Annotated in this window: 60 protein-coding genes, 1 tRNA gene and 1 pseudogene (1 of these 62 cut by a window edge); 37 read left to right on the forward strand and 25 right to left on the reverse strand. The window is 71.6% G+C overall.

The window, feature by feature from the left end:
- Positions 1 to 1107: sensor histidine kinase (locus tag NH339_RS02415; RefSeq protein WP_253022122.1), on the forward strand; the 1107-nt coding region annotated here is incomplete at its 5' end.
- A gap of 114 nt (positions 1108 to 1221) precedes the next feature.
- Here NH339_RS02415 and NH339_RS02420 read toward each other — a convergent pair.
- The gene (locus NH339_RS02420) at positions 1222 to 1473 is read right to left on the reverse strand and encodes a WhiB family transcriptional regulator (RefSeq protein WP_067856180.1); all 252 of its coding nucleotides are present in this window, start codon (positions 1471 to 1473) and stop codon (positions 1222 to 1224) included.
- Positions 1474 to 1682: 209 nt separating this feature from the next.
- On the opposite strand from NH339_RS02420, the gene NH339_RS02425 reads away from it, so the two are divergent.
- The 3 genes from NH339_RS02425 to NH339_RS02435 all read left to right on the forward strand — a co-directional run bounded on the left by NH339_RS02425 (position 1683) and on the right by NH339_RS02435 (position 4506).
- Entirely contained in the window at positions 1683 to 2117 is a 435-nt protein-coding gene (locus tag NH339_RS02425) for a hypothetical protein (RefSeq protein WP_253022124.1), read from the forward strand.
- A 142-nt stretch (positions 2118 to 2259) separates the two neighbouring features.
- Positions 2260 to 3462, forward strand: coding sequence for an NADP-dependent malic enzyme (locus tag NH339_RS02430; protein WP_253022125.1), 1203 nt, complete (start codon positions 2260 to 2262; stop codon positions 3460 to 3462).
- A gap of 75 nt (positions 3463 to 3537) precedes the next feature.
- On the forward strand, positions 3538 to 4506 hold the full coding sequence (locus NH339_RS02435; RefSeq protein ID WP_253022127.1) for a zinc-binding dehydrogenase: 969 nt from the start codon (positions 3538 to 3540) through the stop codon (positions 4504 to 4506).
- A 21-nt stretch (positions 4507 to 4527) separates the two neighbouring features.
- On the opposite strand, the gene NH339_RS02440 is transcribed toward NH339_RS02435, so the two are convergent.
- From NH339_RS02440 to NH339_RS18750, 6 genes are all read right to left on the reverse strand, one after another.
- Positions 4528 to 5661, reverse strand: coding sequence for an SLC13 family permease (locus NH339_RS02440; protein WP_253022129.1), 1134 nt, complete (start codon positions 5659 to 5661; stop codon positions 4528 to 4530).
- Positions 5654 to 6382 carry an AAA family ATPase gene (locus tag NH339_RS02445; protein WP_253022131.1) on the reverse strand — a complete coding sequence of 243 codons (729 nt, stop codon included), beginning with the start codon at positions 6380 to 6382 and terminating at the stop codon, positions 5654 to 5656. Before NH339_RS02445 ends, NH339_RS02440 begins: the two co-directional genes overlap by 8 nt.
- 275 nt (positions 6383 to 6657) lie before the next feature.
- Positions 6658 to 6837, reverse strand: a complete 180-nt coding sequence (locus NH339_RS02450) for a DUF6104 family protein (RefSeq protein ID WP_253022133.1) — start codon at positions 6835 to 6837, stop codon at positions 6658 to 6660.
- A gap of 3 nt (positions 6838 to 6840) precedes the next feature.
- Positions 6841 to 10695 carry a multifunctional oxoglutarate decarboxylase/oxoglutarate dehydrogenase thiamine pyrophosphate-binding subunit/dihydrolipoyllysine-residue succinyltransferase subunit gene (locus NH339_RS02455; protein WP_253022135.1) on the reverse strand — a complete coding sequence of 1285 codons (3855 nt, stop codon included), beginning with the start codon at positions 10693 to 10695 and terminating at the stop codon, positions 6841 to 6843.
- A gap of 205 nt (positions 10696 to 10900) precedes the next feature.
- Positions 10901 to 11965, reverse strand: coding sequence for a winged helix DNA-binding domain-containing protein (locus tag NH339_RS02460; RefSeq protein ID WP_253022138.1), 1065 nt, complete (start codon positions 11963 to 11965; stop codon positions 10901 to 10903).
- A 71-nt stretch (positions 11966 to 12036) separates the two neighbouring features.
- Complete coding sequence (locus NH339_RS18750; RefSeq protein ID WP_253022140.1) at positions 12037 to 12363, reverse strand: hypothetical protein; 327 nt, start codon at positions 12361 to 12363, stop codon at positions 12037 to 12039.
- Positions 12364 to 12472: 109 nt separating this feature from the next.
- Between NH339_RS18750 and NH339_RS02470 the strand changes: the two genes are divergently transcribed.
- A complete protein-coding gene (locus NH339_RS02470) occupies positions 12473 to 13741 on the forward strand; it encodes a glutaminase (RefSeq protein ID WP_253022142.1) in 1269 nt (422 codons plus the stop codon).
- A gap of 6 nt (positions 13742 to 13747) precedes the next feature.
- On the opposite strand, the gene NH339_RS02475 is transcribed toward NH339_RS02470, so the two are convergent.
- From NH339_RS02475 to NH339_RS02485, 3 genes are all read right to left on the reverse strand, one after another.
- Positions 13748 to 14194 (reverse strand): OsmC family peroxiredoxin, encoded by a 447-nt coding sequence (locus NH339_RS02475; protein WP_253022145.1) that lies wholly within the window; start codon positions 14192 to 14194, stop codon positions 13748 to 13750.
- A gap of 88 nt (positions 14195 to 14282) precedes the next feature.
- Entirely contained in the window at positions 14283 to 15335 is a 1053-nt protein-coding gene (locus NH339_RS02480) for an N-acetyltransferase (RefSeq protein ID WP_253022147.1), read from the reverse strand.
- 786 nt (positions 15336 to 16121) lie between these two features.
- Positions 16122 to 17138 carry an LLM class flavin-dependent oxidoreductase gene (locus NH339_RS02485; protein ID WP_253022149.1) on the reverse strand — a complete coding sequence of 339 codons (1017 nt, stop codon included), beginning with the start codon at positions 17136 to 17138 and terminating at the stop codon, positions 16122 to 16124.
- Between the two features lie 67 nt (positions 17139 to 17205).
- On the opposite strand from NH339_RS02485, the gene NH339_RS02490 reads away from it, so the two are divergent.
- Positions 17206 to 17658, forward strand: coding sequence for a DUF952 domain-containing protein (locus tag NH339_RS02490; RefSeq protein ID WP_253022151.1), 453 nt, complete (start codon positions 17206 to 17208; stop codon positions 17656 to 17658).
- The gene (locus NH339_RS18755; protein ID WP_253022153.1) at positions 17655 to 18791 is read left to right on the forward strand and encodes an EAL domain-containing protein; all 1137 of its coding nucleotides are present in this window, start codon (positions 17655 to 17657) and stop codon (positions 18789 to 18791) included. Before NH339_RS02490 ends, NH339_RS18755 begins: the two co-directional genes overlap by 4 nt.
- Before the next feature lie 355 nt (positions 18792 to 19146).
- Here the strand turns inward: NH339_RS18755 and NH339_RS02500 are convergent.
- Positions 19147 to 19218: transfer RNA gene (locus NH339_RS02500), tRNA-Arg, on the reverse strand.
- 81 nt (positions 19219 to 19299) lie between these two features.
- Here NH339_RS02500 and NH339_RS02505 point away from each other — a divergent pair.
- From NH339_RS02505 to lysA, 3 genes are all read left to right on the forward strand, one after another.
- Positions 19300 to 19692, forward strand: coding sequence for a response regulator (locus NH339_RS02505; protein WP_253022155.1), 393 nt, complete (start codon positions 19300 to 19302; stop codon positions 19690 to 19692).
- A gap of 64 nt (positions 19693 to 19756) precedes the next feature.
- Entirely contained in the window at positions 19757 to 21421 is a 1665-nt protein-coding gene (gene argS / locus NH339_RS02510; protein ID WP_253022157.1) for an arginine--tRNA ligase, read from the forward strand.
- Complete coding sequence (lysA, locus tag NH339_RS02515; protein WP_374208166.1) at positions 21418 to 22830, forward strand: diaminopimelate decarboxylase; 1413 nt, start codon at positions 21418 to 21420, stop codon at positions 22828 to 22830. Before argS ends, lysA begins: the two co-directional genes overlap by 4 nt.
- 15 nt (positions 22831 to 22845) lie before the next feature.
- Here the strand turns inward: lysA and NH339_RS02520 are convergent, their stop codons facing one another.
- From NH339_RS02520 to soxR, 4 genes are read right to left on the reverse strand one after another with little or no spacing between them, the layout of a single operon-like run.
- Positions 22846 to 23160, reverse strand: a complete 315-nt coding sequence (locus NH339_RS02520; protein WP_253022161.1) for an AzlD domain-containing protein — start codon at positions 23158 to 23160, stop codon at positions 22846 to 22848.
- On the reverse strand, positions 23157 to 23831 hold the full coding sequence (locus NH339_RS02525) for an AzlC family ABC transporter permease (RefSeq protein ID WP_253022163.1): 675 nt from the start codon (positions 23829 to 23831) through the stop codon (positions 23157 to 23159). The genes NH339_RS02520 and NH339_RS02525 overlap by 4 nt, the downstream gene beginning before the upstream one ends.
- A 1-nt stretch (position 23832) precedes the next feature.
- Positions 23833 to 24303 (reverse strand): hypothetical protein, encoded by a 471-nt coding sequence (locus tag NH339_RS02530; RefSeq protein ID WP_067856237.1) that lies wholly within the window; start codon positions 24301 to 24303, stop codon positions 23833 to 23835.
- A 46-nt stretch (positions 24304 to 24349) separates the two neighbouring features.
- Complete coding sequence (gene soxR / locus NH339_RS02535; RefSeq protein WP_253022165.1) at positions 24350 to 24790, reverse strand: redox-sensitive transcriptional activator SoxR; 441 nt, start codon at positions 24788 to 24790, stop codon at positions 24350 to 24352.
- A 60-nt stretch (positions 24791 to 24850) separates the two neighbouring features.
- Here soxR and NH339_RS02540 point away from each other — a divergent pair, with 60 nt between their 5' ends.
- The 23 genes from NH339_RS02540 to NH339_RS02650 all read left to right on the forward strand — a co-directional run bounded on the left by NH339_RS02540 (position 24851) and on the right by NH339_RS02650 (position 45348).
- Positions 24851 to 26263: an MFS transporter gene (locus NH339_RS02540; RefSeq protein WP_253022167.1), complete on the forward strand. Its 1413-nt coding sequence runs from the start codon at positions 24851 to 24853 to the stop codon at positions 26261 to 26263.
- Positions 26264 to 26339: 76 nt separating this feature from the next.
- Entirely contained in the window at positions 26340 to 27656 is a 1317-nt protein-coding gene (locus tag NH339_RS02545) for a homoserine dehydrogenase (protein ID WP_253022169.1), read from the forward strand.
- 16 nt (positions 27657 to 27672) lie between these two features.
- Complete coding sequence (gene thrC / locus NH339_RS02550) at positions 27673 to 28737, forward strand: threonine synthase (protein WP_253022171.1); 1065 nt, start codon at positions 27673 to 27675, stop codon at positions 28735 to 28737.
- Positions 28738 to 28778: 41 nt separating this feature from the next.
- On the forward strand, positions 28779 to 29642 hold the full coding sequence (thrB, locus tag NH339_RS02555) for a homoserine kinase (RefSeq protein WP_253022173.1): 864 nt from the start codon (positions 28779 to 28781) through the stop codon (positions 29640 to 29642).
- A gap of 187 nt (positions 29643 to 29829) precedes the next feature.
- The gene (gene rho / locus NH339_RS02560; protein WP_253022175.1) at positions 29830 to 31740 is read left to right on the forward strand and encodes a transcription termination factor Rho; all 1911 of its coding nucleotides are present in this window, start codon (positions 29830 to 29832) and stop codon (positions 31738 to 31740) included.
- A gap of 106 nt (positions 31741 to 31846) precedes the next feature.
- Positions 31847 to 32329, forward strand: a complete 483-nt coding sequence (locus tag NH339_RS02565; protein ID WP_253022177.1) for a glutathione peroxidase — start codon at positions 31847 to 31849, stop codon at positions 32327 to 32329.
- A gap of 137 nt (positions 32330 to 32466) precedes the next feature.
- Positions 32467 to 32673 (forward strand): 50S ribosomal protein L31, encoded by a 207-nt coding sequence (gene rpmE, locus NH339_RS02570; protein ID WP_067856259.1) that lies wholly within the window; start codon positions 32467 to 32469, stop codon positions 32671 to 32673.
- 108 nt (positions 32674 to 32781) lie between these two features.
- Entirely contained in the window at positions 32782 to 33849 is a 1068-nt protein-coding gene (gene prfA / locus NH339_RS02575) for a peptide chain release factor 1 (RefSeq protein WP_253022180.1), read from the forward strand.
- Complete coding sequence (prmC, locus tag NH339_RS02580; protein WP_253022182.1) at positions 33846 to 34706, forward strand: peptide chain release factor N(5)-glutamine methyltransferase; 861 nt, start codon at positions 33846 to 33848, stop codon at positions 34704 to 34706. Before prfA ends, prmC begins: the two co-directional genes overlap by 4 nt.
- A gap of 65 nt (positions 34707 to 34771) precedes the next feature.
- Positions 34772 to 35284 carry a VTT domain-containing protein gene (locus tag NH339_RS02585; protein WP_253022184.1) on the forward strand — a complete coding sequence of 171 codons (513 nt, stop codon included), beginning with the start codon at positions 34772 to 34774 and terminating at the stop codon, positions 35282 to 35284.
- A 35-nt stretch (positions 35285 to 35319) separates the two neighbouring features.
- Entirely contained in the window at positions 35320 to 35964 is a 645-nt protein-coding gene (locus tag NH339_RS02590; RefSeq protein WP_236749839.1) for an L-threonylcarbamoyladenylate synthase, read from the forward strand.
- Positions 35957 to 37084: a glycosyltransferase family 4 protein gene (locus tag NH339_RS02595; RefSeq protein WP_067856274.1), complete on the forward strand. Its 1128-nt coding sequence runs from the start codon at positions 35957 to 35959 to the stop codon at positions 37082 to 37084. Before NH339_RS02590 ends, NH339_RS02595 begins: the two co-directional genes overlap by 8 nt.
- A complete protein-coding gene (locus tag NH339_RS02600; RefSeq protein ID WP_253022186.1) occupies positions 37081 to 37500 on the forward strand; it encodes a hypothetical protein in 420 nt (139 codons plus the stop codon). The genes NH339_RS02595 and NH339_RS02600 overlap by 4 nt, the downstream gene beginning before the upstream one ends.
- Positions 37501 to 37636: 136 nt before the next feature.
- Positions 37637 to 38443 (forward strand): F0F1 ATP synthase subunit A, encoded by an 807-nt coding sequence (atpB, locus tag NH339_RS02605; RefSeq protein WP_253022188.1) that lies wholly within the window; start codon positions 37637 to 37639, stop codon positions 38441 to 38443.
- A 76-nt stretch (positions 38444 to 38519) separates the two neighbouring features.
- On the forward strand, positions 38520 to 38732 hold the full coding sequence (locus NH339_RS02610; protein WP_067856280.1) for an ATP synthase F0 subunit C: 213 nt from the start codon (positions 38520 to 38522) through the stop codon (positions 38730 to 38732).
- Between the two features lie 23 nt (positions 38733 to 38755).
- Positions 38756 to 39295, forward strand: coding sequence for a F0F1 ATP synthase subunit B (locus NH339_RS02615; RefSeq protein ID WP_067856282.1), 540 nt, complete (start codon positions 38756 to 38758; stop codon positions 39293 to 39295).
- Entirely contained in the window at positions 39295 to 40092 is a 798-nt protein-coding gene (locus tag NH339_RS02620) for a F0F1 ATP synthase subunit delta (protein ID WP_253022190.1), read from the forward strand. The genes NH339_RS02615 and NH339_RS02620 overlap by 1 nt, the downstream gene beginning before the upstream one ends.
- 59 nt (positions 40093 to 40151) lie before the next feature.
- Entirely contained in the window at positions 40152 to 41792 is a 1641-nt protein-coding gene (gene atpA / locus NH339_RS02625) for a F0F1 ATP synthase subunit alpha (RefSeq protein ID WP_253022192.1), read from the forward strand.
- A gap of 6 nt (positions 41793 to 41798) precedes the next feature.
- A complete protein-coding gene (locus NH339_RS02630; protein WP_067856289.1) occupies positions 41799 to 42731 on the forward strand; it encodes a F0F1 ATP synthase subunit gamma in 933 nt (310 codons plus the stop codon).
- A 7-nt stretch (positions 42732 to 42738) separates the two neighbouring features.
- Entirely contained in the window at positions 42739 to 44181 is a 1443-nt protein-coding gene (gene atpD / locus NH339_RS02635) for a F0F1 ATP synthase subunit beta (RefSeq protein ID WP_253022194.1), read from the forward strand.
- Complete coding sequence (locus NH339_RS02640) at positions 44181 to 44555, forward strand: F0F1 ATP synthase subunit epsilon (RefSeq protein WP_067856295.1); 375 nt, start codon at positions 44181 to 44183, stop codon at positions 44553 to 44555. Before atpD ends, NH339_RS02640 begins: the two co-directional genes overlap by 1 nt.
- Positions 44556 to 44588: 33 nt before the next feature.
- Positions 44589 to 45035: a DUF2550 domain-containing protein gene (locus NH339_RS02645; protein WP_083516315.1), complete on the forward strand. Its 447-nt coding sequence runs from the start codon at positions 44589 to 44591 to the stop codon at positions 45033 to 45035.
- A gap of 139 nt (positions 45036 to 45174) precedes the next feature.
- Positions 45175 to 45348: a hypothetical protein gene (locus NH339_RS02650; RefSeq protein ID WP_253022196.1), complete on the forward strand. Its 174-nt coding sequence runs from the start codon at positions 45175 to 45177 to the stop codon at positions 45346 to 45348.
- 91 nt (positions 45349 to 45439) lie between these two features.
- On the opposite strand, the gene NH339_RS02655 is transcribed toward NH339_RS02650, so the two are convergent.
- The gene (locus NH339_RS02655; RefSeq protein WP_253022198.1) at positions 45440 to 46012 is read right to left on the reverse strand and encodes a cob(I)yrinic acid a,c-diamide adenosyltransferase; all 573 of its coding nucleotides are present in this window, start codon (positions 46010 to 46012) and stop codon (positions 45440 to 45442) included.
- 127 nt (positions 46013 to 46139) lie between these two features.
- Here NH339_RS02655 and NH339_RS02660 point away from each other — a divergent pair, with 127 nt between their 5' ends.
- A complete protein-coding gene (locus NH339_RS02660; RefSeq protein WP_253022200.1) occupies positions 46140 to 48131 on the forward strand; it encodes a protein meaA in 1992 nt (663 codons plus the stop codon).
- A 55-nt stretch (positions 48132 to 48186) separates the two neighbouring features.
- Here the strand turns inward: NH339_RS02660 and NH339_RS02665 are convergent, their stop codons facing one another.
- The 6 genes and pseudogenes from NH339_RS02665 to NH339_RS02690 all read right to left on the reverse strand — a co-directional run.
- A complete protein-coding gene (locus tag NH339_RS02665) occupies positions 48187 to 48960 on the reverse strand; it encodes an isocitrate lyase/phosphoenolpyruvate mutase family protein (protein WP_253022202.1) in 774 nt (257 codons plus the stop codon).
- 58 nt (positions 48961 to 49018) lie between these two features.
- The gene (locus tag NH339_RS02670) at positions 49019 to 49318 is read right to left on the reverse strand and encodes a hypothetical protein (RefSeq protein WP_253022204.1); all 300 of its coding nucleotides are present in this window, start codon (positions 49316 to 49318) and stop codon (positions 49019 to 49021) included.
- 66 nt (positions 49319 to 49384) lie between these two features.
- Positions 49385 to 50821, reverse strand: a complete 1437-nt coding sequence (locus NH339_RS02675) for a M15 family metallopeptidase (protein ID WP_253022206.1) — start codon at positions 50819 to 50821, stop codon at positions 49385 to 49387.
- Between the two features lie 88 nt (positions 50822 to 50909).
- Positions 50910 to 51371, reverse strand: a complete 462-nt coding sequence (locus NH339_RS02680) for a DUF1990 family protein (RefSeq protein WP_253022208.1) — start codon at positions 51369 to 51371, stop codon at positions 50910 to 50912.
- Positions 51372 to 51539: 168 nt separating this feature from the next.
- Complete coding sequence (locus NH339_RS02685; protein ID WP_253022210.1) at positions 51540 to 51965, reverse strand: hypothetical protein; 426 nt, start codon at positions 51963 to 51965, stop codon at positions 51540 to 51542.
- A 10-nt stretch (positions 51966 to 51975) separates the two neighbouring features.
- Positions 51976 to 52074 (reverse strand): annotated as a pseudogene (locus NH339_RS02690) (endonuclease); the annotation flags it as partial.
- A gap of 274 nt (positions 52075 to 52348) precedes the next feature.
- Between NH339_RS02690 and NH339_RS02695 the strand changes: the two are divergent.
- Positions 52349 to 52756 (forward strand): hypothetical protein, encoded by a 408-nt coding sequence (locus NH339_RS02695; protein ID WP_253022212.1) that lies wholly within the window; start codon positions 52349 to 52351, stop codon positions 52754 to 52756.
- Here the strand turns inward: NH339_RS02695 and nucS are convergent.
- Positions 52753 to 53430, reverse strand: coding sequence for an endonuclease NucS (gene nucS / locus NH339_RS02700; protein WP_067856320.1), 678 nt, complete (start codon positions 53428 to 53430; stop codon positions 52753 to 52755). The two genes, NH339_RS02695 and nucS, sit on opposite strands and share 4 nt — an antisense overlap.
- Positions 53430 to 53831, reverse strand: coding sequence for a lipocalin family protein (locus NH339_RS02705; protein WP_253022214.1), 402 nt, complete (start codon positions 53829 to 53831; stop codon positions 53430 to 53432). The genes nucS and NH339_RS02705 overlap by 1 nt, the downstream gene beginning before the upstream one ends.
- Positions 53832 to 53913: 82 nt before the next feature.
- On the opposite strand from NH339_RS02705, the gene NH339_RS02710 reads away from it, so the two are divergent.
- Together NH339_RS02710 and NH339_RS02715 are read left to right on the forward strand one after the other, a co-directional pair.
- Positions 53914 to 55110 carry a 3-hydroxyacyl-CoA dehydrogenase NAD-binding domain-containing protein gene (locus NH339_RS02710; protein ID WP_253022216.1) on the forward strand — a complete coding sequence of 399 codons (1197 nt, stop codon included), beginning with the start codon at positions 53914 to 53916 and terminating at the stop codon, positions 55108 to 55110.
- 159 nt (positions 55111 to 55269) lie between these two features.
- On the forward strand, positions 55270 to 55650 hold the full coding sequence (locus NH339_RS02715) for a hypothetical protein (protein WP_253022218.1): 381 nt from the start codon (positions 55270 to 55272) through the stop codon (positions 55648 to 55650).
- 323 nt (positions 55651 to 55973) lie between these two features.
- Here the strand turns inward: NH339_RS02715 and NH339_RS02720 are convergent, their stop codons facing one another.
- A protein-coding gene (locus tag NH339_RS02720; RefSeq protein WP_253022220.1) for a DivIVA domain-containing protein crosses the window boundary here: on the reverse strand, positions 55974 to 56122 show its 3' end. 994 nt of this gene lie beyond the right edge of the window; 149 of the gene's 1143 nt are visible here — the last part of the coding sequence; its start codon lies off the right edge, out of view; it ends in the stop codon at positions 55974 to 55976.

A 56122-nucleotide genomic window follows, 5' to 3' on the forward strand; every position in this document is an offset into this window, starting at 1 on the left:
CGGGGCCCGGACACGATCGCGGTGCTGGCGGTGCGCAGCGGCCGCGACGCGCGGGCCACGAGCCACCTCGAGGTGACGTACCGGGCGTGCGCGGAGGCCCTGGTCGCCATGGTCGCGCGTGGCGAGTTCCCGACACCGGGCAGCCGCTCCGACCTGGCCGACTCGCTGCGGGTCGGCGACGGGTTCATCCGGACGCGCGCCGACGGCACGGTCGAGTACGCGAGCCCGAACGCCCTCTCGGCCTACCGTCGTCTGGGCCTGCACGGCGACCTGCAGGACGTCGACCTCGCCGAGGTGACGGCCGCGTGCGTCGGCCGCACGCCGACCGACCTGAGCACGGCGGCGGCGTTGGGGGGCATGGCGCCGGCGGAGGCCGAGGTGGTCGGAGCGGAGGCGACGCTGCTGCTGCGGGTGATCCCCGTGACCCGCGAGGGCGCGCGGGGTCGCGGCGAGCGTGACGGTGCCGTGGTGCTGCTGCGCGACGTGACCGACCTGCGGCTGCGGGAGAAGCAGCTGCTGTCGAAGGAGGCGACGATCCGGGAGATCCACCACCGGGTCAAGAACAACCTGCAGACGGTGGCCGCGCTGCTGCGGCTGCAGGCGCGGCGCATGGACGTGCCGGAGGCGCGGGCGGCGCTCGAGGAGGCCGTGCGGCGCGTCGGCTCGATCGCGCTGGTCCACGAGACGCTGAGCCAGGGGTTCGACGAGAGCGTCGCGTTCGACGACATCGCCGACCGGCTCCTGCGGTCGGTGCTCGACGTCGGGGGTCCTCAGGTGCGGGCGGAACGGATCGGGGCGTTCGGCCTGCTGCCGGCGGAGGTGGCGACGCCGTTGGCGATGGTGCTGACGGAGCTCGTGCAGAACGCCGCCGAGCACGCGTTCCCCGACGGCGCCGGTCGGGTGACGGTGGCGGTGAACCGCATCCGCGACCGGCTGCGCATGCGGGTGAGCGACGACGGGGTGGGGCTGCCGGCCGACTTCGACCCGACGCGCAGCCTGGGCCTCTCGATCGTCTCCACGCTGGTCGAGAGCGAGCTGGGGGGCGAGCTCGGGTTCGAGTCGCGCCCCGGGCGCGGCGCGACGGTCGCCATCACGCTGACGCTCTGAGACCTCGACGTCGACCTCGTCCTCGACAGAGTCGGGTGGCACAGGGCCCCGGACGTCGAGAACCCCGTACCCGGGCTCGGGTACGGGGTTCGGACGCGTGCGGCGTGGAACGTCTCAGGCGGTGCGAATACGCGCCCGGGCGTTGCGACGCTTGAGGGCACGACGCTCGTCCTCGCTCATGCCTCCCCAGACGCCATGGTCCTGACCGGACTCGAGTGCCCACTGCAGGCACTGCTCACGGACGTCGCAGCGGCGACACACGACCTTCGCCTCCTCGATCTGCATGATCGCGGGGCCGGTGTTGCCGATGGGGAAGAAGAGCTCGGGGTCCTCATCGAGACATGCGCTGTGGTGGCGCCAGTCCATGACGACAGCTCCTTCCCTTGTGTGTGCAGGCGCGCAGGGATGTCCGCCCAGGGGAAGACCAACGCGCCGCGTTCATCGTTTCAACAAAAGGCGCGTCGCACAAGGGATAGCACGGTGGGTCGATGTCTGTTGAGTCACACAGGTCATACCAAAGGGGAGATCGCGGTCCTGGGCCGGGTGGCATCGGGGCGTGGTCCTAGGCTGGCGGGGTGAGCGAGACCAGCGACCCGACCCCCTCCGACCAGGGCGGCGACGACCCTGTCGCGCCCCGGGGGCGCGCCCGGACGCTGCTGCTCGTGGCCGGCGTCGTCGTGGCGCTGCAGGCGGCTGGTCTGCTGGCGATCACGGTGCTCGAGCTGGCGTCGGTGGAGGCCGACCGAGTGGGTCTGGGCGTCAGCACCGCAGTCTTCCTCGGAGCGCTCGGCGTGCTGCTGCTGGTGGCCGTCGTCCAGGTGCTGCGGGGTCGAGCCTGGCCGCGCGGCTTCCTCGTCTTCTCCCAGCTCCTGTGCCTGGCGCTGTCGTTCAACTTCCGCGGCGACGCCTCGTGGATCACCCCGACCCTGGCGGGCGGCGCGGCCGTCGCGCTGGTGTGCCTCCTGTCACCTCCGGTCACCCAGGCGCTCGGACGCCACGATCCCGTGTGAGAATGGGCGACGGCATCACCTGCCGCGCTCCCGTGTCCGCGGGCCCGCCGTGCACCTACCGGTCGCGGGCCGCGTCGACGCCGTCCTGCTCCGGGTCCGCCCCGTGAGCCCCCGCCCTCAGCGAGAGAGAAGCTGCCGCCCCATGGTCGCCACCGACTCCACCACCTCGACGTTCGACGCGTTCGACCCCACCGACCCCGTGTTCGCGCTGCACCGCGGCGGGAAGATGCAGGTCGCCGCGACGGTACCGCTGCGTGACGCCGACGACCTGTCGATGTCGTACACGCCGGGCGTCGCGCGGGTGTGCGAGGCGATCGCCGCCGACCCGGACCTGTCGCACGACTACACCTGGGTGTCCAACACGGTGGCGGTCATCACCGACGGCACCGCGGTGCTCGGTCTCGGCGACATCGGCCCGGCCGCCTCGATGCCGGTGATGGAGGGCAAGGCCGTCCTGTTCAAGCAGTTCGGCGGCGTCGACGCCATCCCGGTCGCGCTGGCGACGACCGACGTCGACGAGATCGTCGAGACGATCGTGCGCATGGCGCCGACGTTCGGCGGCGTGAACCTCGAGGACATCTCGAGCCCGCGGTGCTTCGAGATCGAGCAGCGGCTCATCGAGCGGCTCGACATCCCGGTCTTCCACGACGACCAGCACGGCACGGCCGTCGTCACGCTGGCCGCGCTCATCAACGCCGTCCGCCTGACCGACCGCGACATGCAGGACCTCAAGGTCGTCATCTCCGGTGCCGGTGCGGCCGGTGTGGCCATCGCGAAGATCCTGCAGTCGGCCGGCGTGCACCGCATCAGCGTCGTCGACCGCCAGGGCGTCATCCACCCCGGGCGCGACGACCTCAACAGCGTCAAGCAGTGGCTCGCCGACCAGACCGCCGACTGGGCGCGTCCCGGCACCGTGGGCGACGCGCTGGAGAAGGCCGACGTGTTCATCGGCGTCTCCGGCGGCACCATCCCCGAGGAGGACGTCGCGCGCATGGCGCCCGACGCCATCATCTTCGCGATGGCGAACCCCCACCCCGAGGTGCACCCCGACGTCGCGCACCGCTACGCGCGGGTCGTGGCCACGGGCCGCTCGGACTTCCCGAACCAGATCAACAACGTCCTGGTGTTCCCGGGCATCTTCCGCGGCGCTCTCGCGGTGCGTGCCACGGCGATCTCCGAGGGCATGAAGCTGGCGGCCGCGCACGCGATCGCCGAGCTCGTCGGCGACGACCTGAGCGAGTCCTACGTCATCCCGTCGCCCTTCGACCCGCGGGTGGCCGACGTCGTCAGCCGGGCCGTCACGGAGACCGCCCGCCGCGAGGGCCTCGCGCGCCGTCCGTACTGATCCGCTCGATACTGGACGCGGTACCTCATCCGGGGCCGGGCTCCGCCTGGCCGTCGCCCTGCTCGAAGGAGTCGCATGTTCGCCGTCTACGCCGGTCAGATCAACCCCGAGAACCCGCTCGAGGGGCTGGTGGTCGGGGACCGTCCCGACCCCGAGGTGCCGGACGGCTGGACCACGGTGACCGTCAAGGCGGCGTCGATCAACCACCACGACGTGTGGAGCCTGCGCGGCGTGGGGCTGCGCGAGGAGTCGTTGCCGATGATCCTCGGCTGCGACGCGGCGGGCTACGACGAGGACGGCAACGAGGTGCTCGTGCACGCCGTCGTCAGCGACCCGTCGTGGCGCGGTGACGAGACGCTCGACCCCAGGCGCTCGCTGCTGTCGGAGCGCCACCAGGGCACGTTCGCCGAGAAGGTCGCGGTGCCCACGCGCAACGTCGTGCCGAAGCCGGCAGGTCTGTCGTTCAGCGAGGCGGCGTGCCTTCCCACGGCCTGGCTGACCGCCTACCGGATGCTGTTCACGCAGTCGGGGCTCAAGCAGGGCGACACCGTCCTCGTGCAGGGCGCCGGCGGCGGTGTCGCCACCGCCGTCATCACGTTGGCCCGCGCGGCCGGCTTCCGGGTGCTGGCCACGAGCCGCGACGAGGACAAGCGCGCCAAGGCCCTCGAGATCGGTGCGCACGAGGTCTTCGAGTCCGGGGCGCGCCTGCCGGTGAAGGTCGACGCCGTCATGGAGACGGTCGGCGCCGCCACCTGGTCGCACTCGGTCAAGTCGATGCGTCCGGGCGGCACGATCGTCATCTCCGGCGCGACGTCGGGCGACGCGCCGAAGGCGGCCGAGCTGACCCGCATCTTCTTCCAGCAGATGCGCGTGCACGGCTCCACCATGGGCACGCGCGACGAGCTCCACGCGCTCGCGCAGTTCATGGACGTCACCGGGACGCGCCCGCTCATCGACAGCGAGATCCCCATGGCCGACGCCGCCCAGGGCCTGCAGCGCGTCGTCGACGGCGACGTCTTCGGCAAGATCGTCCTCACCCTCTGACCCGGCGCCCGGCCGCCGACGTCAGAGGACGCCGGCGGCCAGCAGGGCGCTCGTGGCGCCCAGCAGCACCACCAGGAACAGCACGTTCACCACGGTGAACAGGCCGAGGAACGCGCGGGTGCCGCCGGGTCGCAGCAGCTGGTAGCGGCGCAGGGTGATCAGGCTCGCGAGCGACGCCACCACCGTGCCGACCCCGCCGACGTTGACGCCCAGCAGGAGCGCACGCCAGTCGTCGGTGAAGGGCGCGTAGATCAGCGCGGTCGGCACGTTCGAGATCAGCTGGCTCCCGGCCACGCTCCACAGCAGGACGTGCTCCTGCAGCAGGTCCTGCAAGACGCCGCTGGCCTGCGGCACGCGCTCGAGGTTGCCGGCGAAGACGAAGAACAGCACGAACGTCGCGAGCAACCCGTAGTCGACCGACCGCAGCGCCTGCAGGTCGACGACGGCCACCACCGCGACGACCACCAGGCCCGCCCAGACCGGCAGCGCGCGCACGACGAGCGCGACGGCCACGGCGAACAGGACCAGGTGGACGGCCGCCGGTCGCCAGCGCACGGGCGTGCGGGAGGTCACCGGTCGGATGGCGCCGCCCGGGACGCGCAGGCACGCGAGCACGAGCAGCGCGATCGACAGCGCGAACGGGATCGCCATGACGGCGACGAGCTGACCCACGGACAGGTGGAAGTACTGGTAGAGGAACAGGTTCTGCGGGCTGCCGAACGGCGTGATCATGCCGCCGAGGTTCGCCGCGACGGTCTGCAGCACGAAGACGTACGCGAGGTGCTGCTCGTCGCCCGTCGCGCGCAGGGCCAGCGCGGACAGTGGGAGGAAGGTCAGCAGCGCCATGTCGTTGGTGATGAGCATCGACCCGAGCGCGGTCAGCAGGACGAGCCCGACGACGAGCGTCCGTCGACCACGCAGCACCCCCACGACACCCTCCGCCGCGGCGGTGACGAGGTGCGTCCGGTCCAGCGCGCTGATCACCGTCAGGAAGCACCACAGCCCCACGAGCGTGCGGTACTCGGGATAGTGCAGGTACTCCGCACTGGGCGGCACGAGCAGGCAGGTCAAGGCGGCCGCGACGGCCGTCGCGGTGAGGAAGGGATTGACGGTCAGCAGGTGCCGGACCCGAGCCGCGACGCCGCGCTCAGCCATCGTCGTCCCGGTCGTCGGCGAGCACGTGCCGCAGGTAGCGTCCCGGTGCCTCCAGGTACGCACGCCAGTGGGTGACGAGGTCGAGCGACTCCCAGCTCGTGTCCCGCAGCCCCCACGGACCGACCTCCAGGATCCGAGCCCCGGGCAACGACGCGACGACGGGGGAGTGGGTCGCGCACAGCACCTGACCTCCCGTGGCCGCGATGTCGTGAAGGGTGCGCAGCAGCGCCAGGCTGGACGAGAACGACAGCGCCGCCTCCGGCTCGTCGAGGCAGTAGAAGCCGGGGGAGTCGAAGCGACGGCGCAGCACCTCCAGGAAGGACTCGCCGTGGCTCATCGCGTGCAGGTCGGGCCCGCCGACGCCCTCCTGGTACGTGTACCAGCCGTGCATCGTCTCGGCGCGCAGGAAGAAGCCCCACCGCCCGCTCCCGACGCCCCGCTGGAGGGTCAGCGCCGTGTGCAGGGCGGACTCGCTCGGGCGCGAGCTGTGCTGCCCGTGCGGGCTGCCTCCTTCCGGCGACAACCCGTAGGCGATCGCCACCGCCTCGACGATCGTCGACTTCCCGGCCCCGTTCCCACCGACGAGGAACGTGACCCCGGGCGCAAGGTCGAGGCCGTCGCGCAGCACCTGCTGGACGGCGGGGACGTCGGCGAGCCAGGGGTCGAGACCGTCCGCACGCTCCGGGATCACCCGGACGACGGGCGGCTGGTCGAACCTCACCGGGACAGTGTGGCAGTGGGGGAGGACAGGAGCAGCGGCACGCCTGCCGCCTCCGGTGGTCGAGTAGCTCCGGCGGCGAGCGCCAGCGAGCTCGCCGGGGCTGTGGAGCCGTCGCAGCAGCGGCGTAGCCGCGATGGAGCGAGACCATTCGGCAGCGGCTCAGCGGTTCCTACCCACGCGTGATGGGGTCTGGACGCCCACCAGGTCTCGATACAGACCGACGCCTTCGGCGTGCACGACTCGACCTGCCGATCTCGTTCGCTCGCAAAGCTCGCTCAGAGATCGTCATCGTCGTCGAGGCGGGCGAGCCAGGTGGCCAGCCGTTCGACCGACACCTCGAAGTCGGGGTGCAGGTCGACGAACTCGACGAGCCGGTCGGCCAGCCACGCGAAGGAGATCTCCTCCTCGCCGCGGCGGGCCGCCAGCTCCTCGATGCCTCGGTCGGTGAAGTACACGGCTCAGGCGAACGCCGCGTCCATCAGCTCGCGCTGCTCGGCGTCGTGCCGCGACTTCGAGCCCACCGCCGTCGTCGACGACGCCGGGCGCGACACGAGCGTCAGCGCACCGGACGCCACGGCGTCGGGGTAGTGCAGCGCGGCGTCGGGCCACGGACCCTGGTTCGCGGGCTCGTCCTGCACCCAGCGGACGTTCTTCACGCCGCTGAAGCGGGCGAGCTCGGTCTTGATCTGCTCGACCGGGCGCGGGTACAGCTGCTCGAGGCGGACGATCGCCGTCGTCGGGTCGTCGCCCTCACGCTTCGCGCGCTCGTCGAACAGGTCGTGCGCGATCCGGCCCGAGCACAGCAGCACCGTGTCGACCTTCTCGGCGTCGACGGAGTCGTCGCCGATCACCGGACGCCACTGGCCCGACGTGAACTCGTCCGGCTGCGACGCCGCGCTCTTGCGACGCAGCAGCTGCTTGGGCGTGAACACGATGAGCGGACGGTGCTGGCCCTCCAGCGTGTGCCGACGCAGCAGGTGGAAGTACGACGCCGACGTCGATGGCTGGGCGATCGTCATCTCGTCGTTCGCGGCGAGCTGCAGGAACCGCTCGATGCGCGCCGACGAGTGGTCCGGCCCCTGGCCCTCGTAGCCGTGGGGCAGGAGCAGCACGACGCCGGACTTCTGGCCCCACTTCGTCTCACCGGAGGAGATGTACTCGTCGATGACCGACTGGGCGCCGTTGACGAAGTCGCCGAACTGCGCCTCCCACAGGGTGAGCGCCTCGGGACGCGCCACCGAGTAGCCGTACTCGAAGCCGAGCGCGGCGTACTCGCTGAGCAGCGAGTCGTAGATGTAGAACGTCGCCTGCTCGTCGCCGACGTGCGACAGCGGGGTCCACTCGCTGCCGTTGTTGCGGTCGATGATCGTCGCGAAGCGCGAGGAGAACGTGCCACGCCGCGAGTCCTGGCCGGCGAGGCGCACGGGGCGACCCTCGAGCAGCAGCGATCCGAACGCGATGATCTCGCCCGTGCCCCAGTCGATCGGGCCCGTCTCGATGGACTGGGCGCGACGCTGCAGCTGGGGGAGCACCTTCGGGTGGACCGTGAAGCCGTCAGGCACGGAGGTGTAGGCCGACGACACGGCCTTCATGACCTCGGGGGACACGGCCGTCTCGAGCGCGCCCTCCTGCTCGGGCTTCTCGGGGTAGTCCGGGGTGCGCGTGTAGTCGGCGTCGGAGGAGGTGGCCTCCTTGACGTCGGCGAAGTTGCGCTCGAGCTGGGACTGGTAGTCCGCGAGGGCGGCCTCGGCCTCCTCGATCGTGATGTCGCCACGACCCACGAGGGCCTCGGTGTAGAGCTTGCGCACCGACTTCTTCGCGTTGATCGTGTCGTACATCAGCGGCTGCGTGAACGACGGGTCGTCGCCCTCGTTGTGGCCGCGGCGGCGGTAGCAGACCAGGTCGATCACGACGTCCTTGTTGAACGTCTTGCGGTACTCGTAGGCGAGGTCGGCGACGCGGATGCACGCCTCCGGGTCGTCACCGTTCACGTGCAGGATCGGCGCCTGGACCATGCGGGCGACGTCGGTGCAGTAGGTCGAGGAGCGCGACGACGACGGGCTCGTCGTGAAACCGACCTGGTTGTTGACGATCACGTGGATCGTGCCGCCCGTGCGGTAGCCGCGCAGCTGCGACAGGTTGAGCGTCTCCGCGACGACACCCTGGCCGGCGAAGGCGGCGTCGCCGTGCACGAGGACCGGCAGCACCGGGAACTCGGCGCCGCGGTTGAGACGGTCCTGCTTCGCGCGGGTGATGCCCTCCAGCACCGGGTCGACGACCTCGAGGTGCGACGGGTTGGCGGCCACCGACACCTTGATCGTGTCGCCGTGCTCGGAGCGGAACTCGCCCTCGACGCCCAGGTGGTACTTGACGTCGCCGGAGCCCTGCACCGTGCGGGGGTCGATGTTGCCCTCGAACTCGCGGAACACCGTGCCGGCGCTCTTGCCCGCGATGTTGACGAGGACGTTGAGGCGGCCGCGGTGGGCCATGCCGATGCAGACCTCCTCGAGGCCGTCGGCGGCTGCCTCCTCGCAGATCTCGTCGAGCAGCGGGATGGTCGTCTCGCCGCCCTCGAGGCTGAAGCGCTTCTGGCCGACGAACTTCGTCTGCAGGAAGGTCTCGAACGCCTCGGCCTGGTTCAGCTTGAGCAGGATGCGCAGCTGCTCCTCGCGCGGGGGCTTCGTGTGGCCCACCTCGATGCGGTCCTGCAGCCACTGACGCTCGCCCGGGTCCTGGATGTGCATGTACTCCAGGCCGATGGAGCGGCAGTAGGAGTCGCGCAGGACGCCGAGGATCTCGCGCAGCTTCATGAAGCGCTTGCCCGTGCCGCTCGCGAACGAGCCGGTGGCGAACTCGCGGTCGAGGTCCCACAGGGTCAGGCCGTGCGACGCGGTGTCGAGGTCGGGGTGGCTGCGCTGGCGGTACTCGAGCGGGTTGGTGTCGGCCATGAGGTGGCCGCGCACGCGGAAGGCGTGGATCAGCTCGAGCACGCGCGCCTGGCGGTGCACCTCGTCGTCGTGGCTGACGGCGATGTCCTGGGCCCAGCGGATCGGCTCGTAGGGGATCCGCAGCGCCTGGAAGATCTCGTCGTAGAAGCCCTCCTCGCCGAGGAGCAGCTGGTGGATCCGACGCAGGAACTCGCCCGACTGCGCACCCTGGATGACGCGGTGGTCGTAGGTCGAGGTCAGCGTCATCATCTTGCTGACGGCGAGGTGGGCGATGGTGTGCTCGGACGCGCCCTGGAACTCCGGCGGGTACTCCATGGAGCCGACGCCGACGATGACGCCCTGGCCCTTCATGAGCCGCGGGACGGAGTGGTTGGTGCCGATGCCTCCGGGGTTGGTGAGGCTGGCGGTGGTGCCCTGGAAGTCGGAGACCTCGAGCTTGCCGTCGCGGGCCTTCTTGACCATCGCCTCGTACGCCTGCCAGAACTGGGCGAAGTTCATGGTCTCGGCGGCCTTGATGGACGGCACGAGGAGCTGGCGCTCGCCCTTGGCGTTCTTCGTGTCGATCGCGAGGCCGAAGTTGACGTGCTCGGGCTTCAGCTGGACCGGCTTGCCCTTCTCGTCGGTGTCGTAGCCGGTGTTCATCTCCGGCATCGCCGTGAGGGCCTTCACGACGGCGTAGCCGATGAGGTGGGTGAACGACACCTTGCCGCCGCGAGCGCGGGCGAGGTGGTTGTTGATGACGATGCGGTTGTCGAACAGCAGCTTGACCGGCACCGAGCGCACGCTCGTGGCGGTGGGGACCTCGAGGCTGGCGTCCATGTTGGCAGCGGTGCGCGCGGGGGCGCCCTTGAGCGGCACGCGCTCGACCTCGCCCGGACCCGAGGGCTGGGGCGCGGCCGACGTCGACTTCGGGTCGGTGGAGCGCGGCGCGGGACGAGCCGCCTGCGGCTTCTTCTCCGGGGCCTTGCTCTGCGCGGGCTTCGCGGGCGCGGGCTCGGCCTTCTTCGGCGCGGCCTGCTGCGCGGGGGCCGCCTTGGCAGCAGGTGCCGGTGCGGCAGGCTCCGGCTTCTTCTCCGGGGTCTTCGCGGGGGCGGCCTCGGGCTTCTCGGCGACCTTGGCGGCTGCCGGCCCAGTGCCGTTCGTGGACGTGCCGTTCGCGGACGTGCCGTTGCGCGCAGCCCCGTTCGTGGAGGGGGCGGTGCCGTTGCCCCGCAGGAGCGCCGCGCCGTCACCCTCCTCGAAGAACGTCACCCAGGTCGGGTCGAGGGAGGCGGGGTCCGCCTTGTACTGGTCGTACATCTCCTCGACGAGCCACTGGTTCGTCCCGAAGTCGGGGGTTGACGGGTCATGTGAGGACTCGGCCACGGCCTCGATCGCCTCTTCCGGTTGGTTCCCTGCGCACTTGGACACGGTGCGACTCAAGACTAGCGCGCTGACCCGGACGCTCGACGTCCGGTTCGCCCTGCCTGGAGCCGTGTCTCCCACCGTCCCACGGGGTGATCCTCGTCGCAGCGCGATCGCGTCGATCGGGGTGGTCGAGCGTGCGCGGTGGAGCGGGGGCGCGGCAGCCTCACGCGACGGTGACGACGACGTCCGACAGGCCGTGGAAGGCGGCGAGCGCCGCGCCCTCGTGGTCGAGCGAGGACCGGTGGCGGCGGGAGAGAGCGGCGTCGGTGTGCACGACGACGGTGAGGGTGCCGGCGCGCACGCAGCGGCTCCAGTGGCCGGAGAGTCGTCCGTCGAGCACCAGGAGACCCGCCCCGGACATCGTCGCGGTGTACCGCGCGCCGACCTCCGCGCGGAGCTCGGCGTCGCGCGCGTAGGAGACGAACTCGTCGAACTGCGAGAGCAGCAGCACGGCGGGCACGTCGGCGCGGGAGTCGCGCAGCTCGTCCAGCGGGTGCTGCGACCAGAGCCGTCGGCCCTCGAGCTCGACCTCGTGCAGCCCGGCGTCGGCGACCGCTCGACGAGCCTGGGTGAGGGTGAGGCTCGACCACCACGCCAGGTCGGCCGGTGTGAAGGGGCCGTGCCCGCGGGCGTAGGTGGAGGCGAGCCACGCCCGGTCGGCGTCGACGCCCGCCGTGCTGGGCGCGAGCCCGAGGGGCTGGTAGCGGTGCGGACCGCCGGGGTCACGGCCTCCGGCCACCTCGCCACGGAGCTCGGCGGCCATGACGACGTGGGCCAGGAGGTCGCCGCCGAACGGCGTTCCTGCGTCGTCCAGGCGGGCGGCGACGTCGTCGCGGGTGCACCCCGGAGCGTCGCGGACCGCCTCCACGACCACCTCGCTGGCCTTGGCCAGAGCCGACTCCTCGAGGCCTTGGCGCCGGACGTGGGGCAGCAGCTGGCCCATGACGCGGTCGCTGGTCGCGGCGACCACACGAGGGAGGTCGTCGACGTGCACGTGGTGCCAGGTGGTGCGCAGGACGTGCGTCCGGACGACCCCGCCGGCGCGGAGCGCGTCGAGGACGCCGGCGAGGGGAGGGGTGCCGCAGCGGCGGGCGATGCTCCACGGCACCGTGGTGTGCTCCTGGGACTGCACCGCCCCGAGGTGGCGGACCACCGCCGTGGCGTCGGCGAGCGGCGTGCCTGCGAGACGCTGGGACCGCAGCCGGTACGGCGCGAGTGACTGGTGCACCCGATGATGCTCCCACCCTGCACGGACAGGACCGCTCGTCCGTGCAGGGTGCCTCGCCGGCGACCGCAGTCTCAGGAACCGAGCGCGTCCTGCAGCGTCTGCGCCACCTTTCCCGCGGCCTTGACGTTCTTGCGGCCGTCGAGGAGGGCCTTGGGCTTGTCGTCGAAGCCTCCGGCGGTGATCTCGACGGACGCCCCGGCGTCGGTGGAGGTCACCGTCGCGACGTACTCGTGGCCCCACGAGAACGCCGTCTTGCCGCTGGTGAAGCCGACGGTGCGCGACGCGTCGTCGCGGGCGACCTCGGTGAAGGGCGGCGCGGACGCGAGCGCCGTGAGGGCGGCGAACGTCCGCTCGGCGTCCTGCGTGGTCGTGACGGTGGTGCTGCGCGGTGCGTGCACGGGATCCCCTCCTGGTCGACGACGAGGCCGCTCCCCGCCCGCCACCGACGCTAGGCCGAGCGGTCCGTCCGACGCCAGCGACCCGCCCGCTGCGTGGCAGCATCGGCGCATGCGCACCCCGATCCCGGACTACCTCGCCCAGGTGCTCGACGAGTGCGGTGGCGACGACGGCGAGGTCGCCGACTACATCGCCGAGCTCGCGCAGGCCGACCCCGACCGGCTGGCGATCGCCGTGGCCACGCTCGACGGCGTGGTGGCCACGGCCGGCGACGCCGACGTCGCGTTCTCCATCCAGTCGATCTCCAAGCCGTTCACGTACGCGTTGGCCATCGCCGACCAGGGCCTGGACGCCGTCGTCGAGAAGATCGACGTCGAGCCGTCGGGCGACGCGTTCAACGAGATCTCGCTGGAGCGTGGCTCGGGGCGTCCCCGCAACCCCATGATCAACGCGGGCGCGATCGCGGCGTACGCCCTGGTGGAGGGTCCTGGCTCCGACGAGCGCTTCGAGCGGGTGCGCTCCTTCTACTCCCGGCTCGCCGGGCGCGAGCTCGACGTCGACGAGGCGGTGTTCGAGTCCGAGCTCGGCACCGCCGACCGCAACATGGCGATCGCCTACATGCTGCGCACCGTCGGCACCCTCGACGGTGACCCGCCGGACGTCGTGCGCGGCTACACGCGCCAGTGCGCCGTGTCGGTCACCGTCCGCGACCTCGCACGCATGGCCGCGGTGCTCGCGGGGCAGGGCCGCGCGCCCGACGGGGAGCAGCTGCTCGAGCCGCAGGTGGCGCGCCAGGTTCTGAGCGTCATGGCCACCTGCGGCATGTACGACGCCGCCGGCGACTGGCTCACGACGGTCGGCATCCCGGCCAAGAGCGGCGTGGCCGGCGGGCTGATCGGCGTCCTGCCGGGCCAGGTCGGCATCGCCGTCTTCTCCCCGCGCCTCGACCGGCACGGCAACAGCGCGCGGGGCGTGCGCGTCTTCGAGCGGTTGTCGCGCGACATGGGGCTGCACCTCATGGAGGTCTCCGACGTCGCGCGCTCGGTGGTGCGGCGGGTCGAGCGCGGAGCGTCGCGCGTGGCGGTGCACGAGGTCGCCGGCGACCTGCGCTTCGTCGAGGCCGAGCGCGTGCTGCGCAGCCTCGAGGAGGAGCCGGAGGGAGAGGAGCCCGTGGTGCTCGACCTCGAGCGGGTGCACCGGGTCAACGACGTCGCGCGGCGCATGCTGCTGGAAGGAGTGCGCCGGCTGCACCTCGACGGGCACGACGTGCGTCTCGTCGACCCGTCCGCGGTGCTCGGCGGCGACGGGCAGGGGCCCGACGCGGGCGACGGCTACGTCCCCGAGGTGTTCGAGGACGCAGCCGCCGCCGTCGGTGAGTGAGCGGGCTCAGCTCTCCAGCGTCGCGTCGAGGGTGATCTGGTCGACCGAGGCGAGCGCCTTGCTGAGCGGGCAGCCGGTCTTCGCCTCCTCGGCAGCCTGCTGGAAGGTGGCGTCGTCGACGCCCTCGACCTCGCCGCGCACGGTCAGCGCGATCGTGTGGATCTTGAAGCCGCCGTCGGCGTCGTCCTTGCCGAGCGAGACGTCGGCCTTCGTCTCGATGGAGCGGACCGTGCCGCCGTTCTTCTCGAGGACGGCGGTCAGCTGCATCGTGTAGCAGGCGGAGTGTGCCGCGCCGAGGAGCTCCTCGGGGTTGGTCACGCCACCGCCGTCCTCGGACGAGCGCTTGGGGAAGGACATCTCGAACGTGCCGAGGCCGGAGCTGGTGAGCTCGACCTGACCGGTTCCGTCCTCGAAGCCGCCGTCCCAGGCGGTGCGAGCAGTGCGAGTGGGCATGGTGTCTCCTGCCGGTGGGTGGGATGTGTACCACCGACGCTACGAGCGTGAGGAGGTCCCGCAACCTGATTCGTGCGGCGGGGCCACCTCAGTCGAGCGTGAGGTCCTTGAACCAGGAGTCGGTCACGTAGTCGGTCTCCCAGCCCATCGACAGGTAGAGCTGGTCGGCCGACGTGGGGGAGTCGGCGTCGACCTCCAGGCCGACGCGGTTGCGGCCGCGTCGGGCGGCGTCGCTGATGACCGCGGCGAGGAGGGACTTCGCGACACCTCGTCCGCGGGCGTGCCGGTTGACGCCGATGTACTCGACGTAGGTGCCCTCCGGTCCGCCGTGCTTGCCGGGGAGCACGGAGCACACGACCGTGCCCGCCGGCACCTGCTCGCCCCCTCCTTCGGCGCTGTCGTCGGTGACGTACGCCAGCCACCACTGGTCCCAGCGGTGCCCGGGCTCCTCGCGCATGCGCTGCACGAACTCGGGGAAGGACTCGCGGTAGTTGTTGAAGTGGTCCTCGAAGGACGTCTCGAGCATGTGGTGCACCGTCTGCAGGTCCGACGCGACCGGGAACCCGTTCTCGTGCTTCTCGACCGTGCGTACGAGCACGCCCTCGCGGGGCTCGAGGTCGGCGTCGCCGTCGCTCACGGGCCGCTCCATGTGCAGCCACGTGCGCCGCTTGGCGTAGCCGGCGTGCTCGAGCCAGCCGGCCTGGCGGGTGTCGTCGGCGAAGGGGCTCTCGTCGAGGCGGGTCGCGTCGATGCCGCGGATGCGCGCCATGAGGACCGCCACCTCCTCCGCCCACGCGTAGAGCACGCGGGCGATCTCGTCGACCTCGGCGACGTCGCGGTCGAAGTAGCCCCACACGAGGGCCCGTCCCGCCGCGCGGTCGTGGACGGTGATCCAGGCGACGGGCACGTCGTCGTCGCCGACGGCCACGAGCTGACGTCGCGTCCACGACGCCTGCCCAGCCACCTCGTTCTCGATGCCGGCGGGGTCGACGTGCGCCTCGCCCGTGCCCTGCAGCTCGTCGAGGTGGCGCAGGCGCACGAGGGCGTCGACGTCACCGTAGGTAGGGACGCGCGCGGTCCAGGGGCCGGGCAGGTCGGGGACGTCGATCTCGGTCGGGGCGGTCTCGTCTGCTGGGCTCATCGGGTCACGAGTCTCCCACCTCCGCCGTCTCGCGCGCGTCGGCCCTGGTGGAGGTGGGGGTCTTGGGCTGCTGGTGGGGTGGCTGCGGGGCGCTGGTCGTGCTGGTGCGGTGCCTGCGGGGCTCTCGTCCTGCTGGTGCGGTGCCTGCGGGGCGCTCGCGTTGCTGGTGCATCGCCGCAGGAGACTTGTGGTTGCTGGTGCGCTGCCTCGGCTGACGCTGTGTGTGGTCTCCGACAGGGGCCTCGACCGGCAGCGGGCCTGGGCCTGGCTTCGGGTCTCGGGGTCTGGCCTGGGTCCGCCCTCGACGCACGATTCTTCGTTTCTGCGTTCTTGATCCACCGCTCTGCGTTCGCGCGTCCTATCGGTGGATCTGCAACCGCAGGAACCGTTCTGCGGTTGCAGATCCACCGATAGCGGGCTGCCGGCGTGTCAGTCTCTGCGTTCGCGTACCCGAGCTCGAGCGCTTCTGCGTTCACGAGGGGATCCCGTCGCGAACGCAGAATCTTGCGCCCACTCCGTGCCCAAGCCACAGCCCGAGACCCCAGACCAGCGCCGTCGCCAGCCGCCCGGTCGAGGCCCTTTCGGAGGCCACCCCAACGCCAGCCGAGGCAGCGCACCAGCAGGTGGAGACCCCCTGCGGCAGCGCACCACCGAACCCAGACCCCCTGCGGCAGCGCAGCGGCAAGATCAGACCTCCCGCAGGCAGCGCACCGGCACCACACGCCACCCCACCCACGCCCCACGAGGCTCGTCACCGGGAGGACGCGACCGCCACGACGATCCCGCTCAGCGCCAGCCCAGCTCCGGCGCGACGTGCTTCAGGATGCTCTCGACGACGTGGGCGTTGTACTCGACACCGAGCTGGTTGGGGACGGTGAGGAGGAGGGTGTCGGCGGCCGCGACGGCGGTGTCCTCGCGCAGCTGCTCGACGAGCTGGTCGGGCTCGGCCGCGTAGGTGCGGCCGAAGCGGGCGCGGCCGCCCTCGAGGAAGCCGACCTGGTCGTCGCCGCCCGAGCCGCCGAAGTAGGCGCGGTCGCGGTCGTCGACGAGGGCGAAGATGCTGCGGCTGACGGACACGCGCGGCTCGCGCTCGTGGCCGGCGGCCTTCCACGCGTCGCGGAAGCGCTGGATCTGCTCGGCCTGGAGCTCGTGGAACGGGACGCCGGTGTCCTCGGTGAGCAGGGTGGAGCTCATGAGGTTCATGCCCTGCTCCGCGGTCCACTCCGCGGTGGCGCGGGTGCCGGCGCCCCACCAGATGCGGTCACGCAGCCCGGGGGAGTGCGGCTCGAGGCGCAGCCTGCCCGGCGGGTTCGGGAACATCGGTCGCGGGTTCGGCTCCGCGAACCCTCGACCCTTCAGCACCTCGAGGAGCACCTGGGTGTGCTGGCGGGCGAGGTCGGCGTCGCTCTGGCCCTCGCTCGGGGCGTACCCGAAGTAGCGGTAGCCGTCGATCACCTGCTCCGGTGATCCGCGGCTGATGCCGAGCTGCAGCCGTCCGTCGCTGATGAGGTCGGCGGCGCCGGCGTCCTCGGCCATGTACAGGGGGTTCTCGTACCTCATGTCGATCACGCCCGTGCCGATCTCGATGCGGCTGGTCCGGGCGCCCACCGCGGCCAGCAGCGGGAACGGCGACGCGAGCTGCTGCGCGAAGTGGTGCACGCGGTAGTACGCGCCGTCACCGCCGAGGTCCTCCACCGCCTCGGCGAGCTCGATCGACTGGTGCAGCACGTCCGAGGCGCTGCGGGTCGCCGAGTGCGGCGAGTCCGACCAGTGCCCGAACGACAGGAACCCGATGTTCTTCATGTCTGCGTCAAGGCAACACGAGGGTGGCGCATTCCCGTCCTCAGGGTGTTCGTGGTCCCATGTCCCCGTGACCCCCGACGGCGACCTTCCTCGACCGGCCACGCCGACCACGATCCTGCACCTCGTGCCGGCGTCCGACTGGGCCGCCGACCCCGACCGCCCGTACGCGCCCGCGTCGCTCGGCACCGAGGGTTTCGTGCACTGCTCGCCCGACGAGGCGACGACGCTCGCGGTGGCCACGGCGTTCTACGCCGACGCGCCGCGCCCGTTGCTGGTCCTGCGCCTCGACGTCACGCGGCTGCAGGCGGAGGTGGTGCACGAGGCGGCGTCGCCGGTCCCGCCGCCCGGGGTGGGCGACGACGTCCTCTTCCCGCACGTCCTCGGTCCGCTCGACCGCGCCGCCGTGACGTCGGTCGGAGAGGTGGAGTGGGAGGGTCGCGTCGCTGTGCGGATCTGGGAGGAAGACCCTAGGATCACCTCCGAGACGACGGTTCGGGGTTCCGAGAGGCAAGGCGCGTGAGCAGGCTCAGGACGGACGCACGCACGGCAGCGACGGCCATGGTCGACCTGGTGCGTCGCGAGCTCGGCCTCAACGTCGCCTTCATCAGCGAGATCGAGGGCGACCGTCGGTCGTTCCGTGCACTGGTCTCCGACGTCGACCTGCCGATCCAGGTCGGCTTCAGCGAGCCCTACGAGGGCACCTACTGCCAGATGATCACGAGCGGCCAGCTGGGCGAGGTGGTCCCCGACACGGCCAGCGAGCCGCTCACGGTCGACGCGTTCCACACGTCCTACCTCGGCATCGGCGCGTACGTGGGCGTCCCGATGACGCGCAGCAGCGGGGAGCTGTTCGGCACGCTCTGCGCCTTCTCGCGCGACCCGCACCCGGACCTGTCGCCGGCCGAGGCCGAGGTGCTGCGGGCGACGGCGGTGCTCATCATGCGTCTCATCGAGATGGAGGAGCAGGTCGATGGTCGGCTCACCGACCTGGCCGACCTCGCGGAGACCATCGACGGCGCCCTGGAGGACGCGACGATCGAGCTCCTGCCCGTCTCGGAGGTGGGCACCGGTGCCGTCGTCGGCCACGAGGCCGTGGCCCGCTTCGCGGACGGCCGCCCGTTCCGCCGACGGCTGGGTGAGGCGCGCGAGGTGGGCCGTGGTGTCGAGCTCGAGCTGTCGGTGCTGTCGCGCACGCTGAAGGCCGTCGAGGAGACGTCGGTGCCCGTCGTGAGCGTCAGCCTGTCGGCGGAGGCGCTGCGCGACCCCGCCTTCCAGGCGCTGATCGCCTCCATGCCGCCGTCGCGCCTGATGCTGCGCTTCGACGTCGACGAGACGATCGAGGACTACGAGGAGCTCACGTCGCTGCTGCAGCCCCTGCGGCGGCTGGGGGCGCGCGTCGCGGTCGACCGCGTGGGCGACGGTGCGGCCGAGCTGCGCCACATCCTGCTGCTCTCGCCCGACGTGCTCCGCATCGACCCCGAGCTGGTGCAGGGCCTCGCCGACGACGTCCGCCGTCGGGTGCTCGTGGAGTCGATCGCGACGCTGGCTGCGCAGATCGACGCCGACTGCGTGGCCCTCGGCGTCTCGGACGCCGAGCTGCCGTGGATGGACGAGCTCGGCGTGACGCACGTCGTGCGCGGCGCCTGCGACTGACGAGGCGCCTGCGAGGCCCATTCGTACGGCCGCCCGACCGGCCCCGCGCGACACCGTCACGAGAGTCGGGACGGGCGTATCGTTCCCCGTGCTCCAGCGCGCCAGGAGCGAGGCGCCCCTGCTCTCCGTGTCCGAGAGCAGGGGCGCTGCACCGTCCGCATCCAGGGGTGGGCGGTCCGGCGCAGGCCCGAGCCTACGACGTCCAGCACCTCCGCGCTGCCTGGATGGAAGAAAAATGTGACACGCGTTTACATGCAAGATGCGTGGGCACTCCGGCCCGCCTCGGGGCGAGGGGACCGAGAGGTCAGCAGCCGCCCGTCGCCACGTGGCGACGGGCGCGGTGCGCTGCGATGGGTACCCCCGGCAGGATTCGAACCTGCGCTCCCGCCTCCGGAGGGCGGTGCTCTATCCCCTGAGCTACGGGGGCCGGTGCACGGTTCCGCGGGTGCGGTGACCGGTCTGGCCGAGTGCGGTACGACCCTACCCCACGCCCGCTACCGTGGTGCGCGTGCCCACGGTCCTGATCGCTGACGACACCGCGTCGATCCGGTTCCTCATCCGCACGAACCTCGAGCTGGCGGGGTTCGACGTGCGGGAGGCGGTCGACGGGCTCGACTGCGTCGAGCGACTGCGGGCCTCGGCCGACGCGGACGACCTCCCCGACGTCGTCACCGTCGACGTCATGATGCCGCGTCAGGACGGCGTGAGCACCGTGCACACGATCCGCGCCGACGAGCGGCTGCGGCACCTCGGCATCGTCATGGTGAGCACCCAGAACCTGCCCGGCGACATCCAGCGAGGACTCGACGCAGGCGTCGACGCCTACGTGACGAAGCCGTTCGACCCCGACCACCTGGTGTCGACGGTGAACGACGTCATCCAGCGCCGCTCGCAGGCCTGACGCGCAGGTCGCGTCGGGGCTTCCCGCGGGCGGGGAGCGGTGCGCCGCTCGATAGGCTGGTGCGGTGACTCCCGAGCAGCTCAGCGACGTGATCGTGTCCGCCCTCCAGCGGCTCGTCGACGAGGGACGGCTCAGCCTCCCCGACGGCGTGCCCGCCCAGGTGCGTGTGGAGCGACCCAAGGTCAAGGAGCACGGCGACTACGCCACGAACATCGCGCTGCAGCTCGCCAAGAAGGCGGGCCTGAACCCGCGCGACCTCGCCACCGACCTCGCGGGGGTGCTCGCCGAGCACGACGGCGTGAGCGCTGCCGACGTCGCCGGACCCGGCTTCCTCAACCTGCGGGTGGCCGCGGACGCGCAGGGCCAGGTCGCCGCGCACGTGCTCGAGGCCGGAACCGCGTACGGCCGCAGCGAGCTCTATGCCGGCCAGAAGGTCAACCTCGAGTTCGTCAGCGCCAACCCGACGGGTCCGATCCACATCGGCGGCGTGCGCTGGGCCGCCGTGGGCGACTCGCTCGGCCGGCTCCTGACGTTCGCCGGCGCCGACGTCACCCGCGAGTACTACTTCAACGACCACGGCGCCCAGATCGACCGCTTCGCCCGGTCGCTGCTCGCGTCCGCGCGGGGCCAGGACGCGCCCGAGGACGGCTACGGCGGCCAGTACATCCACGAGATCGCCGCGGACGTGGTGGCGAAGCACCCCGACGTCGCGTCGCTGCCCGACGCCGAGGCCACCGAGGTGCTGCGCGCCGAGGGCGTGGAGCTCATGTTCGCGGAGATCAAGGCGTCGCTGCACGACTTCGGCGTCGACTTCGACGTGTACTTCCACGAGAACGACCTGCACGAGTCCGGCGCCGTCGAGCGGGCGATCGCGCGGCTCGACGAGCTCGGCAAGATGTACGAGAAGGACGGTGCCCGCTGGCTGCGCACCTCCGACTACGGCGACGACAAGGACCGGGTCGTCGTGAAGTCCGACGGCCAGCCCGCGTACATCTCCGGCGACCTCGCCTACTACCTCGACAAGCGCGAGCGGGGCTTCGACCGCTGCCTCATCATGCTCGGCGCAGACCACCACGGGTACGTCTCGCGGATGATGGCGATGTGTGCCGCGTTCGGCGACGAGCCGGGCGTCAACCTCGAGCTGCTGATCGGCCAGATGGTCAACCTCCTGCGCGACGGCCAGCCGCTGAGGATGAGCAAGCGCAACGGCACCGTCATCTCCCTCGAGGACCTCGTGGGCGCCATCGGCGTCGACGCAGCCCGGTACGCCCTGGCGCGGTACTCGACGGACTCGCCGATCGACCTCGACCTCGACCTCTGGGCGAGCACGACGAACGACAACCCCGTCTACTACGTCCAGTACGCGCACGCGCGGCTGTCGAGCATCCTGCGCAACGCCGCCGACCTCGGTGTCGACCACGGCCTCGACCGCTTCGACCCGGGCCTGCTCGAGCACGAGAAGGAGGGCGAGCTGCTGCGCGCCCTCGCGAGCTTCCCCGAGGTGGCGTCACGCGCGGCGGAGCTGCGCGAGCCGCACCGGGTGGCCCGCTACCTCGAGCGCACCGCCGCCGCCTTCCACGCCTTCTACGCCGTCTGCCGCGTGCTCCCGCAGGGCGACGAGGAGGCCACCGACGTCCACCGCGCGCGTCTGGTGCTGGTCGACGCGACCCGGCAGGTCGTCGCCAACGGTCTCGGCCTGCTCGGCGTCTCGGCCCCGGAGCGCATGTGATGCGGGCGCACGAGGCGGGCGCCCTGCACGGGCAGGCCGGCGACCGCGGACCGGCGTGGCTGCGTCGCCCCGACGACGTCGACGCGCTCGTGCCGCAGCTGTGGGCCCGCAACGTCTCCAAGGTCGACGGCGTCGTGACCGTCGCCGGCGAGTCGGTCACCGACCTGGCCGAGGAGTTCGGCACGCCGCTCTACGTGCTCGACGAGGACGACTTCCGCACCCGCGCGCGAGCCTTCCGCGACGCCTTCGAGGGGTGCGAGGTCTACTACGCCGGCAAGTCCTTCCTCTGCGTCGCCACGGCACGCTGGGTCGAGGAGGAGGGGCTGAGCCTCGACGTGTGCACGGGCGGCGAGCTCGCCGTCGCGCTGCGCGCCGGGTTCCCGCCCGAACGGCTCGCGCTGCACGGCAACAACAAGTCGGTGGCCGAGCTGCGGCGCGCGCTCGAGGCCGGCGTCGGACGCATCATCGTCGACTCCCTCGAGGAGATCGACCGGCTCGTCGCCCTCACGGCCGAGACCGGTCACGAGGCGGCTGTCATGGTCCGCGTGACGGCGGGCGTCGAGGCGCACACCCACGAGTACATCTCCACGTCGCACGAGGACCAGAAGTTCGGCTTCTCCATCGCCGACGGTGCCGCGTTCGACGCCGTCAGCCGCATCGTCGCCGCCCAGCGGCTCGACGGAGGGGGCCTGCGGTTCCTCGGCCTGCACTCGCACATCGGCTCGCAGATCTTCGTGGCCGACGGCTTCGAGGTGGCCGCGCGGCGCGTGCTGCGCCTGCACGCGCGGATCATCGAGGAGCTCGGCGTCGTCCCGCCCGAGATGGACCTCGGCGGCGGCTTCGGCATCGCGTACACGACGCAGGACGACCCCCGCTCGCCGGCCGAGCTGGCCGACAGCCTGCTCGGCATCGTGCACGCGGAGTGCCGGGCGCTCGACGTCGCCGTGCCGCACCTGTCGATCGAGCCCGGGCGCGCGATCGTCGGCCCGACGACCTTCACGCTCTACGAGGTCGGCACGGTCAAGTCGGTCGGTCTCGACGGGGGAGCGTCGCGTCGCTACGTCGCGGTCGACGGCGGCATGAGCGACAACGTGCGACCTGCGCTCTACAGCGCCGACTACTCCTGCACCCTCGCGTCGCGCCGCTCCGAGGCGCCGGCGGTGCTGAGCCGCGTGGTCGGCAAGCACTGCGAGAGCGGTGACATCGTCGTGAAGGACGAGTACCTCCCCGGCGACGTCGCAGCGGGCGACCTGCTCGCCGTCCCCGGCACCGGCGCGTACTGCCGCTCGCTCGCGAGCACCTACAACCACGTGCCGCGTGCGGCGGTGGTCGCGGTGCGCGACGGCGAGGCACGGCTGATCCTGCGCCGCGAGACGGAGGACGACCTCTTCGCGCTCGACGTCGGCTGACGACGCGGCCTGCCGCTACGGCAGGCCCGCGAGGCGCAGCAGGGCCGTCACGACCACCGCGACGGCCAACGTCGTCACCACGGAGGCGCCGCGCCAGGCGACCACGCCGGCTGCGGCGACGCCGACCGTGTCGGCGCCGGCGTGCCACCGGTCACCGTCCGCGAGCACGCTGGTCACCACCAGCGCGGTCAGCAGCGCCGGAGCCATGAGGGCGATCACGCCGGTGAACCGTTCCGGCAGGTCGCGACCGCCGAGCAGCACCGGTCCGACGGCCTTGACGGCGGCCGTCGCGACGGTGAGGCCGAGGATGGCGACCCAGATGGTGCTCACGAGGCCTCCCGCCGGCGCAGGCCCCACAGGGCTGCGAGCCCCGCCGCCAGCACGGGCACGCCCGGGGGAGCGACGGGCACGAGCGCGAGCGCCAGCAGCCCGCCGACGACGGCCACGCCCCGCCGGTCGCGGTCGCGCAGCTCGGGCAGCAGGACCGCGAGGAAGAACGCAGGGTAGACGGCGTCGAGCCCGAAGCGGTCGAGGTCGCCGATGAGCTCGCCACCGAACGCGCCGACGACGGTGCCGAGGTACCAGGCGACGAGCTGGGGTGCGGTGGTGCCGAACAGGCGCCAGCGGTCGAACGTGCCGTCGCCGCGCGCCGCGAGCGCCCACGACGAGTCGACGACGGCGAGACCCTGCAGCCCTCGCCACCAGGCTCGCCCCGGCAGCGACGGTGCGAGCGCGATGCCCATCGGGAGGAAGCGCGAGTTCATGAGCGTTCCCGCGGCGACGGCCGCGCCCGCGCCTCCACCGGCGGCGAGCACCGCCACCGCCGCGAACTGCGCCGAGCCGGCGAACACCAGCACGGACATCGCGACGGCGGCGAGCACGCTGAATCCCGTCTCGCGGGCGACGACGCCGAACGACATCGACAGCAGGAAGGAGGCCACCGCGAACGGCAGCCCGAGCCTCAGCCCCTCCCGGAAGGAGGCGCGGTCGTCGGCGCCCACCTCAGCCGGCGCAGACGGTCTGGGCGTAGAGGCCCGACTGCTCGGTCGACGACGTCTGCCTCCCGTCGACGGCGACGCGGCAGCGGACCGTGGCGTTGCCGGTGGTCTGGACGCTCGCCAGCACGTACGGCCCGGCACCCTCGTAGACGCGTGTCACCTTCACGTCCTCGCCGCCCGAGCGGAACGTGCGCTCGCGCTTGGAGGCGTCGACGACGGTGGCGTTGAACGGGCCGGTGCCGGAGAACGTGACGGTGACCGCGACCTGTCGCTCGGTCGTGCTGCCACGGGCCCCGGCCGACGCGTCCGGTCCGGCCGCGACCTGCGCGGCCGGTGCCTGCGCGAGGAGGGAGCGCACGTCGAGGACGGCCCACACGAGCACGACCGTGACCACGACGATGGTGACCAGTCCGACCACCTTGACGGGCCCCAGCTGCCGCAGGCTCGACGACAGGCTGCTCGGGCGCGTGCTCACCGGACCAGGGTAGGTGACGCGGGACCGGCGCCGTGGCCGATCCGCCTCACGTGAGCCCCCGGTGCGGGCCGGGGCCGCGGCGGCCCAGCTCGTCGTCGTGGTTGTAGACCGAGCAGCTGCGCAGGGAGAGGCACCCGCAGCCGATGCAGCCGTCGAGGTCGTCGCGCAGCGCCTGCAGCCGGGCGATGCGGGCGTCGAGGTCGGCGCGCCAGCGGGAGGTGAGGCGCGTCCAGTCCCGCTTGGTCGGCACGCGGTCGTCGGGGAGCATCGCGAGCGCCTCGCCGATCTCGGCGAGGGGGATCCCCAGTCGTTGGGAGAACTGGACGAACGCGAGCCGTCGCAGCACGTCGCGTCCGTAGCGCCGCTGGTTGCCCGTCGTCCGCGTGGCGGTGATCAGACCGCGCGACTCGTAGAAGTGCAGGGCGGAGACCGCGACGCCCGAGCGCTCGGCGACCTGCTGAGGGGTGAGCCGGTCCGTCGTGTCCATCGTGGACGCCTCCTGTCACGGTGTTGACCTCAACCTTGGTCGAGGTTGTCTGATCATCCCATGACGACGCCGCACGCCCTCGACGCCCCGACGACCAGCCCAGGCGACGGCGACGGCGACTCCATCTGGCGCGGTCGGCTCGGGCGCACGTCGCTCGGCCTGTTCTCGCTGGCCTTCCTCGTCGCGTTCGAGTCGCTCGCGGTGGTGAGCGTCATGCCGGAGGTGGCGCGGGCGCTCGACGGGCTCGCGCTCTACGCGGTCGCGTTCGCCGCTCCGGTCGCGGTCAGCATCTTCTCGCGCACCGCGAGCGCCTCGTGGATCGAGCGGGCGGGCCCCGCGCCGGCGCTCGGCTGGGGGGTGGCCGTCTTCGCCGCCGGGCTGGTGGTGTGCGGCACCGCCACGTCGATGTCCGGCTTCCTCCTTGGCCGTGCGGTGGAGGGGCTCGGGGCGGGCCCGATCGGCGTCGCCCTGTGGGTCGTCGTCGCGCAGGCCTATCCGGACCGGCTGCGACCGCGCGCGCTCGCCGTCATGACGAGCGCCTGGACCGTGCCGGCGATCGTCGGTCCGGTCGTGGCCGGCGGCCTGACGCACGCCTTCGGGTGGCGTGTCGTGTTCCTGCTGGGACCTGTGCTGGCGGCTGCGAGCCTCGCGGTCGCCTGGCCGGCGGTCCGGTCGCTCACCGGCTCGCCCTCGACCGAGGCCGGACCCCCACGTGGTCAGGCCGCGGGTGGTCTGGCTGCCGCCGCCGTCGCGGCAGCGGCGGTGCTCCTGGTGTCCGTGGCCGGCCAGCGGACGCTGCCGGCGTGGCCCGCCTGGCTCGTCCTGGGCCTGGTCGGGCTCGCGCTCTCCGTCCGTCGACTGGTGCCCCGGCGTACCTGGAGCGGTGGACGTGGCCTCCCGTCGCTGATCGGGTCGCGGGCCTTCCTCATGGCGTCCTACTTCGCGGCGGAGGTCTACGTGCCGCTGGTGCTGGTCGACCAGCGGGGACTCTCCGTCGGGCTGGCGGGTGCGGCGATCTCGGGCACGGCGTTCACCTGGTACGCCGGCGCGGCCTTCGTGTCACGGCCGGAGCGGCTGCCTGCGCCGATCGGCACGCCCCGGCGGCGGGCGCTGCTGGGCGCCGGCGCGATCCTGCTGGGACTCCTCGCCGTGCCGCTCTCGCTCGCCGCCGCCGTCCCGGTGGTCGTCGTCGCGACGGTGTGGGTCGTGGGCGGCTTCGGGATGGGCGTGCTGTCGTCGACCTCGGTGACGGAGGTGCTGCGACGGTCCGGTCCGGGGCAGGAGGCGGGTCACAGCGCTGCCCTGCAGACCAGCGACTCGGTCGCGGAGTCGGTCGCGCTCGCCCTCGGTGGCACCGTGTTCGCCGCCGCGGTCGTGCACGGCCTGGGCGTCGGCGTGCTCGCGGCGTTCGCGGTGCCGACGGCGTGCGTGGTCGCCGGGCTGCTCGTGCTGGGGCGCGGCTACGAGCGGTGAGCCCCGCGCGGCGGTCGCGGTCTCGCCGCGAGGACTGGGGGCCGGACCGAGGAGGGACGCCGATAGGCTGTCGCGCGTGAACACCGCTCCCTCGACCGCCCGACCCCTCAAGGTCGCCCTGCTGGGCTGCGGCGTCGTGGGGTCGGAGGTGGCCCGGCTGCTGACCCGCGACGGGGACGAGCTGGCGCGTCGGATCGGCGCCCCGATCGAGCTGGTCGGCATCGCGGTGCGACGCCTCGGCCGCGCGCGCGACCTCGACCTCCCGGCCGACCTGTTCACCACCGACGCGCAGGCGCTGGTCACCCGCGGCGACCTCGACGTCGTCGTGGAGGTCATCGGCGGCATCGAGCCGGCGCGCGAGCTCATCCTCGCCGCCCTGGAGCACGGTGCGTCCGTCGTCACCGCCAACAAGGCCCTCCTGGCCGAGGACGGTGCGCGGCTGTTCGAGGCCGCCGAGAAGGCCGAGCGCGACATCGCGTTCGAGGCGGCGGTGGCCGGCGCCATCCCGATCATCCGACCGCTCCAGGAGTCGCTCGCGGGCGACGCCGTGCAGCGGGTGCTCGGCATCGTCAACGGCACCACCAACTTCATCCTCGACGCGATGACCACGACGGGCGCCGGCTTCTCCGACGCGCTCGACGAGGCGCAGCGTCTCGGCTACGCCGAGGCTGACCCCACCGCCGACGTCGAGGGCTTCGACGCCGCCGCCAAGGCCGCGATCATCGCCTCGCTCGCGTTCCACACCCGCGTGACCATCGGCGACGTGCACCGCGAGGGCATCACCGACGTCACCGCCGCCGACGTCCGCTCGGCCGACGAGATGGGCTGCGTCGTCAAGCTGCTCGCGATCTGCGAGAAGATCAGCACCCCCGACGGCGACGCCGTCTCGGCCCGCGTGCACCCCGCCATGATCGCGAAGAGCCACCCGCTCGCTAGCGTCCGCGGCGCGTTCAACGCCGTGTTCGTGGAGAGCGAGTCGGCCGGTCAGCTCATGTTCTACGGTCCGGGCGCCGGGGGAGCGCCCACGGCGAGCGCCGTGCTGGGCGACCTCGTCTCGGTCGCGCGCAACCGCCGCCAGGACGTGCACGGACCCGGCGACACCGCCCACGCCGACCTCGAGGTGCTCGACGTCGGCCGCGCCCGTACCCGCTACCACGTGTCGATCGACGTCGACGACCGCGCGGGCGTGCTCGCGTCGGTCGCCGACGCCTTCGCGCAGTACGACGTGTCGATCAAGACGGTCCGCCAGGAGGGCCACGGCTCCGACGCCCAGCTCGTCATCGTGACGCACGAGGCCGACGACGCCGCGCTCGCCGCGACCGTCGAGGTGGTGCGCGCGCTCGACATGGTGCGCGACGTGTCGTCGGTCATGCGGGTCGAAGGCCTCAACTGATGAAGGAGTTCCACTGATGGCGCAGCCGTGGCGTGGTGTGCTCGAGGAGTACCGCGAGTGGCTCCCGGTCGACGAGGACACCCCGGTGATCTCGCTGGGCGAGGGCGGCACGCCGCTCGTCCACTCGGCCTGGCTGTCCTCGGTCGTCCAGGGCGACGTCTGGCTCAAGGTCGAGGGCGACAACCCGACCGGCTCCTTCAAGGACCGAGGCATGACGGCGGCGATCTCCGTGGCCTTCGGCGAGGGTGCGAAGGCCGTGGTGTGCGCGTCGACGGGCAACACGTCGGCGTCGATGACCGCGTACGCGGCGCGGGCGGGCCTCACCCCGATCGTGCTGGTCCCGCACGGCAAGATCGCGACCGGCAAGATGGCCCAGGCCGTCATGCACGGCGCGGAGGTCATCCAGGTGCGGGGCGGCTTCGACGAGTGCCTCCAGCTGTCGCGTGCCCTGGCCGACGAGTACCCGGTCGCGCTCGTCAACTCGGTCAACCCGGTGCGGCTGCAGGGCCAGAAGACCGCCGCGTTCGAGATCGTCGACGTCCTCGGCGACGCCCCCGACGTGCACGTGCTCCCCGTGGGCAACGCCGGCAACATCTCCGCCTACTGGATGGGCTACCGCGAGTACGCCGACGCCGGCCTTGCCACGCACCGTCCGCGGATGTGGGGCTTCCAGGCCGCCGGCGCCGCGCCGCTCGTCCACGGCGAGGCCGTGGCGCGTCCCGAGACGGTCGCCACGGCGATCCGCATCGGCAACCCGGCGTCGTGGCAGCTGGCCATCGAGGCGCGCGACACGTCGGGCGGACGCATCGACGCCGTCACCGACGAGCAGATCCTCGACGCGCAGCGTCGCCTGGGCGCCCATGACGGCGTGTTCGTCGAGCCGGGGTCCGCGGCGGGCGTCGCGGGTCTCCTGGCTGCTGCCGAGGCGGGGGAGGTCGACCCGGGGCTGCGCATCGCGGTGACCGTGACGGGCCACGGCCTCAAGGACGTCGAGACGGCGCTGTCGGGGGTGGAGTCCGTGGTCGACTCCGTCATCGACGCCGACGTGCACGACGCCGCGGCCGCCGCCGGTCTGGCCTGAGCGGCGCCGTCGTGGTCGACCAGCCGTTCCGCCGTGGGCCCGTGACGGTCCGCACCCCTGCCAGCAGCGCCAACCTCGGTCCGGGGTTCGACGCCCTCGGGCTCGCGCTCGACGTGCACGACGAGCTCACGGCCGAGGTCGTCCCCGGCGACGGTCTCGAGATCGTCGTGGAGGGGGAGGCCGCCGACGAGGTGCCGCGCGACGAGCGCCACCTCGTGGTCCGGTCCCTCGACGCCGCCCTCGACCTGATGGGCGTGCGACGTCCGGGTCTGCGGCTCACGTGCCGCAACGTGGTGCCGCACGGGCGGGGGATGGGCTCCTCGTCGGCCGCGATCGTCGGCGGCATCGTGCTCGCGAAGGCGCTCGTCGACGGCGTGGAGCCGCTCGACGACCGCGCGACGCTGCAGCTCGCCCAGGACATCGAGGGTCACCCCGACAACGTCGCCGCGGCCCTCCTCGGCGGACTGACGATCGCGTGGATCGACGGTTTCGCCGCCGAGGCGGTCCGCCTCGACGTCAGCGTGCCGCTGACCCTCTTCGTGCCGCCGGAACCCGTCTCGACCGAGGCCGCGCGCGGCCTGCTCCCCGACGTGGTCAGCCACGCCGACGCCGCGACGAACGCCGGCCGGGCCGCGCTGCTCGTGGCGGCGCTGACCCAGGCGCCCGAGCGTCTCGCGTCGGCCACGGAGGACCTGCTGCACCAGCAGTACCGCGCCAGCGCGATGCCGGCCTCCTACCGCCTCGTCCGCAGCCTGCGCGTCGACGGCGTGCCCGCGGTCATCTCGGGTGCCGGGCCCACCGTGCTGGCCTTCGCCCGTGGCGTCACGGACGCCGTCCCCGACGGCTGGCGGGTGCTCGAGGTCGACGTCGCCGACCGCGGTGCCCACGTCGTCCCGACGCCCTGACCGGTGCCTCCGGACCCCGCCCGTCGGGGGCCCGTCCGGCGGCCGAGGGCACTGCTAGAGTGACGGACGTCGGTGTGGATCCCGTTCCCCGACACGTGTACGTCCGCCCGCCGTCGGCGGGTGGCCACGGTGCCCCGGTCTTCGCCGGAGGGCCTGTGGCGCCCCCACCCACCCAGGAAGCATCCTCGTGACCGACACCCCCACTGACCAGTCTGCGTCCCCGTCGGCGGAGCCGGCCTCCGCCGCCCCCGTCAAGCCCGCCCGTCGCTCCGGCGGTGCGCTCGGCGGCAAGGTCCTCGCCGAGCTGCGCGAGATCGCGTCCGGCCTCGGCATCAGCGACGCCGGCAAGCTGCGCAAGGGCGAGCTGATCGACGCCATCAAGGCCGCGCGTGGCGAGAGCGCCCCGAGCGCCGTCCAGGCCGCCCCGGCCCAGCAGGCATCCCAACAGGACGAGCCGACCGCGCCCCAGAAGGCCCAGGACGCGAAGCCCCAGGACGAGAAGAACGACAAGCCCCAGGGCGCGCCGGCTGCTGAGGAGCAGGCGCGCGAGACGCCGCGTGGCCGCGGACGTCGCGCCCAGGGTGCCCCCGCGCAGGACGGCCAGCCCCAGGACGCCCAGGGCAAGGACGCCCAGGGCAAGGACGCCCAGGGCAAGGACGAGCAGAACCGCGGCCAGGGCAAGGGCCAGAGCCCGAAGAACGGCAACCAGCGCGCCAAGAACGACGGACAGCGCGCCGACGGCCAGAAGAACCAGGACGGCCAGAAGAACGGCGAGGGCCAGAAGAACGACGACCAGCGCCGCACCGACCAGCAGCGCAAGGGCGACCAGGGCGGCCAGGACGGCTCGCCGAAGAACGCCCAGCGTGGCGTCGACCCGCAGGCGGCCGACGACGACGAGGCCGGCGGGCGTCGTCGCAACCGTCGCGGTCGCAACCGCGGCGGCCGCGGCGCCGACGGCGAGCCCACCTACACCGAGGACGACGTGCTGGTCCCCGCGGCGGGCATCCTCGACATCCTCGACAACTACGCGTTCGTGCGCACCACCGGCTACCTGCCGAGCGAGAACGACGTCTACGTCTCGCTCTCCATGGTCCGCAAGTGGGGTCTGCGCAAGGGCGACGCGGTCACCGGCCAGGTGCGTCAGCCGCGCGAGGGCGAGCGCAAGGAGAAGTTCAACCCGATGGTGCGGGTCGACACCGTCAACGGGACGCCGCTGGAGGAGGCACGCGGTCGCATCGAGTTCTCCTCCATGACGCCCGTGCACCCGGAGGAGCGTCTGGTCCTGGAGACCGACCCGACGGTCGTGACCACCCGCCTGATCGACCTGTTCGCGCCCGTGGGCAAGGGACAGCGTCAGCTGGTCGTCTCGGAGCAGCGGGGTGGACGCTCGGCCCTCGTGCGTACCGTCGCCGACGCCCTCACGGCCAACAACCCCGAGTGCCACCTCATGGTCGTCCTCATCGACGAGCGTCCGGAGGAGGTCACCGAGCTGCAGCGCTCGGTCAAGGGCGAGGTCATCGCCTCGACCTTCGACCGACCGGCCGCCGACCACACGACGGTCGCCGAGCTGGCCATCGAGCGTGCGAAGCGTCTCGTCGAGCTGGGGCACGACGTCGTCGTCCTGCTCGACTCGCTCACGCGGCTCGGCCGGGCCTACCACCAGGCCTCGACGGCGTCGAGCCGGATGGCCGGCGCGGTCGACGCGGCCGCCCTGCACCCGGTCAAGACGTTCTTCGGTGCGGCGCGCAACGCCGAGGACGGCGGCTCCCTGACGATCCTCGCGACGGCACTGGCCGGCACGTCCTCCGTGGTCGACGAGGCCGTGCTCGAGGAGATCGACGGCGCTGCCAACAGCGTGCTGCGCCTCCTGGTCGACGAGAACCAGCAGGTCTTCCCGGCCGTCGACATCGCCGGCTCGCGCACCAACCACGAGGAGCTGCTGCTCGACGAGCAGGAGCTCGACATCCTCGTCGCCGCCCGTCGGGCCCTGGTCGGGCGCAGCCCGCAGCAGGTCCTCGACACGGTGGTCGGGCGGCTGGAGAAGACCGGCAGCAACGCCGAGCTGCTCCTCGCGCTCCAGCGCAGCCCCCTGGCCTGACCCCGCCGTGACGGGCCCGCCGACCACGGTCGGCGGGCCCGTCGTGCGTGCTGCGGGCGCCCCGCGCTGGTCTGCGGCGGGTGGATCGCGTCCCTAGGATGGCGACGTGACCACTGCCTACGACTTCACCGCCACGACCATCGACGGCGCTCCGCGAGACCTCTCCGACTACCGGGGGAAGGTCCTGCTCGTCGTGAACACCGCCACGCAGTGCGGCTTCACCCCGCAGCTGACGGGCCTGGAGGAGCTGTACAGCCGGTACGCCGAACGCGGCCTCGTGGTCCTCGGCTTCCCGTGCGACCAGTTCGGCCACCAGAACCCCGACTCCGACGAGGACACGGCCGCCTTCTGCCAGAAGAACTACGGCGTGAGCTTCCCGATGTTCTCCCAGGTCGACGTCAACGGCGACGACGCGCACCCGCTGTACCGCTGGCTGCGCTCGGAGAAGGGCGGGGTGCTCGGCAGCAAGATCAAGTGGAACTTCACGAAGTTCCTGGTCGACGCCGAGGGCAACGTCGTGAAGCGCTACGGCTCGACGACGAAGCCCGAGAAGATCGCCGACGACATCGAGGCGCTGCTGCCGGCCTGACCTCGCACGCACCACCGCCGCCCGGGGAACAACCGAGGGGCGGTGGCGGTTGTACGAGGTGCCCCTGGCACAATCGATCCCCGGTCCTGGTTCACGGTCCGCACCCGCGGCCCGACCCAGCACCACGAGAGGACACCATGAAGCGCGACATCCACCCCGAGTACGTCGAGACCCAGGTCACCTGCACCTGTGGCAACTCGTTCACCACCCGCAGCACCGCCACGGAGGGCACCCTCCGCGCCGACGTGTGCTCGGCCTGCCACCCGTTCTACACGGGCAAGCAGAAGATCCTCGACACCGGCGGCCGCGTGGCCCGGTTCGAGAAGCGCTACGGCAAGAAGTAGCTCCTCTCCGACGCCGACCCGATCCCCAGCGGACGGGTCGGCGTCGTCGTCCGTCCGGGCGCGGTGCGCCGAGGAGCTCGTCCGCACGAGCCAGGAGAGGGGTTCAGCATGTTCGAGGCCGTCGAGGCGCTGCTGTCCGAGCACGCCGAGCTCGAGCGACAGATGTCGGACCCTGCCACGCACGCCGATCCGGCACGGGCCAAGAAGGTCGGGCGCCGCTACGCCGAGCTCGGTGCGGTCGTGCGCACCTACCGTGCCTGGCAGCAGGCCGGCGACGACCTCGAGGCCGCCCGTGAGCTCGAGCTGGTCGAGGACGCGGCCGAGCTGTCCGCCCAGCGCACGGAGCTGGAGGAGCGGCTGCAGCGCCTGCTGGTGCCTCGCGACCCGGCCGACGACAAGGACGTCATCCTCGAGGTGAAGGGCGGCGAGGGCGGCGAGGAGTCGGCACTGTTCGCCGGAGACCTGCTGCGCATGTACACGCGCTTCGCCGAGACGAAGGGCTGGCGCGTCGAGATCATCGACGCCACCGAGTCCGCGCTCGGCGGCTACAAGTCGGTCACGGCCTCGGTCGCGGCGAAGGGCACGCCCGAGCCCGGGCAGGCGCCCTACGCGCTGCTCAAGTTCGAGGGCGGCGTCCACCGGGTGCAGCGCGTCCCGGTCACCGAGTCCCAGGGCCGCATCCACACGTCGGCGGCCGGGGTCCTCGTGCTCCCCGAGGCCGAGGACGTCGACGTGCAGGTCAACGACGCCGACCTGCGCATCGACGTGTTCCGCTCCTCCGGGCCCGGAGGCCAGAGCGTCAACACCACCGACTCGGCCGTGCGCATCACGCACCTCCCGACCGGCCTCGTGGTGAGCTGCCAGAACGAGAAGAGCCAGCTCCAGAACAAGGAGCAGGCGCTGCGCATCCTGCGCTCGCGCCTGCTCGAGGCGGCGCAGGCCGCGGCCGACGCCGAGGCGTCCGACGCGCGGCGCTCGCAGATCCGCACGGTCGACCGGTCCGAGCGCGTGCGCACCTACAACTTCCCCGAGAACCGCGTCTCCGACCACCGCACCGGGTTCAAGGCCTACAACCTCGACGCCGTCATGGACGGCGCGCTCGACGACGTCATCGGCTCGCTCGTCGACGCCGACCTCGCCGAGCGGCTCGAGACCGCCGACGGGTCCCGCGCATGAGCCGGGTCCGCAGCCAGGCCGAGCGCCTGCTGGAGGAGGCCACGACCACGCTGACGGAGGCCGGGGTCAGCTCGCCACGGGTCGACGCGGAGCTGCTCCTCGCCCACGTCACCGGGACCCCGCGCGGCATGCTGCTCGGCGCACGCCTCCAGGGTCCGCAGCTGCAGGTCTACCGCGACATGGTCGCGGCGCGCGCCCGGCGCGTGCCTCTGCAGCACCTCACGGGCTCCGCCGGGTTCCGCTACGTCGACCTCGAGGTCGGTCCCGGCGTGTTCGTCCCGCGTCCGGAGACCGAGCTGCTGGCGGGCTGGGCGGTCGAGCAGGCGTCGGCGGTGCTGTCCTCGGGTCGCTCGACGCCGCCCGTGGTCGTCGACCTCTGCACCGGGTCCGGCGCGATCGCGCTGTCCGTCGTGCACGAGGTGCCGCGCGCCCAGGTGCACGCCGTCGAGCTCGACGAGCAGGCGTTCGCGTGGGCGGAGCGCAACCTGGGCGACACGGGCACCGACCTGCGCCTCGGCGACGCCTTCGAGGCCTTCGCCGACCTCGACGGCACCGTCGACGTCGTGGTGTGCAACCCGCCGTACATCCCGCTCGACGCGTGGGAGAGCGTGGCGCCCGAGGCCCGCGACCACGACCCCTCCCTGGCGCTCTGGTCGGGTGACGACGGGCTCGACGCCATGCGCCGTCTGGAGCGCACGGCCTGGCGCCTGCTGCGGCCCGGCGGTGTCGTCGGGGCCGAGCACGCCGACGCGCAGGGGGAGTCGGCTCCGGCCGTGTTCGCCGGCCGGTGGGCCGACGTGCGCGACCACGCCGACCTCGCGGACCGGCCGCGGTACGTCACCGCGCGTCGTCCGTGAGCGGCTCGCCGCGCACGGGCCCGGACCTCCGGCGTGGCGCCGAGCGGGATCGGTAGGGTCGCGGCATGGTCGCCGAGCTCCTGATCCACGGGGCCGCCTTCGCCTTCGGGGTGGGATCGGCGATCCTCCCGGTGTTCCTCAACGCCGAGGTCTACGTCGTCGCCATGGGCGCGACGATGCAGGACTGGATGCTGTTCTGGGGCGTCATGGCACTCAGCGTCGGCACGGTCGCGGGCAAGGCGCTCGTGTTCGTGCTGATCCGCGGTGGGTCGCAGCGCTTCCGTCGGGAGGCGCGACGCTCGGAGCCCCGCTACCGGTTCACGGCGTGGCTGCGGCGGGTCGGCGACCTGCTCCTGACCTGGCTCGACCGCCCGGTGCTCGGCGCGGCCACCGTGCTGCTGTCGTCCCTCCTGGCCGTGCCGCCGCTCGCGGTGGTGACGATCCTGGCGCCGCTGTCACGCCAGCGTCTCTGGGTGTTCCTCACGATGGTCTTCGTCGGTCGGACGGCGCAGTTCCTGGCCCTCGCCTTCCTCGTCCACGGGCTCGACCTGCTGGACGCCGTGCACGACCTGTGGTGAGCGGCGGGCCCACCCGCGCCCGCTAGGGTGGTCCGGTGAGGTACGACTGCGCCGACGAGGAGATGCGCCGCACCGGCGTCGACGCCGCCCAGGCGGCGCTGGAGGCCGGCGAGCTCGCCGTGCTGCCCACCGACACCGTGTACGGCCTGGCCGCCGACGCGTTCTCGCCCGAGGCCGTCCAGCGCCTGCTGGACGCCAAGGGGCGCACGCGCCAGAAGCCGCCACCGGTCCTGGTCGGAGCGCCGACGACGCTCGAGGCACTGGTCACCGAGGTGCCGGGGTGGCTCCGGTCCATGACGACCGAGCTGTGGCCCGGACCGCTCACCGTGGTGTGCCGGCAGCAGCCGTCGCTCACGTGGGACCTGGGGGAGACCCACCACACCGTCGCGGTGCGCATGCCCGACCACCCGGTCGCGCTCGGTCTGCTCAAGCAGACCGGCCCGCTCGCCGTGAGCAGCGCGAACCTCACCGGCGAGCCCGCCGCCACCACGATCGAGGACGCCGAGCGCATGCTGGGCACCTCCGTCAGCGTCTACCTCGACGCGGGGCAGAGCCCCGGAGGCACGGCGTCCACCATCCTCGACGTCACCGGCGCGACGCCGCGCATCCTGCGCGAGGGTCCGATCGGGCTCGACGTGCTCCACCGGTTCAACAACACGGTGGAGCCGCTCGGTGCGTGAGTACCTCGTCGTCTTCGGCGTCGCCCTGGGGGTGACCTACCTCCTCGCCTCGATCGCCAGGACGCTCGCGATGCGCTTCGGTGCCGTCGCCAAGGTGCGCGACCGCGACGTGCACGCGATCCCCACCCCGTACTTCGGTGGCCCCGCCATGCTGGGCGGGCTCGTCTCGGCCTACTTGGTGGCGACCCACCTGCCGTTCCTGTCGCGCAACGAGGACGCCGTGTTCGGCGACGCCCGCGCGGTCATCGTCGGCGGTGCCGTCATCTGCCTCGTCGGCGTGATCGACGACCTCTTCGAGCTCGACGCGCTCAGCAAGTTCGCCGGCCAGGTCATGGCCGGCGTCGTCGTCGTCGCGATGGGACTGCAGTTCCTCTACCTGCCGCTGTACAACAACTACCTCGGGCTCGACAACGCGCAGTCGATCATCTTCACGGTGCTGCTGATCGTCACCACCGCGAACGCGGTGAACTTCGTCGACGGCCTCGACGGGCTGGCGGCCGGCATGGTCGCGATCGGCGCGGTGGCCTTCTTCTCGTACGCCTTCTCCCTCGCGGTCGTCAACGGCGAGGCACGCGCCATCGGCGCCGCCCTGCTGACGGCCGCCCTGGCGGGCGCCTGCCTCGGCATCCTGCCGCACAACTTCTTCCCGGCTCGCATGTTCATCGGCGACTCCGGGTCGATGCTGATCGGCTTCGTCCTCGCGTGCTCCTCGATCAGCCTCACGGGGCAGTTCCCGGCCACCAGCCTGTCCGAGGGCGTGGGCGGCGGGGCGGCAAGCTTCCTGCCCGCCCTGCTGCCGCTCTTCCTGCCGTTCGCGATCCTCATCGTGCCGTTCGTCGACCTGGGCCTCGCGGTCGTGCGACGCACCCGCGCGGGACGGTCGCCGTTCAGCCCGGACAAGATGCACATCCACCACCGGCTGCTCGAGATCGGGCACTCCCACCGTCGCGCCGTGCTGCTCATGTACGCCGCCGCCGGTCTGGTCGCCTTCGGCAGCGTCGTGGTGAGCCTGTTCAGCGGCTGGCAGTCGATCGTCGGGTTCGGCGTGCTGAGCGTGCTCACGGCCGCGGCCGTGTTCGTGCTGCCGCGGCTCGAGCAGCGCGTCTGGGACGGCTCGTGAGGTCCCCGGACCGGTCGGCCCTCCGCACGCAGGCCGTCGCGTACGGGGCCGTCGTGGCCCTCACCGCCGTGACGGGGCTGGCCGCGCGGGGGACCGCCGGGCTGCTGGGCGCCCTGCTCGCGGGCGTCGTCGTCGCCGTGTTCCTCGGCTCGACGCCCGTCGTCCTGAACCCGGTGGCGCGCTCGAGCCCGGTGCTCTCGCTCCCTGCGGCGGTGCTCTTCTTCCTCGTCAAGGCGTTCGCGGCCATGGCCGTGCTGTTCCTGCTCTTCGACGTCGGGGGAGTGGCCGGGCACGTCGACCGTCGCGTCTTCGGCCTCGCCGCGGTGGTGTGCAGCCTCGCCTGGACCGCCCTGGCGCTGTGGTCGTTCCGGCGCCGCCGGGTCCTCACCTATGACCTGGGCGACACCCCGTCGTGACCCCCTGGTAGCCTCACTCATGCGCCGGACCGGAACCGCACAGCGACCGGGCTCGACGTGAACGATGACGCTGGCCGTACTGCCGGATCGCCGACCTTCGTCGGAATCGACCGCGCCATGAGACAAAGGTGACCGAGTGACCCTCGCCTCGACCGCCCTGGTGGCTGCCGCTGACGGCCCGCCGCAGCCCGGCCCCGGGAGCTTCCTGCTCCCGCCGACGTTCACGATCGGCGGGTGGGAGGTCAACAAGCCCGAGCTGTTCCTCGTGCTGTCGCTGGTGATCGTCTTCGCCTTCGCCTACGCCACGAGCCGCAAGGCCCAGGTCGTGCCCGGGCGCCTGCAGTTCGCCGGTGAGCTCGTCTACGGGTTCATCCGCAACTCCATCGCGCGCGACAACATCGGCAGCGCCGACTACATGAAGTACGTCCCGTACCTCTTCACGGTCTTCCTCTTCGTGCTGGTCAACAACTTCTACGGCGTCATCCCGGTGATCCAGTTCCCGTCGATGTCGAAGTTCGGCTTCCCGGTCGCACTGGCGCTGGTCACGTGGTTGATCTACAACGTCGCCGGCATCGGTCGTCACGGCTTCTTCGGCTACCTCAAGCACCAGACGGTGCCGGCCGGCGCCAAGGGTCCGATCCTCATCGCCCTGGTGCCGCTGGAGTTCCTCTCCAACATCATCGTGCGCCCCTTCACGCTGGCGCTGCGTCTCTTCGCGACGATGTTCGCCGGCCACCTGCTGATCCTGCTGTTCTCCCTGGGAGCCGCCTACCTGGTCACGGGCTACGCCAACGCCGCCATCGGCGTCCCGGCCGGCGTGCTCTCCTTCGTGCTCGGCATCGGGGTCAGCTTCCTCGACATGCTGATCATGTTCCTGCAGGCCTACGTCTTCACGCTGCTGACCGCGATGTACATCGGCAGCGCGATCGCCGACGAGCACTGAGCTCGGCCGGCTCCATCCGACCACTTCTCGACCCGCACCAGACGCGTCCGCGTCGTCACGAAAGGAAAGAACCGTCATGAATGGTTCCATCGCCACCGTCGGCCTCGGCCTCGCTGCCATCGGCCCGGCCATCGCCGTCGGTCTGATCTTCGCCGCCTACGTCACGGGCGTCGCCCGTCAGCCCGAGGCGCAGGGCCGTCTCCAGGGCATCGCGATCTTCGGCTTCGTCCTCGCGGAGCAGTTCTTCATCATCGCGCTGGCCCTCGCCTTCGTCTTCGGCTACAACTGATCCTCTGCTAAGGGAGATTCACCATGAGCGCGATCCTGGTCGCAGCAGCTGAGGGGGAGGAGCACAACCCCCTGATCCCGGAGCTGCCGGAGATCGTCCTGGGCCTGGTGGTCCTGGGGATCCTCTTCCTCCTGATCCGCAAGTTCGTCGTGCCCAACTTCGAGAAGGCCTTCGCCGAGCGCACGGCCGCGATCGAGGGTGGGATCGAGGAGGCCAAGTCGGCGCAGCAGGAGGCCCAGGCCGCGCTCGAGCAGTACACGGCGCAGCTCGCCGACGCCCGCCACGAGGCCGCTCGCATCCGCGAGGAGGCCAAGGAGCAGGGCGCGCAGATCATCGCCGAGCTCCGGGCCCAGGCCCAGGAGGAGGCTGCCCGCATCACCGCGACCGCGCACGCGCAGGTCGAGGCGGAGCGCTCGCAGGCCCTCGCCCAGCTCAAGTCCGAGGTGGGCTCGCTCGCCACGGACCTCGCGGGGCGCATCGTCGGTGAGTCGCTCGAGGACGAGGCGCGTCAGCGTCGCACCGTCGAGCGCTTCATCACGGAGCTGGAGGGGTCGGCCAACTGATGCGAGGCATCTCCGCGCGGTCCCTCGAGGAGGTCCTGTCCGCCGTCGAGTCGGCACAGGACTCGGCGGACCTCGGCACGCAGCTGTTCGGCGTCGTGTCCCTGCTGGACGCCAACCCGGCGCTGCGCCGGGTGCTCACCGACCCGTCGACCGAGTCCGACGCCAAGGCGGGTCTCGCGTCCCGTGTGCTCGGCTCGCAGGTCGGTCCGGGCACGGTCGACGTCGTCCGTGCCGCCGCCGCCGCGCGGTGGAACGCCGGTCGTGACCTCGCCGACGCCCTCGAGACCGCCGGCGCCAGCGCCGTGGTCGCGCGGGCCGACGCCGCCGGCTCGCTGGAGCAGCTCGAGACCGAGCTGTTCGAGATCGGACGCGCCGTGGCCGCCGACGTCGAGCTCCGCGGTGTCGTCGCCGACCGGTCCTACCCGGCCCAGGCGAAGGCGACGCTGCTCGCTACCCTGTTCGGCTCGAAGGTCTCCACCGAGGCGCTCGAGCTCGCTCAGCAGGCCGTGGTGGCACGTACCGGCTCCTTCGAGAAGGTGCTCACCGCCTTCGGCGAGGTGGCCGCGCAGCGTCGCGACCGCGCCGTGGCCGTCGTGCGGGTCGCCTACGACCTCTCCGACGACGAGCGCACCCGACTCGCCTCGGCCCTGGCCGCCAAGTACGGACGCGACGTGCACCTCAACGTCGTCGTCGACCCGAGCGTCGTCGGAGGCATCGCCGTCTCCCTCGGCGGCGAGGTCGTCGACGGCACCATGTCCAGCCGGCTCGAGGCCGCCCGTCGGCGGCTCGCGGGCTGACCCACCCCACCACTTCCGGCTCCACCCAGCCACCAGACCCACAGAAGGCAGGCAGAAACATGACGGAACTCTCCATCCGTCCCGAGGAGATCCGCGACGCGCTGCAGCAGTTCGTCTCCGAGTACTCCCCGAGCGCCAGCAAGACCGAAGAGGTCGGCATCGTCGCCGAGGCGGCGGACGGCATCGCGCGCGTCGAGGGTCTGCCCTCGGCCATGGCCAACGAGCTCCTCGAGTTCGAGGACGGCACGCTCGGCCTCGCGCTGAACCTCGACGTCCGCGAGATCGGTGTCGTCATCCTGGGTGACTTCGCCGGCATCGAGGAGGGTCAGAAGGTCAAGCGCACCGGCGAGGTGCTGTCGGTCCCCGTGGGCGACGGCTACCTCGGCCGCGTCGTGGACCCGCTGGGCGAGCCGATCGACGGTCTCGGCGAGATCGCCACCGACGGTCGTCGCGCCCTGGAGCTCCAGGCGCCCACCGTCGTGCAGCGCAAGTCGGTGCACGAGCCGCTCATGACCGGCATCAAGGCGATCGACTCGCTGACGCCGATCGGCCGCGGTCAGCGCCAGCTGATCATCGGCGACCGCCAGACCGGCAAGACCGCCATCGCGATCGACACGATCATCAACCAGAAGGAGTTCTGGGAGAGCGGCGACCCGACCAAGCAGGTCCGCTGCATCTACGTCGGCATCGGCCAGAAGGGCTCGACCATCGCCGGCGTGCGCGGCGCCCTCGAGGACGCCGGCGCGCTGGAGTACACGACCATCGTGGCCGCTCCCGCCTCCGACTCCGCAGGCTTCAAGTACCTCGCGCCCTACACGGGCTCGGCCATCGGCCAGCACTGGATGTACCAGGGCAAGCACGTCCTGATCATCTTCGACGACCTCTCGAAGCAGGCCGAGGCCTACCGCGCCGTCTCGCTGCTGCTGCGTCGTCCGCCGGGCCGCGAGGCCTACCCCGGTGACGTCTTCTACCTCCACAGCAGGCTGCTCGAGCGCTGCGCCAAGCTCAGCGACGACCTCGGCGCGGGCTCGATGACCGGTCTGCCGATCATCGAGACGAAGGCCAACGACGTGTCGGCCTACATCCCGACCAACGTCATCTCGATCACCGACGGCCAGATCTTCCTGCAGTCGGACCTCTTCAACGCCAACCAGCGTCCCGCGGTCGACGTCGGCATCTCGGTGTCGCGCGTCGGTGGCGCGGCGATGACGAAGGCGATGAAGGCGGTCACCGGCTCGCTCAAGGTCGACCTCGCGCAGTTCCGCGCCATGGAGGCCTTCGCCATGTTCGCCTCCGACCTCGACGCCGCGTCGAAGGCGCAGCTCGCCCGTGGTCAGCGCCTCATGGAGCTGTTCAAGCAGGGTCAGTACGCGCCGTTCCCGATGGAGCAGCAGGTCGTCTCGCTGTGGGCCGGTACCCAGGGCAAGCTCGACCCGGTTCCCGTCGAGGACATCAGCCGCTTCGAGGAGGAGTTCCTCGACTACGTCAAGCGCTCGCACGAGGGCATCTTCTCGGCGGTCCGCGAGACCGGGAAGTTCGACGACGACACCGCGTCGTCGCTCGAGTCGGCCTACGAGGCGTTCCTCGAGCAGTTCGAGACCAGCGAGGGCGAGCGCATCTCGGTCGGTCGCGAGGAGTTCGAGGCTCTTGACGACGAGGACGTCGAGCAGGAGCAGATCGTCAAGCAGAAGCGGAGCTGACCCACTATGGCAGCGTCGGTACGAGAGCTACGCGCGAAGATCAGGTCGACCCAGGCGACCAAGAAGATCACGCGCGCCATGGAGCTCATCGCCGCCTCGCGCATCATCAAGGCGCAGCAGCACGCGGCGGCGGCAGCCCCGTACGCGCGTGAGCTGACCCGGGCGGTGTCCGCGGTGGCGACGTTCTCCAACGTCGACCACCCGCTCACCACCGAGAAGGAGAACCCGACGCGCGCTGCGGTGCTCGTGATCACGAGCGACCGCGGGCTCGCGGGGTCGTACTCCTCCAGCGTCCTCAAGGAGGCGGAGCGACTCACCGAGAAGCTGCGCTCCGAGGGCAAGGAGGTCGACTTCTACCTCTCCGGACGCAAGGCGGTCACGTACTTCACGTTCCGTCAGCGCGAGTTCGTCCAGTCCTGGACGGGCTACTCCGACAAGCCCGAGTTCGCCAACGCCCGCGAGATCGGCGACGCGCTGACCTCGCTGTTCGCCGAGGACGAGACCTCCGAGGAGGCGATCGACCCCGCGCGCGCCGTGGACGAGCTGCACATCGTGTTCACGCGCTTCAAGTCGATGCTCACGCAGGAGCCGGACGTCATCCGCCTGCTCCCGCTCGAGGTCGTCGAGGGCACGGAGACGCCGGACGAGTCCGAGCTGCTCCCGCTGTACGAGTTCGAGCCGTCGGCGCACGAGGTGCTCGACGCGCTGCTGCCGAAGTACGTGAACAGCCGCATCTACTACTGCCAGCTGCAGGCGGCGGCCTCCGAGCTCGCCGCCCGCCAGAAGGCCATGAAGTCCGCGACCGACAACGCGCAGGACCTCATCGAGAAGTACACCCGCATCGCCAACCAGGCCCGCCAGGCCGGCATTACCCAGGAGATCAGCGAGATCGTGGGCGGCGCGAACGCGCTCGCCGACGCCACGGCTGGTCAGGAGTGAGAGAGCTATGACTGCCACTGCCGAAGAGAAGACCACCACCACCGGTCGCGTCGCGCGGGTCATCGGACCGGTGCTCGACATCGAGTTCCCCTCGGACGCGATGCCGGAGATCTACAACGCGCTCACGGTCGACACCCAGATCGAGGGCCGCGAGGAGACGCTGACCCTCGAGGTCGCGCAGCACATCGGTGACGGCCTCGTCCGCGCCATCTCGCTGCGTCCGACCGACGGCATCGTCCGCGGCAGCGTCGTCACCGACACGGGTGCGCCGATCTCGGTGCCCGTCGGCGACCAGACGCTGGGCAAGGTGTTCAACACCACCGGCCAGGTCATGAACCTCGAGGAGGGCGAGACCTTCGAGGTCAACGAGCGCTGGGGCATCCACCGCAAGGCGCCCGCGTTCGACCAGCTCGAGTCCAAGACGCAGATGTTCCAGACCGGCATCAAGGTCATCGACCTGCTGACGCCCTACGTGCTCGGCGGAAAGATCGGCCTGTTCGGCGGCGCCGGCGTCGGCAAGACGGTGCTCATCCAGGAGATGATCGCCCGTGTCGCCAAGGACCACGACGGTGTGTCGGTGTTCGCCGGTGTCGGCGAGCGCACCCGTGAGGGCAACGACCTCATCGCCGAGATGGAGGAGGCGGGCGTCCTCGACAAGGTGGCGCTGGTCTTCGGCCAGATGGACGAGCCGCCGGGAGCGCGTCTGCGCGTGGCCCTGTCCGCGCTGACGATGGCGGAGTACTTCCGCGACGTGCAGAAGCAGGACGTGCTCCTCTTCATCGACAACATCTTCCGGTTCACGCAGGCCGGCTCGGAAGTCTCGACGCTGCTCGGGCGCATGCCGTCCGCGGTGGGCTACCAGCCGACCCTCGCCGACGAGATGGGCGTGCTCCAGGAGCGGATCACCTCGACGCGCGGCCACTCGATCACCTCGCTGCAGGCGATCTACGTGCCCGCCGACGACTACACCGACCCGGCACCGGCCACCACGTTCGCGCACCTGGACGCCACGACCGAGCTCTCCCGCGAGATCGCGTCGCTCGGCATCTACCCGGCCGTGGACCCGCTGACGTCGACGTCGCGCATCCTCGACCCGCGCTACATCGCCGACGACCACTACCAGACGGCGAACCGCGTCAAGGGGATCCTGCAGCGCAACAAGGAGCTCCAGGACATCATCGCGATCCTCGGTGTCGACGAGCTCAGCGAGGAGGACAAGACGATCGTCTCGCGCGCTCGTCGCATCCAGCGCTTCCTCAGCCAGAACACCTACGTGGCCAAGCAGTTCACCGGCATCGAGGGCTCGACGGTCCCGCTCGACGAGACCATCGACGCCTTCACGAAGATCTGCGACGGCGAGTACGACCACGTGGCCGAGCAGGCCTTCTTCATGTGCGGCGGTCTGGACGACGTCGACGCGAAGTGGGCCGAGATCCAGAAGAACTCCTGATGGCCGACACGTCGCTCCAGGTCGAGCTGGTCGCAGCCGACCGCGTCGTGTGGTCGGGCCAGGCCGACGAGGTCGTCGCGCGCACCGTCGAGGGTGACCTCGGCGTCCTCGTCGGGCACGCGCCGCTGCTGTCGGTCCTCGTGCCCGGCGTGGTGAAGATCAAGGCGGGCACGGAGACCGTGGTGGCCGTCGTCGAGGACGGGTTCCTGTCCGTCGCCGACGACCGCGTGTCCATCCTCAGCGAGGACACGTCCCTCGTCTCCGAGCTCGACCGTGAGCAGGTGCAGGCCGAGCTCGAGCAGGCGCGTTCCGCGGACGACACCGACGCGGTGCTGCGCGCCGAGGCCAAGCTGCGGGGCATCGAGCTCGCCTAGCACCGGACGACTGCCGGAGGAGGGAGGGGCCGGGTGCCCCTGTGGTTGTGGGCCGTGGACCTCGTCCTGGCCGCGATCGCCCTCAGCGTGCTCCTGCTGGCGGTGCTGGTGCTTCGACGCCGGTACCTGGCGCGGCGGCTCGGCGCGTTCGACCTGAGCATCAACAAGCGGGACGCGGCGTCGGCCCAGGGCTGGACCCTGGGCCTCGCCGTGTACCGCGGCAGCACGCTGGAGTGGTACCGCACGTTCTCGCTGCGGATGCGCCCCGCCTACCGCTTCACGCGGGACGCGATGCTCGTCGACGGTCGGCGCGAGCCTGTCGGGGGAGAGGTGCATGCGATCCACGACGGCCACGTGGTCGTCGCGACTGACAACGGGACCGCCGTACGTCAGCTGGCGCTCACGCCTGCGGCGCTCACCGGTCTGCTCGCGTGGCTCGAGGCCTCGCCCCCGGGTCGTAGCGTCAGCACGGTCGTCTGACGGCACGAGGCCGGACAGGCTGGACGATCGGCCCGCCACGTCGCCGAGGAGGTTGACGTCGGTCGAGGACTAGGCGACGATGACTCACACGAGCCATGCCCGGACGTCCCGGGTTCCCCCGATGGAACAGGTAGCCACCATGAACCGCACCTTCAAGCGCCTCGTCGTCGCGACCTTCGCCTCGGCGGTCGCCGTCCTTCCGCTCTCGATGCCCGCGCAGGCCGACACCGGTACCAAGCCGGCCGCCACCAAGGTCGTCAAGGGCGACAGCACCGGCGGCGCGACCACCCAGCGCGCGATCGACTGGGAGTGACCCCAGCACCTCGCTGACCTGACCGTCGCCCACGTCCCTTCCCCAGGGACGTGGGCGACGGTGCGTCCGGGCCGGTGTGCGAGCGGTCGACTCAGCGTTCGCCGCCAGGCACCCACAGCACGTCGCCGACCTCGCGGTTGGCGTAGCGACCGAGGATGAACAGCAGGTCGCTGAGCCGGTTGAGGTAGCGCGCGGTGAGCGGGTTCATCGTCGGACCGTGCACCTCGATGGCGGCCCACGCGGACCGTTCGGCCCGTCGGGTCACGGTGCGCGCCACGTGCAGCGCCGACGCCGAGCGCGTGCCGCCCGGGAGGATGAACGAGCGCAGCTTCTCGAGCCGCTCGTTGTAGTCGTCGCACCAGCCCTCCAGCCGGTCGACGTACTCCGGCTCGACCCGCAGCGGGGGGTGCTCCGGGTTCTCCACGACGGGGGCGCCGAGATCGGCGCCGACGTCGAACAGGTCGTTCTGCACGTGACGCACGATCTGCACGACGTCGTCCTCGAGCTCGTCGAACGACAGCGCGAGGCCCAGCTGGCTGTTCGCCTCGTCGACGTCGGCGTAGGCGACCAGTCGCAGGTCGTTCTTCGACGTACGGCTGAAGTCGACGAGGTTCGTCGTGCCGTCGTCACCGGTGCGGGTGTAGATGCGCGTCAGGTTGACCATGGCCTCACCCTAGGGCGTGGCGCCGGGACCGGCTGGATGCGAGAGCGACGTCGTCGGGGCGTGTGAGGTGGGTCGCGTGGCTCACAGAGTCTGCCACGTCACGTTACGGCGCGGTAACCTGACGGGCATGCCTGACAAGTCTGCGCCCGACCGCCCCTGGGTGATGCGCACGTACGCCGGTCACAGCTCCGCAGCGGAGTCCAACGCGCTGTACCGCAAGAACCTCGCGAAGGGGCAGACCGGGCTCTCCGTCGCGTTCGACCTGCCCACCCAGACCGGGTACGACCCGGACCACGTGCTGTCGCGCGGCGAGGTCGGCAAGGTGGGCGTGCCGATCCCGCACCTCGGGACCATGCGCCGGCTGTTCCAGGACATCCCGCTCGGCGAGATGAACACCTCGATGACGATCAACGCCACGGCCATGTGGCTGCTGGCGATGTACCAGGTGGCCGCCGAGGAGCAGGGCGTCGAGCCCGCGCAGCTCGCAGGCACCACGCAGAACGACATCATCAAGGAGTACCTGTCGCGCGGCACGTACGTCTTCGGCCCGGCGCCCTCGCTGCGGCTGACGACCGACATGATCGCCTACACGGTCAACACGATCCCCAAGTGGAACCCGCTCAACATCTGCAGCTACCACCTGCAGGAGGCGGGGGCCACGCCGACGCAGGAGATCGCCTACGCGCTCAGCACGGCCATCGCCGTCCTCGATGCCGTGAAGGACTCCGGGCAGGTCGACGACGCCGACTTCGAGAAGACGGTCGGGCGGATCTCCTTCTTCGTCAACGCCGGGGTGCGCTTCATCGAGGAGACCTGCAAGATGCGGGCCTTCGGCCAGCTGTGGGACGAGATCACGCGAGACCGCTACGGCGTCACCGACCCGAAGATGCGGCGCTTCCGCTACGGCGTGCAGGTCAACTCCCTCGGCCTGACCGAGGCGCAGCCCGAGAACAACGTCCAGCGCATCGTGCTGGAGATGCTCGGCGTGACGCTCAGCAAGAACGCCCGTGCGCGGGCGGTGCAGCTGCCCGCCTGGAACGAGGCTCTCGGACTCCCGCGCCCGTGGGACCAGCAGTGGTCGCTGCGACTGCAGCAGGTGCTCGCCTACGAGTCCGACCTGCTGGAGTACGACGACATCTTCGAGGGCTCGCACGTCATCGAGGCCAAGGTCGCGGAGATCATCGAGGGTGCGAAGGCCGAGATCGACCGGGTGCAGGCCATGGGCGGAGCGGTCGCGGCGGTCGAGTCGGGCTACATGAAGTCCGAGCTCGTCGCCTCCCACGCCGCGCGGCGTGCGCAGATCGAGGCCGGCGAGCTCAAGGTCGTCGGCGTCAACAGCTACACCGAGACCGAGCCGTCGCCGCTGACGTCCGACCTCGACGCGGCCATCATGGTCGCCGACCCCCAGGCCGAGGCGAACGCGATCGCCGACGTCCAGGCGTGGCGCGACCAGCGCGACCAGGCTGCGGTCGACCAGGCACTGGAGCGGCTGCAGTCCGAGGCCAAGACCGACACCAACCTCATGGAGGCCACGCTGGCGGCCGTACGCGCCGGCGCCACCGTCGGTGAGTGGGCGGGTGCCCTGCGCGAGGTCTTCGGCGAGTACCGGGCGCCCACGGGCGTGTCCGGAGCGGTCGGTGTGGCCGAGGCCGGCGCCGAGCTCACGGCCGTGCGCGAGCGCGTGGCACGGACGGGGGAGGAGCTGGGCACCCGGCTGCGCTTCCTCGTCGGCAAGCCGGGACTCGACGGTCACTCCAACGGTGCTGAGCAGATCGCCGTCCGTGCTCGCGACGTCGGCTTCGAGGTCGTCTACCAGGGCATCCGGCTCACGCCCGAGCAGATCGTGTCGGCCGCGGTCGCCGAGGACGTGCACGTGGTGGGCCTGTCGATCCTGTCGGGCTCGCACATGGAGCTCGTGCCCGACGTCCAGCGTCGACTCCTCGACGCCGGCATGGACGACGTGCCCCTCATCGTCGGCGGGATCATCCCGGACTCCGACGGCCGCCGCCTCGAGGCCGACGGCATCGCTGCGGTCTTCACGCCGAAGGACTTCGGCATGACCGACATCATGAGCCGTATCGTCGACGAGGTCCGCAAGGCCCACGGGCTCGAGGTCTGAGACCTGGACGTGACGAGGCCCCGCACCGTGCGCGGTGCGGGGCCTCGTCACGTCGTCAGTTGAGGACGCGGAAGTCGTCGGGCAGCCCGCCGCCGGCCTCGACGTCGCGCGCGAGGTCCTGCAGGGCCATGAGGGCGACCGACTGGGTGAACGGTCCGTAGGAGACCCGGGCCACGCCGAGCTCCTGCTGCCGGGCGAGCGGAACCGAGCCCGGGTAGCCGATGGTGGTGAGGCGCTGCGGTCCCCACGCGTCGACCAGCGTGCTGATGTCGTCCTCGGAGAGCGGACCAGGCACGAAGACGACGGGCGCCCCCGCCTCGATGAAGGCCTTCCCTCGCTGGACGGCGTCGGCGATGACCTCGTCGTGCGGCCGGTCGCCCGCCTGCGCGACGACGTCGGTGCGGGCGTTGAGCACGAACGGGACGCCCTCGGCCTCGCCGGCCCGCACGACGGCCTGAACCGCGGCGACGGCCTCGGCGAGCGGCTTCTGCTGGTCCTCGAGGTTGGCGCCGACCGCCCCGACGCCGATCGCCTTCCGAGCGGTCTCGCCAGGGTCGCCGTAGCCCGCCTCGAGGTCGGCGCTGACCGGGAGGTGGGTGTTCGCGACGATCAGCCCGATCGCGGCGATCATCTCGTCGACGGGGATGTTCTCCCCGTCCTCGTAGCCGTGCGAGGCCGCGATCGAGTGGCTCGCGGTGGCGAGGGCACGGGTGCCCTCGACCTCGGTCACGACGCGGGCGGTGATGGCGTCCCACACGTTGACGACGGTGAGCAGCTCCGGAGCGGTGTGCAGGTCGAGCAGGGTCTGGGCACGGGTCGAGAGGTCCATGGCCCCGACGCTAGGACAGGGGAGCGGGCCCCACCAGCCGAGTCCCGGGAGCTGGACGTCAGGCGGCGCGCAGGCTGGAGCCGGACGACTTCTTGCCCTTCTTCTCGGCCTTCTTCCGGGCCTTCTTGAGGGCTTTCTTCTTCGCCTTCTTCTTGGCCTTCTTCTTCGCCGCCTTCTTGGAGGACTTCTTGTCCTTCTTCTCCAGCGGCAGGACGGTGCCGTCGTCGTCGATGCGCACGAGGCGCCGACGCTTGACGCCGTAGCCGTCGGGCAGGGTGCCTTCCTTCAGCATGCGCAGGGGGCAGCGCTTGCACCGCGTCTTGCTGACGCAGCACTTCTTCTTCGGGAGCTTCGACACGAGCAGATCCTAGCGCCGCGGCCCTCGCCCCGCCCGGGTCGCGACGTCGCGACCCGGGCGGTGCGGTCAACGCTGGAAGTGGTGCAGGTCGGCGAACCCGAGCCAGCGAAAGCCGTGGCGGCGCAGCACGGCGACGACCGGGTCGTTCGCGCCGCGGTAGGTGATGGCGGCGGGTGTGGTGCGCCGCTGCCACGTGCTGTTGGGCGTCCACCCGTAGCCCGAGGCGAACGGGTTCTCCCACGGGTTGATGTCGATCGAGTTCCCGTAGGCGTGGGGGCTCCGGGTGCCGGGTCGACCCACCACCTGGCGGCAGTTGAAGCCGGAGGTGTTGTCGGCGCGCATCGAGGCGTAGTCGTCGGCGCCACGCAGGGCGCTGCTCCACCCGAACCGGTCGACGCGGTACATCGACCGGATGGGTGCCCGCATGCGGAACAGGTCGGTGAACACGGCAGCCGTGGCACGAGCGTGCTGCGCGTGCACGACGATCTCACCGCGCCGGACGTAGCCGTCGAAGGCCCAGTAGCTGACGCGGACGACCCGCAGCTGGTCGCGGCCGACGGGGCAGCCGGCGTGCCAGCTGCGCCCGCGCATCGAGCGCCACATCGCCGTCGGGATGCGCGAGACGGTGGCGTCGGCGCTCACCCGTGCTGCACGCGGCTGGGCGGCCAGGCGGATGCGAGGTCCGGGCGTGCCCTTCGGCAGCCTGACGACCGATCCAGGGGGACGGTTGTCGACGTAGACGGAGCTCGAGTGGGTCGGCAGCACCGTGCTGGTGCCGAACGACCGGACCCGCCAGCGACCGTCGTAGCGCGGCTTGACGTAGGTGGACCCCTTGCCGGCGCGCAAGGTCACGGTGCCGGACCGGACCCACGTGCGCGTGCCGGAGCGGCGGAACTCCACGGCGAGGCGCGCGCTCACGGCACGCCCGTCGACCGTGCGCCACGAGGCAGCCACCTTCGCCTTCTTGTAGTCGGTGACCGCCTTCGGCATCGCGATCCGCGCGGTGCTGGGTGCCGCGGCTCCGACGACGTCGGCCGGCGCGGACGCGGCCACGACCGCACCGGCGTCGACGAGCTCCACGCGCACCGTGGTGCGTCCCGCCGCCGCGGGCACCTTCGCGGTGAACCTGCCATCGCTGCCGACGACCACGCTGGACCCCGATGATGCGGTCCACTGGTCGCCCGCGCGTCGAGCGACGCGGAGGGCGCTGGTCGGGCCGGCGTCGTCGACCCGCCCCGCCAGCGCCGCGGTGGTGCGGGCCCAGACCCGCACGGAGGTCACGTCGAGCGTGACGGTGGGGCTCGGCGTCGACGGTGGTGGATCGGTCGGCGCCGGCTCGACGGGGTCGGGCTCGGTGGTCGGTTCCGGAGTCGGGTCAGGGGACGGCTCGCTGGTCGTCGTGACGGTCGGGGACGGTGACGGCTCGGTCGCCGTGCTGGCCCGAGCCGCCGCGGTGGGCGTGACGAGGACGGTCGTGAGGAGGATCACCAGGAACCGGCGCATGCCTCACCGTAGGACCGCCGACGCCAGACCGCGCGTCGAGGAGCAAGGTGGCTGCCCACCGGTGCAGCGAGGCGCTCGAGTGCTCGGCTCACCGTGGACGGATCGCACGCAGGTAGCGCTCGGTGACCCGGTCCTGCACCAGACGGGTGAGCGGTCCACCGACCCGGGCGAGCGCGGTGGCCGGACGTGAGAAGGCGACGATCGTGAACCGTGTTTCGCCGGCGACGCGTTCGACGAAGAAGCTCTCCTCGCCGCGCTCAGGATGACCGCCGAGCGTGCCGTAGGCGAATCCGACGCGGTCCGGCTCGCCGACGACGTAGACGACGCGGCAGGGTGCGCGCACCTGTAGGAAAGGTGGCCCGATCCGCAGCTCGACGACGGCACCGACCTGGACGCGCCCGGCGGACGCCGCGACGCCCAGACCCGCATGCTCGTGCACCTGCCAGGTCATCAGACGTTCGGCCATCGAGGCGAACGCGTCCGCGTCGTGGGTGACATGACGGACGAGGTGCACGTAGCCGCGCGGGAGCATCGCAGCGGTCGCACCCACCTCGGGATAGGAGAGTGGGAGGTCCGCAAGCCTCGCCACCCGGTCCGCGCTCAGCATGGCTACCACACGCCCATGCTAGGACGGGGCGAGCGGGCGCTCGAGTGACTTCCGTGGGTGCGACACGGTGCTCGACGCCTCAGGTCCAGTCGTCGACCGCAGCGTCGCGCATCACGCTTCCCATGCGTCGACCCACACCTGATCAGGTGATTCGAGGTCGTGTGACAGCAGCACTACTCGGATCCTGGTCGACGTGGGGAACCCCTCCGCGACCGAGTTCTCGTCCGCATCGCCGATCCATAGCCGCCCAGTGGGGGTGTCGAGCCTGCCCTCGAAGGCGATCGTGCGTCCGTCCTCGAGTTCCGGCCGATCCGACCACAGCCGAACGGTCACGGTCGCCTCGGCCCACTCGAAGTCCCCTTCGAAGGACTCGATGTCCTGGGCGTGGCGGACGGGCACGATGATGCCCTTCTCGTTCGCCGATATCCCACCGCTTGGATCGACCTCGGGTATCTCTCCACCGAGATCAGGGTCGGACAGGATCGCGATGCCCCAGTGCCATGGGCGAGTGATGTCGAGCGTGGCAAGGGGTTGCATGGCGTCGAGCCTAGAAGAGGCGCAGCGAGGGGTCGTCGATGCCGCGCAGCGCGTCGTCGTCGACGACGACGTGCTGGATGCCGCGGTCCTCGGCCAGCGTGCGGGACCGCCACGGCTGCTCATCACCGTCCGCTCGTCGTGGGTCGCTGCGTCCACTCGGGCAATACGCTGCGGGAATGGCCGTGTCGACAGCAGACGAGGGCGCTGTCTGGGCGCGCGCCTTCCCCACCCGCCTGGCCGACGACGTCGCTGCGGTCGTCGCTGCACTCCCGGCTGCCTCGCACGCGACCACGGCTCACACGATCGACTCCGCACGCCGTCCTCGAGGGGTCGTGGTGGACGGAGTGCGGGTGGAGATCCCCGCGCGGCAGTACCACGGAGCCATGGACGCTCCGGCCCGCTCGCGGCTCACGTCCACGCAGGTGGGCGTCGCAGCGTGCATCCACTCGCGCCACCACGACGGGCGCGAACGTCAGGCGTGGCTCCCGAGGCTGCTCGCCTTCGACGATCCGTGCGCTTCGCCCTTCGTCGTCCAGCTCCTCGGGGAGTACGTGCTCGAGATCGTCACCGAGATCGAGTCGACGCTCAGGTCGGGGAGTACGGCAGCGCGGACGATCGAGAGGCTGACGGCCTTCGTGGACGGGAATGCTCCGTTCATGGCGCTCACGCGCGATCGGGCCCGCAGCTACTGGTGGAAGTACCACATGTATCCACACGCGACGTTCGCCGACTACCCGGCCGCGAGGGCGCTCGACCTCCTGGAAGACCGCGCACGCGGCGCATCGTCCTAGAAGAGGCGCAGCGAGGGGTCGTCGATGCCGCGCAGCGCGTCGTAGTCGACGACGACGCACTGGATGCCGCGGTCCTCCGCGAGCGTGCGAGCCTGCGGCTTGATCTCCTGGGCGGCGAAGATGCCGCGCACCGGCCGCAGCTGAGGGTCGCGGTTCATGAGCTCCAGGTAGCGCGTCAGCTGCTCGACGCCGTCGATCTCGCCGCGCCGCTTGATCTCCACGGCGACCGACGCGCCCGCGTCGTCGCGGCACAGCAGGTCGACCGGACCGATCGCCGTCATGTACTCGCGGCGCACGAGCGTCATGCCGACGCCGAGCGTGGTGGTGTGCTCGGCCAGCAGCTCCTGCAGGTGCTTCTCGACACCGTCCTTGCGCAACCCCGGGTCGACGCCGAGGTCGTGCTGGGAGTCGTGCAGCACCTCGTCGACGAGGATGCGCAGCGTGTCGTCGGTCTTGCCCGCCTGCACGGTCCACTCGACCCGGCCGTCCTCGGCCGTGCCCTCCTTCAGGGTGCACGGCGGGCTCATCCAGTTCAGCGGCTTGTACGACCCGCCGTCGGAGTGCACGAGCACCGAGCCGTCCGCCTTGACCATGATCACCCGGGTGGCCATGGGCAGGTGGGCCGTGAGCCGCCCGGCGTAGTCGACCTGGCAGCGCGCGACGAGGAGACGCACTACTGCTGCCGGACCAGCGTGCCCAGACGGAACACGAGGGTCCCGTCCTTCACGGTGCCGCGGTCGGTGTTGCCGTCGGCGCCCATCAGCTGCACGACACCGTCGGAGACCTCGTAGTCGCCCGTGCGGAACTTCGGCACGCCCTGGAAGTCCTCGGTGAACGTGCCGTCGGCGGTGAAGGTGACGGTCCAGTCCTTCGCGTCGTCGCGCCAGGTGCCCGCCAGGTCGGCCGCGGTGGCCGGGTTCTCGGTCGGCGCGGCCGACGAGGGCGACGCCGAGGGCGCGGATGAGGATGCGCTGGGGGAGGGCGAGGAGCCCTCCGGCGTGCCCGGGCCGTCGTCCGTCCCGCAGGCTGCGACGGTCACGAGGACGAGGGCGGCGACCCCCGTGGCGCGGCTCATACGTCGATTCATAGGACAGTCCTCCCGTAGATCCTGATCGGACGCTAGTGTGTCACGACCCCGTAGTTACCTAGGAGTAGGCATGCAGGAGATCGTGGACCGTCTCACGGCCGACGACCGTGGCGCGCAGATCGCCCGGACACTGGTGTACCCGTACCTCAACCACGCCGCCTCGATGTACGAGAGCGGCTACGCGACGAAGGACGACATCGACGCCTCGATGCGGTTCGGGTGCGGCTACCCGGTCGGGCCCCTGGCGCTCGTCGACGCGCTCGGTGCTGCCACCGTCGTGGAGGGCCTGCGCGAGCAGCACGCCTCCACAGGCGACCCGCTGCACGATCCCGCGCCGGTCCTCGTCAAGCTCGCCGAGGCCGGTTCGACCTTCGAGTCCGCCGCCGCGGACGGCGGAGCCACCCCGGCCCCGCAGAAGCACCACCCGGTCGGCAAGGTCGGCGTCGTCGGCACCGGCACCATGGCCTCCGGCATCGTCGAGGTCTTCGCCAAGGCCGGTCACGAGGTCGTCTTCGTCGGCCGCACCGACGACAAGGTCGCGGCGGTCCAGGCCCGGATCGAGAAGAACCTCGACCGCGCCATCGCCAAGGGTCGGCTCACCGAGGACGAGAAGTCCGACGTGATCGGTCGCCTCACCGCCGCGACCGACCGGCACGCGCTCGACGACGTCGACATCGTCGTCGAGGCGATCGCCGAGGACATCGACGTGAAGCTCGAGCTCTTCCGCGACCTCGACCGGATCACCAAGCCAGGCGCCATCCTCGCCACGACGACGTCGTCGCTGTCGATCGGGACGTGCGCCGAGGCCACGTCGCGCCCGCAGGACGTCGTCGGCATGCACTTCTTCAACCCGGCGCCCGTCATGAAGCTCGTCGAGGTCGTCTCGGCCGACAGCACGTCGCCCGAGGTCGCGGAGACGGTGAAGGCCCTGTGCCTCGACGTCGCCAAGCACCCGGTGTCCTGCGGCGACCGCGCGGGGTTCATCGTGAACGCCCTGCTGTTCCCCTACCTGAACGACGCCGTCAAGCTCCACGAGGCCGGCGGTGGCAGCCTCGAGGAGATCGACACGGCCCTCAAGGAGACCAAGCTGCCCATGGGTCCGTTCGAGCTGCTCGACGTCGTCGGCAACGACGTGTCGCTGGCCATCGAGCAGACGCTGGTGAGCACCTTCGGTCACGACGGATGGGCGCCCGCACCCACCCTCGAGCGTCTCGTCGCCGAGGGCAAGCTCGGTCGCAAGACCGGCGAGGGCTTCCACACCTACTGAGCACCACCTCGTGAGCAGGGGCGTCCGGGTCTCCCGGGCGCCCCTGCTCGTGTCCGGGGAGGTCCAGCGCGCGGACCGCCGGGTAACTCCGCTCGACGCCGGTCGTTGATGCTCCCGTGCTGGTCATCGGGCCGGCGCGGACGAACGACGGGAGCACCCGTGACGACGATCGACCTGGCGAGGAGCGGCAGCCACCTCGTGCGCAGCTCGGTGCTGTCGTTCGTCATCTCCTTCGTGCCTGCCGTGATCGTCGCGGAGGAGATGGTGGGCCCGCCGTCGGAACCCGACCACCAGCAGGTCGTGCTCTGCGACCACGGTCCCTGCGACGCCGACCGACCGTCGGCGGCCGCCGCCGCCATGGTCGACCACCTCGTGGGGCAGGGACTGCAGTGCACCGTGCGCCCCCGTCTGACGGACACCGTGGTCGTGGAGTGGCTGGGTGGGGAGGCGGCCGTGCTGCCGTTCGACGAGGCGCTCGAGGTCGCAGCTCACCGACGGGGCTGGCTGCGCTCGTACTGCGTGCCCGGCGCCGGCCGGTAGTCTCGCGCGGGTGTCCCGTCGACGTCCGCCCCGCCGTCCCCGCGGGCCTGCGCCAGCCGCGGCGCCGGTGGAGAGCAAGCGCGACGGTGACTGGCACGTCCGTCGACTGACCGGTTCGAGCGCGCGGAGCACCTACACGTGTCCCGCCTGCCACCGACCCATCCCACCCGCGACGCCGCACGTGGTGGTGTGGCCCGTGCAGAAGGCGCTGCTCAGTGCGGACGCCGTCGACGAGCGTCGGCACTGGCACACCGCGTGCTGGACGCGCCAGCCCTAGCGCGCGGTCGCAGCGGGCGTGCGATGCCGCGAGGCCCCGTGGCGGCTCAGCCGGCTGCCGGGGTGCGGGGCTCGTCGTCGGTCGCGTCCCCCGTCGCGTCGTCCGCGGCGGCGTCCGACGCTGCAGCAGGTGCCGGCGCGGCGGCGACGGCGTCGCCGGCGAACGAGGCGACGATGTCACGCAGCTGACCCATCT

Source organism: Aeromicrobium sp. CnD17-E (assembly GCF_024124745.1).
In the GTDB taxonomy this organism is placed as follows: Bacteria; Actinomycetota; Actinomycetes; order Propionibacteriales; family Nocardioidaceae; genus Aeromicrobium.

Excerpts from the sequence above, each read along its gene's own strand:
- NH339_RS02675 (WP_253022206.1), bottom strand. The coding sequence starts at position 50,821 with ATGCGCCGGTTCCTGGTGATCCTCCTCACGACCGTCCTCGTCACGCCC.
- rpmE (WP_067856259.1), top strand. The coding sequence starts at position 32,467 with ATGAAGCGCGACATCCACCCCGAGTACGTCGAGACCCAGGTCACCTGC.
- prfA (WP_253022180.1), top strand. The coding sequence starts at position 32,782 with ATGTTCGAGGCCGTCGAGGCGCTGCTGTCCGAGCACGCCGAGCTCGAG.
- NH339_RS02640 (WP_067856295.1), top strand. The coding sequence starts at position 44,181 with ATGGCCGACACGTCGCTCCAGGTCGAGCTGGTCGCAGCCGACCGCGTC.
- NH339_RS02685 (WP_253022210.1), bottom strand. The coding sequence starts at position 51,965 with ATGCAACCCCTTGCCACGCTCGACATCACTCGCCCATGGCACTGGGGC.
- NH339_RS02420 (WP_067856180.1), bottom strand. The coding sequence starts at position 1,473 with ATGGACTGGCGCCACCACAGCGCATGTCTCGATGAGGACCCCGAGCTC.
- NH339_RS02695 (WP_253022212.1), top strand. The coding sequence starts at position 52,349 with ATGGACGCTCCGGCCCGCTCGCGGCTCACGTCCACGCAGGTGGGCGTC.
- NH339_RS02540 (WP_253022167.1), top strand. The coding sequence starts at position 24,851 with ATGACGACGCCGCACGCCCTCGACGCCCCGACGACCAGCCCAGGCGAC.
- atpA (WP_253022192.1), top strand. The coding sequence starts at position 40,152 with ATGACGGAACTCTCCATCCGTCCCGAGGAGATCCGCGACGCGCTGCAG.
- atpD (WP_253022194.1), top strand. The coding sequence starts at position 42,739 with ATGACTGCCACTGCCGAAGAGAAGACCACCACCACCGGTCGCGTCGCG.
- NH339_RS02705 (WP_253022214.1), bottom strand. The coding sequence starts at position 53,831 with ATGAGCCGCGCCACGGGGGTCGCCGCCCTCGTCCTCGTGACCGTCGCA.
- NH339_RS02615 (WP_067856282.1), top strand. The coding sequence starts at position 38,756 with ATGAGCGCGATCCTGGTCGCAGCAGCTGAGGGGGAGGAGCACAACCCC.
- NH339_RS02660 (WP_253022200.1), top strand. The coding sequence starts at position 46,140 with ATGCCTGACAAGTCTGCGCCCGACCGCCCCTGGGTGATGCGCACGTAC.
- NH339_RS02435 (WP_253022127.1), top strand. The coding sequence starts at position 3,538 with ATGTTCGCCGTCTACGCCGGTCAGATCAACCCCGAGAACCCGCTCGAG.
- NH339_RS02480 (WP_253022147.1), bottom strand. The coding sequence starts at position 15,335 with ATGAGCCCAGCAGACGAGACCGCCCCGACCGAGATCGACGTCCCCGAC.
- NH339_RS02630 (WP_067856289.1), top strand. The coding sequence starts at position 41,799 with ATGGCAGCGTCGGTACGAGAGCTACGCGCGAAGATCAGGTCGACCCAG.
- NH339_RS02485 (WP_253022149.1), bottom strand. The coding sequence starts at position 17,138 with ATGAAGAACATCGGGTTCCTGTCGTTCGGGCACTGGTCGGACTCGCCG.
- NH339_RS02470 (WP_253022142.1), top strand. The coding sequence starts at position 12,473 with ATGCGCACCCCGATCCCGGACTACCTCGCCCAGGTGCTCGACGAGTGC.
- NH339_RS02430 (WP_253022125.1), top strand. The coding sequence starts at position 2,260 with ATGGTCGCCACCGACTCCACCACCTCGACGTTCGACGCGTTCGACCCC.
- soxR (WP_253022165.1), bottom strand. The coding sequence starts at position 24,790 with ATGGACACGACGGACCGGCTCACCCCTCAGCAGGTCGCCGAGCGCTCG.
- NH339_RS02440 (WP_253022129.1), bottom strand. The coding sequence starts at position 5,661 with ATGGCTGAGCGCGGCGTCGCGGCTCGGGTCCGGCACCTGCTGACCGTC.
- NH339_RS02610 (WP_067856280.1), top strand. The coding sequence starts at position 38,520 with ATGAATGGTTCCATCGCCACCGTCGGCCTCGGCCTCGCTGCCATCGGC.
- thrC (WP_253022171.1), top strand. The coding sequence starts at position 27,673 with ATGGCGCAGCCGTGGCGTGGTGTGCTCGAGGAGTACCGCGAGTGGCTC.
- NH339_RS02655 (WP_253022198.1), bottom strand. The coding sequence starts at position 46,012 with ATGGTCAACCTGACGCGCATCTACACCCGCACCGGTGACGACGGCACG.
- NH339_RS02665 (WP_253022202.1), bottom strand. The coding sequence starts at position 48,960 with ATGGACCTCTCGACCCGTGCCCAGACCCTGCTCGACCTGCACACCGCT.
- NH339_RS02710 (WP_253022216.1), top strand. The coding sequence starts at position 53,914 with ATGCAGGAGATCGTGGACCGTCTCACGGCCGACGACCGTGGCGCGCAG.
- NH339_RS02475 (WP_253022145.1), bottom strand. The coding sequence starts at position 14,194 with ATGCCCACTCGCACTGCTCGCACCGCCTGGGACGGCGGCTTCGAGGAC.
- prmC (WP_253022182.1), top strand. The coding sequence starts at position 33,846 with ATGAGCCGGGTCCGCAGCCAGGCCGAGCGCCTGCTGGAGGAGGCCACG.
- NH339_RS02585 (WP_253022184.1), top strand. The coding sequence starts at position 34,772 with ATGGTCGCCGAGCTCCTGATCCACGGGGCCGCCTTCGCCTTCGGGGTG.
- NH339_RS02620 (WP_253022190.1), top strand. The coding sequence starts at position 39,295 with ATGCGAGGCATCTCCGCGCGGTCCCTCGAGGAGGTCCTGTCCGCCGTC.
- NH339_RS02650 (WP_253022196.1), top strand. The coding sequence starts at position 45,175 with ATGAACCGCACCTTCAAGCGCCTCGTCGTCGCGACCTTCGCCTCGGCG.